The sequence below is a fragment of the Streptomyces sp. NPDC048353 genome (genome assembly GCF_055587165.1).
On record NZ_JBVJGU010000011.1, the window covers coordinates 1 to 55,910 of the forward strand.

Below are 55,910 nucleotides of genomic sequence, written 5' to 3' on the forward strand. Positions count from 1 at the left end.
CGCACGTCCTGCCCTGCCCCGGATCCGGACGGCGCTCGCGCAACCGCGCCGAGGCAACGACGCTTGGAGTGATGCAGTCGCTCGCGACCTGGAGATCGAGCGCATCTGCCGTTCCCTCGTGGCGCGTCTGCGAGACCTCCCGGATCGTGCGCCGGCCGGGGAGGCATAGGCGCCGTCACGTCGGTGTGCAGGGCGCGAAGTCCAGAGGATGTCGGAGACCGATCAAGCCATCCCAGCCGGCGGCGTGGGTCTGGCCGAGGGCGAGGTGGTGGTAGCGGCAGCAGTCGAGGCGTGCTGCCCTGGGCCAGGCGGCGTACTGCCACCAGAGGAACGCCCTGACTCGTCGGCGGGGTCGTTGTGAGGGCGCGGGAGGTCGGCTGTCGTCAGCGGAGGCCTAGAACGCGATCCACTCCGCAGACGTGGTGACCTCCTTGAGGACGTCCGGCAGCGGTTCGATGCCGAGGCCCGGTCCGGTCGGGACGTCGAGGTGTCCGTCGGCGAGGACGAAGGGCTCCGTGATGTCGGTGGCGAAGTAGCGGTTCGAGCCGGAGGTGTCGCCGGGGAGGGTGAAGCCGGGTAGGGCCGCGAGGGCAACGTTGGCGGCGCGGCCGATGCCCGTCTCCAGCATGCCGCCGCACCAGACGGGGATGCCGTGGGCGCGGGCGATGTCGTGGATGCGGCGGGCTTCGAGGTAGCCGCCGACGCGGGCCGGCTTGATGTTGATGATCGAGCAGGCGCCGAGCGAGATGGCAGCGGCGGCGTCGGCGGCGGACTCGATGGACTCGTCCAGGCAGATCGGGGTACGCAGGCGCTTGGCGAGCTGGGCGTGCTGGACCATGTCGTCGTTGGCGAGGGGCTGTTCGATCAGCAGGAGGCCGAAGTCGTCGAGCTTGGCGAGCTGCTGGGCGTCGACGAGGGTGTACGCGGCATTGGCGTCGACCTGGAGGAGGAGGTCGTCGCCGAAGCGCTCGCGGACGGCGCGGACGGGCTCGACGTCCCAGCCGGGCTCGATCTTCAGCTTGATCCGGACGTAGCCCTCGGAGACGTACCCCTCGACGGCGTCCAGGAGCTCCGGTATCGAGTCCATGATGCCGACGGAGACGCCGCAGGGGACGCGGTCGCGTGACGCGCCCAGGTAGGTGCCGAAGGACTCGCCGGATGGGCGGAGTTGGGCGTCGAGGACGGCGGTCTCCAGGACCGACTTGGCCATGTGGTGGCCGGTGAAGGGTTCCAGGGCTCGGCCGACGGTGGCCGCGTCCACGCCGTCCTTCGGCAGGGCCGGGATGAGGAAGCGGCGCAGGACGTCCTGGGCGCCGTCGACGTACTCGGAGCAGTAGCGGGGCTCCGACATGGCCGCGCATTCCGCCCAGCCTTCCGTGCCGTCGGAGGTGACGACGCGGACGAGGAGGACGTCGCGGCTGGTCTCGACGCCGAAGGAGGTGCGGAACGGGGCGACGAGCGGCATCGCGATGCGGCGCAGTTCGACGCCGGAGATCGTGGTCTTCATGTGCGGGTGGCTCCTCGTGGGGTGTTCAGGCGGTGGGGCCGGCGGTGCGGTGGATGACGTAGCTGCGCCGGTCGTGGAATCCGGCCACGCGGGCTCCCTCGCCGAGCAGGCCGCCCAGGGTGTGCCGGACGGCCAGACGCCAGTCCCGGGCGGCGCCCGGGTCCGTACGGCGCAGGGACTCGATGTCGTCGGGAAGGTCGATGAGGACGGTGGCGGCGTCGGTCGGGCCGATCACGGGGCGGCCGTCGTGATCGCGGATGCCGTGGGCCACGTCGGAGGGCAGCTCGAACGCGTACGGCCCGCCGGGCGCGGTCAGGTCCCAGGCGGTCAGGACGCGGTCGGACTCGTCGCCGCCGTTGATGGCGTCGTCCATGGCGCCGTAGAACGACGGCAGGTACTCCTCAGGGCGGGCGCCGAGTTTGACGAGGTTGAAGTAGGCGTTGCGGCGGATCAGCGGGTCGTAGGTCCAGGTGATGCGCTTGATTCCGCGCGCGAGGGCCCACCCGCGCTGGTGCAGTTTCAGGGCGAGGCCGATACCGCGTCCCATGGCGGTGCCGGTGATGTGGGAGTGCAGGGTGGTGCCGATGGGGTCGCCGAAGAAGGCGACGGACGCGCCGACCAGTCGGCCCTGCTCGTAGGCGCCGGCGACGTAGTTGCCCGCGTGGGACAGGGCGCGCATGATTTCGGCGGAGACGGGCGAGCTGTCGGCGTCGGTGCCCCAGATGTCGGCGTAGAGGCGGCTGGCGGTGTCGAGGTCCTCCATGGTGTGGAGTTCCCTGAGGTCGAGTGCGTTCACTGCATCGCTCCGACGAGTGCGGCCAGGAGTCGGGCGCGGTCCGGCATGGTGGTGGTGACGACGTGTTCGTGGTCGGCGTGGGCGCCGTCGCCGACGGCGCCGAGGCCGTCGAGGGTGGGGCAGCCGACTCCGGCGGTGTAGTTGCCGTCGGAGGCGCCGCCGACGGCTGCCTGCCGCAGGGGTTCGAGGCCGAGGCGTCGGGCGATGTCGTCGGCCAGTGCGAAGAGCTTGTGGGAGGCGGCCGGGGCCAGGGGCGGGCGGTTGGGGCCTCCGGTGATCCGCAGGCGCGCCTCGGGATCCTGCGGCTGCAGGGTCCTGATGAGCTGGTCGACGGCTTCCTGGGCCGCTGCCGTGGGGATGCGTACGTCCACGCTGAGTTCGGCGCGGGCGGGCACGGTGTTGTTCGTGGTGCCCGCCGACATCACGGTGGGGGTGACGGTCGTCCCGGGGCCGGTCTCCGCGGTCACCGTGTCGGCGATCCGGCTCAGGGTGAGGACTTGGTGGGCGAGTTCGGTCGCCGCGTTGACGCCCTTCTCGGGTTCCAGCCCGGAATGGGCGGCGCGGCCGAGGACGGTGATGTCGTACAGGGACACGCCCTTGCGACCGGTCTTGAGCACGCCCCCGGGGGCGGACGGCTCCAGGACGAGGGTGGCCGCGCACTGCCGTGCCAGATCCTCGATGAGGTGGCGGGAGGTCTCCGAGCCCACCTCCTCGTCGCCCGTGACCAGGACGCACACACCGTCGAGGGAGGGCAGGGAGGCCAGGGCGTGGAACATCTGGACCAGGCCGGCCTTCATGTCGAAGACGCCCGGGCCGCGGGCGATGCCCTGCTCCACCGACCAGGGGTGGGTCGTGAGCGAGCCGATCGGCCAGACGGTGTCGTGGTGCCCCAGGAGCAGGATGCGCGGGGCGCCGAAGGTCCACTGGACGTGGGTGACGCCGTCGACGACCAGCGTCTCCGGGCGGGCGCCGAGCAACCGGCTGCCCAGGTCGGCGACCACCTGTGCGCTACGGGCGACGGCGGCGTGGTCGGCGGAGTACGACTCGCAGGTCACGAGTGTCTCGAGGTCGGCGAGCATGGCGTCGAGGTCGAACGCGCCGTCCGCTCGCGGTGGACGGGGTTCTTGGTCAACCGGCACGGTGGGTCCTCCAGATCGGGATGACCATCACGCTAGGCAGGCTGGACGCGGCCCGGTTGGTGCCGTGGTGACAACCTCGGCCTCGGATTCGTACGAGGGACCGAACAGCCGGTGCCCGGCGGGTCGCACGACCGGCCGGACACCGTTCCAGGGACAGGTCACCCCAGGTCAGCCCATGTGCTTGGCCATGAGCTGCCGCATGTTGCCGCCGAGGATCTTCAGGATGTCCGCTTCCGGCAGACCCCTGCGGACCAGCGCCTCGGTCACCAGCGGCATGCCCGCCGGGCCCTCAAGTCCGGGGAAGTCGAACATGGGGTCCTCGTCGTCGAGGTTCTCGCAGCAGGGTGGCGTGACGTCCGCCATGACCTCGCGTACGAAGTCGGAGCCGAGGCCGACGTGGTCGATCCCGGCGACGGAGACGATGTGCTCGATGTGGTCGACGATCCGGTCGGTGCTCACCTTCGCCTGGTCGTCGGTGAGGAAGTCCGGTACGAAGTTCACGCACACCACTCCCCCGGTGGCGGCGACGCCCCGGATCTGGTCGTCGGTGAGGTTGCGGTGGTGGTCGCGCAGGGCGCGGGCGCACGAGTGGGTGGCGATGAGCGGCCGGGTGGCCAGTTCCAGGACGTGCGCGACACCGCTCGCCGACAGGTGAGAGATGTCGAAGAGCATCCCGAGGCGTTCCATCTCGCGCAGCGCCTCGACGCCGGGTGCGGTCAGCCGGCTGCCGGTGGCGTCCTCGCGGCTGCCGTCGGCGAGCGGGGTGCGTCCCCAGTGGGCGATCGAGGCGATCCGTACGCCCAGCCGGAAGAGGGTGGGGAAGAGTTCGACGGAGGCATCGATGCAGGGGGCGCTCTCCAGGGCGAGGACGAGGGCGATCTTCCCCTCGGCGAGGACCGCGTCGATGTCGGCGCCGTTCAGGCACAGGGCGACCTGGTCGGCGTTGGCCTCGGCGAGGACGTGGGCGCACTCGATCATGCGGAGGGTCTGCCGGAGCGCGCCCTCCGGTCGGTACTGGTCGTCGATGAACACGGGCAGGACCTGGATGTCGATGCCGCCCTCGCGCAGTTGCGGCAGCCAGCGTTCGCGGAAGAAGGAGCCCCAGCGCTTCGGGGGGCGTGCGGCGACGGCCATGAGGAGGTCGTTGTGAGCGTCGGCGACGACGGCACGGTGGTGGAGGTCGTGAACCACGGCGGTCCTTTCGGGCGGTGAGGAGGCGTCCGGCGGCCCTGGAAGGGGTGTGGGGCCGCCGGACGCTCGGGAGGAGGAGCGAGTGGCTCAGGCGCGGGCCAGGCGCGGGACCGCGTCGAGGAGGCTGCGGGTGTACGCGTCTCGGGGCGCGCCGATCACGTCCTCGACGGGGCCGGACTCCACGAGCCGGCCGTGGTGCATGACGGCGACGGCGTCGCAGACGTACCGCACGACGGCGAGGTTGTGCGAGATGAAGAGCATGGTCAGGCCGAGTTCGCCGCGCAGGTCGCGCAGCAGGTTGAGGACGGCGCCCTGGACGGAGACGTCGAGGGCGGAGGTGATCTCGTCGGCGATGAGGAGTTCCGGCTCGGCGGCGAGGGCGCGGGCGATGGCGACGCGCTGACGCTGGCCGCCGGAGAGCTCGCGCGGGTACTTGCCGGCGTACGCAGCGGGGAGGGAGACCAGTTCGAGGAGCCGTCCGACCTCCGCCGCCCGCTGGGCGCGGGCAACGCGGGCGCCCTCGGCGATGGCGTCGCCGATGCTCATGCGCGGGTTGAGCGAGGAGTACGGGTCCTGGAACACCATCTGGACGCGGCCGCGGGCGACCCCGGAGACGGTTCCGCTGTACGGGGTCAGGCCGGCCACGGCGCGAGCGAGGGTGGACTTCCCGGAGCCGGACTCCCCCACGAGCCCGGTGGCGGAGCCCTTCGGCACCTCCAGGCTGACGCGATCGACGGCGGTGAAGGAGCCGAAACGGACGGTGAGTTCGCTGATGTTCACAGGACCTCCCAGCAGGCCACGGAGTGTGTCTCCGTACGGGCGAGCAGCTTGGGGCGGATGGCGCAGCGGGCGGTGACGAACGCGCACCGGTCGGCGAAGGCGCAGCCGTCGCCGATGTCGCCGGGCGCTGGCTGGCGGCCGGGGATGGTGGTGAGGGGCCCCGAGCGGTCGGTGTCCATGTCGGGGAGCGAGCCGACGAGGGCGCGCGTGTAGGGGTGGCGGGCGTAGTGGAGGCCGTCGGCGGGGAGTTCCTCGACGATGCGGCCCGCGTACATGACGGCGATCCGGTCGCACAGTTCGCTGACGACGGCGATGTCGTGGGAGATGAACAGGGCGCCGGCCTGCGTCTCGTCGACCGCTTCGCCCAGGACCCGCAGGACCTCGCGCTGGACGGTGACGTCGAGGGCGGTGGTGGGCTCGTCCGCGATGATCAGGCGGGGCATGTTCATCAGGCCCATGGCGATGACGGCGCGCTGGCGCATGCCGCCGGACAGCTCGTGTGGGTAGCGCTTGGCGACGTCGGCGGGGTGCCTTATGCGGACCCGGTCGAGGCGTTCCACGGCGCGGGCCCGAGCCTCGGTGCGGGTGGCGCCGTCGTGCAGGGTGGCCACTTCGGCGAGCTGGCCGCCGACGCGGAGGGCGGGGTTGAGGGAGGAGGTGGGGTCCTGGAAGACCATGGCGAGCGACGATCCGAGCAGCTTGCGGCGCTCGGAGTCGGTCAGGCCGTCGAGGTCGACCCCGCCGAGCCGCAAGCGAGCGCTGCCGGCGAGGCCGGGGTAGGGCACGATCTGGCCGATGGCCGCGGCCGTCATGCTCTTGCCGCTGCCCGACTCGCCGACGAGGCCGACGATCTCCCCGGCGCGGACGGTCAGCGACACCTGCCGTACGGGGGTGATGCCGCCGGGGAAGGCGACGGTCAGGTCCCGTACCTCCAGGACGGCGTCCGGCACGGGCTCGTCCCGCGCGGGGACCACCACGGGGGCGACGGGCTTGCCGACCGGTTCGCGGGTGTGGGCGGCCGCCTTGGCGAAGGTGTCGCCGAGCAGCATGAAGCCGAGGCCGGAGAGGCTGACGGCGAGCGCGGGGGCGACGACGACGGACGGGGTGACGTAGACGTGCCCGAAGGCTTCGTTGAGCAGCCGGCCCCAGTCGTACGAGGGTGCCTGGACGCCCATGCCGAGGAAGGACATCGCGGACAGGCCGAGCAGGGCGCCGCCCATGGCCTGGGCGGTGTTGAGGATGAGCGGTTCGGCGATGTTGGGAAGGATGTGGCGGGTGAGGATGCGGTGGCGGGGCACGCGCAGCATGCGGGCCGCGGCGATGTAGTCGGATCCGGCGACGGACGCGGTCATGGTGTGGGTGAGCCGGGCGAAGGTCGGTGCGAGGGCGACGCCGATGCCGAGGACGGCGCCCTGGGCGCCGAGGCCGGCGATGACTGCGGTGAACATGGCGAGCAGCAGGGCGGGGAAGGCCACCAGCAGGTCGACCGTGGCGATGACCGCTCGGCCCGCGCGCCGGGGCAGGATCTGCGGCAGGGTGCCGAGCAGGATGCCGGTGACGGTGCCGATCAGGGTGGCCATGAAGGCGAGGCCCAGGGTCAGCCGGGTGGCGACCAGGGTCCGGGCGAGCAGGTCACGGCCGAGGGCGTCGGTGCCGAGCAGGTGCGAGGCGGAGGCTCCCTGGCTGATCTCCTTCGGGTTCATCCGGGTCGCGGCGTCCTCCCAGATCGGCGGGCCGACGATGGCGAGGAGAACCATGAGGGCGACGAGTGCGGCGCCCAGCAGACCGGCGGGGTTTCTCAGCAGACGGCTCATCAGCCCTCCCTGCGGGTGGAGGCGGACAGGGACGACTTGGGGTCGAGGACCCCGAGCAGGATGTCGACGAGGAAGTTGACGACGAGGACGAGCGCGCCGTAGACGAGGATCATCGCCTGCGCCACGGGGTAGTCCTTCTGAGTGATGGCCTCGACCGTACGCAGGCCGAGACCGGGCCAGGCGAACACGTTCTCGACCAGAACGCTGCCGGTGATCAGCCCGCTGAGCAGCAGGCCGCCCATGGTCAGGGTCGCGGTGAGGGTGTTGGGCAGCAGGTGGACGGCGTACAGCCGCCAGGCGGGCAGCCGCTTGGCGTGGGCCAGGCGCATGTAGTCGGTGTCGAGTTCGCGCAGGGTCTCCACGCGCGCCAGGCGGGCGATCATCGCCGCCGGGGCGATGGCGAGAGCCGTGACCGGCAGCACGAAGGAGGCGGGCCCGGTGAGGCCGGCCGGCGGGAACAGGCCGAGTCCCAGGGAGAGGACGAGCAGCAGCGCCAGACCGTAGAGGTACTCGGGGATGGCGACGGCGGCACCGGTGAGGGTGGTGAACGCGTTCTCGGTGCCGCGCCGGCGTCCGTTGTGGGTGCGGACGGCGGCCCACAGTCCCAGCGGTACGGCCACGGCCAGAGCGGTGAGGGTGGCGAGGAGAGCGAGGGCCAGGGTGTTGGGGAGGCCCTGCCCGATGATGTCGGCCACCGGCTGGGAGCTGAAGAAGGAGGTGCCGAGATCACCGGAGAGCAGCTGCCGCACATAGTCCGTGAACTGGGTGACGAGCGGCTCGTCGAGCCCGAGTTCGCTCCTGCGCTGGGCGACGAGTTCCTTGGGCGCGGTCGGGCCGAGCATCTGGCGCAGCGGGTCGCCGGGGATGAGGTGGATCATCGCGAACGAGGCGACGACGAGCACGGCGAGGGAACCGGCCAGGCGGAGCAGCTGCCGAGCGAAGAAGCGCGGCGTCAGTCGCCGGGGGCGGCGCGGCGACGCGCCAGTGGCGGTGGGGGCTTCGTGCGGGGTGAGCACGTCGGGCGGGGTGGCGGAGGTGGTCACTTCTGTCCTCCCGTCATCCGGATCGAGGTCGGGTCGAAGAGGCCCGACGTGATGCGGAAGGTGGCGTTGTGGGCGGCGATCGTGACGGTCTTGTCGACGACGGGAACGATGTCCGCACTGTCGAGGAGCGCGTGCTCCGACCTCTCCCACAGGACGCAGCCGGCGGCGCCGGGGAGCCTGCTCGCCTCGGCGGTGAGCCGCTCGTAGGTCTTGTTGGTGAGGTGGGCGAAGTTGCCGCCGTCGGGGGTGAAGGGGCCGGACAGCGCGCCGAGCAGCTGGGTGGGCAGGGTGACTCCGAGCGGAGCCCAGTTCACGTCCCAGTCCTGGGTGACCGCTTCCACCTCGCCGTACGCGGCGTCGGACACCGCCCGCAGCCGTACGTCGACGCCGACCTTCTTCCACGACTCGGCCAGGTACTCGGCCGCGGCGGCCATCGTCTCGCCCGACGAGGTGCCGTAGATCATGCGCAGGGTGAGCCGTTTCCCTTCCTTCATGCGGAAGCCGTCGGGGCCGCGGCGCCACCCCGCGGCGTGGAGCGCCGATCCGGCCGCGTACGGGTCGAAGGTGGGCAGGTGGCCGGCGATGGTATCGCCAGGGCAAGGCTTCGGTTCCATGACCAGCCCGGTGGGGGTGCGGCCGGTCCCGCCGGTGGCGATTGCTCCGAGCGATTCGAAGTCGACGGCCTGGAGCAGGGCCTTGCGGACGGCCGGGTCGCTTCCCGGGTGGCCCTTGCCCTGGTGGAAGAAGAACTCCTGGGTGCCGTTGGCCTGGTCGGTGGTGGTCACCCCGGGGATGTTCGTGACGCGGGCGCGGTCGGGGCCGGCGAGCTGGGCGCCGTTCAGCTGGTGCGAGAGCAGCAGGTTGGCGGTGGTCGCCTCGCTGCCGACGACCTTGAGCACGACGGAACCGGGCATGGTGGCGTCGGCGGTGGTCGCCCCGCCCGGTCCCCAGGCGTAGTCGTCGCGCTTGGCGAAGGTGTAGCTCTGGTTCGGCTCGGCGGAGGTGAGCCGGAAGGGGCCCGACCCGGAGGTGCCGGTCTGCAACAGCGCGCGGTCCTTGAGGCCGGCTCCGCAGACGATGAACAGGTAGCGGGTGCTCTGCAGGGTGAAGGCGAACGGCTCCGGCGTGGAGAGCGTCACCGTGCGGGCGCTGTCGTCCGCCTTCGCGGTGAGGCCCTCGGGGACCACGACGCCGTACGCGGGCGACTTGGTGGCCGGATCGGTGATGTGGGCGACGTTCGCGGCGACGGTGCTCGCGGTCACGGGGCTGCCGTCGGCGCAGGTGACACCACGGCGCAGGGTGAAGGAGACGGAGGCGGGCTTGACCTCCCACTTCTCGGCGAGTCCGGAGACGATCCGGCCGTCAGGCCCGGCGTGCACCAGGGTGTCGTACGCGAGCGACAGCGCGGTGTACGTGGTGGTGTTCTGCACCTGCGCGGGGTCGAGCAGTCCGGGGTCGCTCTTGATCGCGAAGCTGAAGGCATCACCGCCGGACGATCCGGCCGGAACGACGCTGCCACAGCCGGCCGCCAGCAGGGACACCGCCAGACAGGCGGACAGCGCCTTGGCCGGCTTCATCGAGGGCGTCGGGGGCTTCATAGGGGGACTCCTTGGGGCGGGAGAGTTGCCCCACAGTCGCGGCTGGTGGCCGGAATTGATTCAGTCGGGGCGACGAAAGCCGCCGGGCCTGTTGGGTGGTGGATCCCAAGCCGGGCGACTGCCTCGAAGACACGTGCGCCCCGGACCGCGACGGAAGCGGTCCGGGGCGTGGGAGGTCCGTACGGAGCGGCGGACGGCACGGGTGGCTCGTTCACGTCCGGCTACGGAGATGGTCGACGGCGATCCTGGCGGCGCGGCCGATCGCACGGTCCGCGAGGGGCTGCCGGGTGGCCGCGGTCGAGGTCCGCAGGAAGACGCCCACGGCGTACCGCTTGCCGTCGGGGTACGAGATCACGCCGGCCTCGTTGCGTACGGCGAAGTCAGTGCCGGTCTTCCCGGCGATCCGGACGCTCGGTTCGGGGAAGCCGGAGACCAGCCGGTGCTGCCACACCTGTTGGCCCATGATGTCTCGGACCTCGGCGCAGGCGCTCGCCGGACCGGCCTGGTCGCGCCAGATGGCGGCGAGGAGAGCGGTCACTTCGCGGGGCGTGCTCGATGGACTGCTACCGGGGGCGCAGGCGCGGAGGGCAAGGAGCCGCTCGTCGGGGACGTCGGCCAGTTGCTCGTCGAGGGAGCGGTCCGGCGCGAGGCCGAGTTCACGGCGGATGTCGTCGTCCAGGGCGGCGCAGGAGGAGAAGCCGAAGTCGGGGAAGCCGAGTTCGTCGAGGGTGGCGCGGACCCGGTCGGGGCCGACGACGTCCAGGAGCAGGTCGGTCGCGGCGTTGTCGCTGATCGTCATCATCATGAAGGCGAGGTCGCGGACGCTCATCTCGACGTCGTACGCACAGCCGTCCGTACCGCTGCCGCCGGCCCGGTACGCGGCCGTGACCGTGTGACGCCGGGCCGGGTCGAGGTCCCCGGCCGCCACCTGGCGGGCGTACTCGAGGACGATGGGGATCTTGAAGACGGAGGCGAGCACGACCTGGGTGTCGGCGCCGTGGCCGAACTCCGCGCCCGTTTCGAGGTCCCGGGCGTGGACGTACCCTTCGACACCGGCCTGGGTGAAGGCGGACGAGAGCAGGGTGCGGGTCTGATCGGCCCCGGCCGACCGCGCTGCGGCTGTGGTCATGTCGTCTCCTCGGTTGTTGTGGCGGCGGCTGGTGCCCGGCGCAGGTAGTCGACGGCGGTCCGTGCGGCACGGCCGATCGCGGAGTCGGCGGCCGGATTGCGGCCGCCGAGGGCGGGGGTGCGCAAGAAGACCGCGACGGCGTAGCGGCCGCCGTCGGGGTACTCGACGACGGCTGCTTCGTTGAGGACGCCCCACAGGGAGCCGTTCTTGGCCGCGACACGGACGTCGCCGTCGAAAGCCGCGATGAGGCGGTGGGTGGAGAGCTGATGGCTCATGAGTTCGCGGACCTCGGCGCAGGCTTCGGCGGGACCGGCGCGGTCCCGCCAGATCGCCGTGAGCAGGGAGGTGATCTCCCGGGGTGTGCTGGACGCGGAGCGGGTGGGGTCGAGCATGGCGAGGCCCCTGATCCGGTCCTCGCTCACCTGGTCCAGCTGGGCGTCGATGTCGCCGTCCGGGTCGAGGCCGAGTTCTGCCCAGACCGGCTCCCACAGGTCGCGGTAGCGCCCGACCGGCAGGTTCGGGCAGCCGAGTGCGGCGGCCACGGCGCGTACCCGGTCTGTGCCGAGGATCTCCATGAGCTTGTCGGTGGCCGCGTTGTCGCTCATGGAGAGCATGAAGAACGCGAGGTCGCGGGTGCTCATGGTGACGTCGTGCAGACAGCTGTCGGTGCCGATGCCGCCGCCTTCGCGGTTGGCGGCGGTGATGGTGTGACGGGCGGCCCGGTCGAGGGCTCCGGCCGCCACCTCGCGGGCGTACGCGACTGCGACGGCGATCTTGCGGATTGAAGCGACGATGACGGGAGCGTCGGCACGGAGGGCGACCTCGCGAGCATCGCCGTCACCGTCGATGTCGCGGGCGTGGACGAAGCCCTCGACTCCGGCTTCGTCGAAAAGCGCCTGGAGGCGAGCGGTCACCTCGTCAGCGGCGAAGGATGGTGCCATGGGGTTCCAATCGCGCGTGGGTCAACTGATCTTCGGGGTGGCGCGGCCGCTGTAGTGGAGGTACGAGAGGCCGTCGGGGCGCTGCTCGAACACCACGGCGTCCCAGATCGAGTCCCCTTCACCGCGGCCGACGAAGGTCGTCGCGTCGACGGCGACGAGGTCGAGGGTGCGGGACCGGGCGAGGCCCACGAGGATGCCGGTCGGCTCGGTGCGCAGGCGCAGCCCGGCCTCGTGCGCGGTCACGTGGATCCGGCTGCCGGCGCGCTCGTACACGCCGGTGAAGGGGGCGACGTCGAACTGGACGGGCTGCTCGGGCGGGGCGATGGGGGCGGGGACGTCGATCGCGTGCAGTTCCCGGAGGAGCTCGGTGGCGAGCCGGTGCTGGAACTCGACGCTCCGGCCGCCGTTGATCAGCGCGGCGACGACCGTCCCGAGTTCGGGCAGCACCCAGAGGGCGGCGTGCTGGCCGATGGTGTCGCCGGTGTGGGAGACGACCTGGTGGCCGTCCCATTCGTCCAGGCTCCAGCCGATGCCCCACTGCCGTCCCCCGGCATGCGGATTGGGCAGGTCGACCTGCGCCCGGCGCAGTGCGGCCGGGTCCGCGAGGAGCGCGCCCGGGGTGAGGTGGGCGCGGCCGAAGGCGACCACGTCGGCGGCCCGCGCGCAGATCAGCCCGGCGGGACCGACGGACCGGGGCAGTCCCCACTGCGGCACCACGGCGCCCTGCTCGTCGTGGCCGACGGCGGCACCGAAGCGCAGGACATCCTCGGGCAGCGTCCAGGTGTGGGTCAGTCCCAGCGGCTCGCAGATCTGCTCCCGCAGTGCCTGGTCCCAGACCGTGCCGGTGAGCCGCTCGACGACCCGGCCGGCGATGACGAATCCGGAGTTGCAGTACGAGTGGGAGTCCCCGACGGGGAAGGTCTGCTCCAGGTCGGCGCACGCCTCGACGTAGCGCCGCAGGCAGTCGTCGCCACGTCCGGTGTCCAGGAACAGGTCGCCGTCGATGCCCGAGGTGTGAGTGAGCAGATGACGCAGGGTGATGGCGGCCGTCGCTTTCCGGTCCAGAACCCGGAACTCCGGCAGGATCTCCACGACAGGGGTGTCCAGGGTGACGCGGCCGTCTTCGACCAGGAGCATCAGCTGGGTCGCGGTCCACACCTTGGTGACCGAACCGATCTGGAAGAGCGAGTCGGTGCGGACGGGCGCCCCGGTGGCGGTGTTCAGGACGCCGGAGGCGCACTCGTACACCTCACCGTCATACCAGAACGCGACGCTCGCGCCGGGGACCTCGGCGTCGGCGGCCAGCGCCGCCAGGCGACGCGCCCAGTGCTCGATGTCGGCCTTCACGCACGTCCTCCGGGTGGCTCGATGCGGCTCCTTGAACTTGGCGGGAATCGTACGTGCGGAGCACCCCCGAACGGTTCGTCCTCGGATACGAAGATGCAGGTCGGAGCTTGGTCCTGCGGACGACGCCGGGGGCGGTGGGCCTTCCTAGGGTGGCGGACACCCAACGTACGAGGATATGAGGAGACGAGACGACGATGCCTCTGATCGACCGCGACGACTGCGCCCTGGTGATCATCGATGTGCAGACCGATTTCTATCCGCCCAAGCGGCTGGACGTGGACCGGCAGCGGTTCCACGACATGGTGCGGCGCATCGCCTGGATCACGTCCGTGGCCGACCGCCTGGGCATCCCGGTCGTGGTGACCGAGGAGGATCCCGACACCAGCGGCCACACCGTGCTGGAGATCCGCGAGGTGCTGCCGGCCAAGGCGGTCACCCTGCCGAAGAACGCCTTCGCCGTGTGGGACAACCCCGACATCGCCGCCGCCATCGAGGCCACCGGCCGTACGACCATGATCCTCGTCGGCATCGAGACCGACATCTGCGTGGCCCACTCGGCGATCCAGCTGCACCACGCCGGCAAGCGCGTCGTGGTCGTGGACGACGCCGCCTACTCCCCCGGCCAAGCCCACGAGCGCGGCCTGCGGCGCCTTGCGGGCCGGGGCATCGAGACGCTGTCGACGAAGGAGCTGTTCTACGACTGGGTGCGCACCATCCAGGACGCTGACGCCTTCCACGACACCCACAAGGACCTGACGGTCCCGGCGGGCGTCCGCCTCTGACTCCGAACGGGGCGGCTCTCAGTCGAGCCGGGCGGCGGGGCCCGTTTCGGTCTCGCCGCCGTTCTGCGTCTGCCCCGGGCCCAACAGGCGCAGCTGCAGCATCGCGGCGAACCTCGCCGCCGGATCCTGAAGGTCGATCTCGCCCACCTCGGACACCCTGCGGATCCGGTAGCGGAAGGTATTGGGGTGGACGAACACGCTCGCGGAGGCGGTGATCACGTCGCCGAAGGTGTCCAGCCACGCCCGCAGGGTCTCGACCAGGTGGGCGTTGTGCTTGGCGTCGTACGCCATGAGGCGAGCGAGGGGCCCCGAGAGCTCGTCGCGGTTGGCGACGGCCAGGTCCCGCATCTCGATCAGCAGGGCATCGACGTACACATCGGCGATGGAGGCGGCACGCTTCCCGGTCTGTCCGGTGAACAGCACGCGCAGCGCCCGGTCAGCATTGGCGCGTGAGCGCGGAAGCGCGGCGGGCTCCTCGGCGACCGAGCCGATCCCGATCACGGCGCCGGCCCGTTCGCCCGTGCGCGCCAGGAAGTTCGAGGCCACCTGCAGGGCACGCTCGCGGGCGTGGGCGGTGTCGCCCGTGACTGGGAAGAGCCCGTAGGCCACGTCGCCGAGCAGGGCCACGGCGGAACGCGGCTGTACGGCGGTGAGGTGGACGGCCAGGGCGGAGGCCAGGCGCTGGCGCTCGGCCGTGACGTGGGCGTGGTCCTCGCCCCTCTCGGGAGCGAGGCCCATGGCCATGACCAGGGTCGGTTCGTCGACGAGCCCGAGCCGGCCGAGCGCCTCGACCGCCCCGGCCCCGCCGTCCAGCGCGGTCGTGACGAGGTCGGCGCGCAGCCGGTTCTCGGCGTCGGTACCCGCCCGGAAGCGAAGCATGTGGAGGGCCACAAGCTTCGCCGCCTCCAGGAACGCCTGCTCCCGCTCCGGGGTGAGGGGCTTGCGCAGCGCCGCCCACACGGATCCGAGGAACTCGTCCCCGGCCCGGACCGCCACCGCCACCCGCGGCAATGCCACCTCGTCGCCGACAGTCGGCGCTGGGACGTGCACCAGGCCCTCACTGCGGTACAGCTCCTTGAAGACGCCGTGCTCCTCGTGGAGGCGCAGATAGCGCTCGGGCACCTGGCGGGCCAGGATGCTCTCCACCCGGGGGGCGTCCGCCTCGTCCTGCCGGCCGGAAAAGGCGAGGATGCGCGAGCGGCGGTCCTCGATGGTGACGGGGGCGTCGAGCAGGGTGGCGATGGCGTTGGCCAGGGCGAAGAGGTCCCCGGACGGCACGCCGCCGAGAGTCTGCTCCTCGCCCTCGCGAGCGTCGCCCACGTCTCCCTCGGCGAGCTGGGTGCGCAGCATCGCCGCCAGCTGCGACCAGGAGGCACCGCGGGTCAGGGCGAGCAGCGCGACACCGGTCTCGTTCACGACCGGTTCCAGCTCGTCGGCGTCGTCGACGGGGCCGCGGACGACCAAGGCGGTGGCGCCGAGCGCGGCGAGGTACCGCAGCAGCCGGCCGATCTCGTCCGCGCCGTGCACACCGACGCCGAGCACGATGGCATGCTCCGGATAGTGCTGCTCGTCGTACGGATCGTGGATCCCGACGCCGCCGATCTCGCCGGCGGCGTCGGGGTCGCCGTACAGCAGATCCAGGAGGGTGTGGCCGAAGTCCTCCAGCACCCGACTGAGGCTCCGGGCGGGGTGCGTCGACATGTGCCTGATCATCTCCGCAGGTTAGGACGTGCGCAGCCCTGCGATGTGGTGCGTACGGACGAGGGTACGTCAGCCTGTTCGTACCCCGGTACGAACGGCGTCGGCGGGCTGCCACAGGCGGGCGACGGCGGCTTCGGCGAGGGCGTCGGTCGAGTCGACCAGCGGGAGCACGCGAGCGGCCGCCTCGCTGATCAGCGGGATCTCGGTACAGGCGGCGATCACCGTCTGGGCACCTTGTTCCTTGAGGCTCTCGGCCGCTGCGGCGATCCAGCGCTCAGGCTCGGCCGGGTCCGCACCGCCCTTGACGGCACGGATGGCGGCGTCCACATACCGCCCCTGGACGGGGGTGGACACCTGGACTACGTCGAGCCCGAGCCGGGCGCCAGCCCGCTCGTAGAGCCCGGTCAGCCGCGTCCCCCGGGTCGCCAGGACGCCCACCCGCTCCAGCCCCGGTGTGCGGCGTGCCGCCGCCTCCAGCGCGGCCCTGATCATGTCGAGGACCTCGACACCGGTCGCCTTGGACAGCTGCTCGGCATAGGCGTGCGCGGTGTTGCACGGAACGGCGATGCAAGTCGCGCCCGCGCGCTGCAGCCAGCGGGCGCCCTCCACGAGGGCGGGGACGGGGGACGGCCCCTGTCCTAGCAACGCCGCCGTCCGGTCGGGGGCGGCGGGGTCGGCCCACATGGCGACGGGCAGATGCGCCTGGTCGGAGCCGGCCGGGGTGCGCTCGACGACCCGGCGGTAGAAGTCGGCCGTGGCGAGGGGCCCCATCCCGCCGAGGATGCCGAGGGTCGGGCGGGTGACGTGACGCATGCGGGGGCCTTTCGATCGTTCCCGCCGTCGTCCGCGGGGCCTCCCGTGATCGTGGTCCGCCGGAATGAGCCGCGTGTCGTCGCCCGCTCCACAAACCTCCGTCCGTTTTGGTACGGGGAACCGGACGGCTCCTCACTGGCAGGAGCATTTGGCCGCCCGGACGAAGTGGGCAGGTCAGAGCTGTGGTGGCGACCGAACTCCTCGACACGGACGGCGGGTTTCACTGACCACCGGCCCCGTCATGGCCTGCTGATCGTCAACACGAAGGTCCACCATGCACACGTACGACCCTGCCCTCACCGACCTCGTCGTCGCCGCACTGCGCGACCGCCTCCTCAACCGGCCCGCCCTGAACCAGCCGGGCGAGGCGGACAAGCTCGACCGGATCCTGGATCGCCACGCACTCCAGTGGTGCGTCATCGAGAGCACGTACGAATCGGGGTCGGCCAGCAAAGCAGCAGGTCAAAGGCCACATGGATCGCCATTCACAGCCCCTCGTGAGGGTCCGTGCGTCAAACGAGCGTCACTGGTCCTGGCGTCGGTCCCGGTCTCGGCACGTCGCATGTCTCACCAGCCGCACGTCCTACCCGAGGTCTGCCAGCAACGAGTCCAGAACAGCCTCCTCCTCTATACGCACACCGTGCTCAGCGAGGGCAGTCGCCAGATCCGGATCCCATGGCGACAGAGCCGACATCCCGGTCAGAGGCAGGGGAGCAGAACCGGCAGCGGCTACCGCCGCACGGTATTCCTCGGCTGTGTAGCGCCATGGCTGCCACGGCACGTGCTGGTGCAGCGTCGTGGCGATGCGCAGGCCGCCCCAGTCGAAGTCGCCGTGGTAGCGGAATTCGGCACGGAGCTCGTGGAGGTGCGCCAGGAGGGCCAGGGCGGCAGCCGACGGCTGGCCCTGGAGGCAGACCAGCGGAAGGGCGTCCGGGCCGTAGGTGTCGGCCGCGGCCGACAGAACGGCGGGATTCTCACAGATGTGGACCACCGGCGGCGTGGTCCGGGGCGGATGGTGCGCGAGCTGGCGAAGGGTGAGTACGCACGGCTCCCCCATGTCGGCCATCCAGTCCAAAGCGGGGGTCCCTCGGAGGTTGAGGGTGAGGACTGTGGAGGAAACGTCGTCACGGAGAAGGCCGGCGGAGGCCCAGGCTGCCCGCCGCCAGGCTGCGCCCGCGCCGTCCGGCTGTCCGGTGAGGGCACGGATGCCGGAGAGGCAGAGCGTCGCCGGGGGTGGGCCGTCGTCCAGTGCGTGGGCGCTGCCCAGGACGTCCGCGGCGAACACGGAGAGAGAGCGCGGCGGCTTGGCCGGCAGTTCCCGCAGGACGCGAGCCACCTGATCGAGCAGCGGCCGGGCGGCCTCAGGCGTACGGGCGAGACGCCGCACAAGGCCGTCTTCGCGTACCCGGCCGGCCCATTCCGCGAGGGACGGAACCTCTCCGGCGAGCCCGGTGAGCGGAGCGTAGGCCTCCGCCCAGGCCTGATCCTCACTCCGGCGGACCTCTTCGAGAGGGACGACGGGCCCGGTGAGCGTCGTCACGGCCGCCGTCAGGCCCCCGGGGCTGATACCCGATCTGACCAGTACGGCGTCCACGGCGTCGAGCCGGACCGTCAGTGCCCTGCCGCCGCCCGGGGCCCGGCCCAGCAGCCGCTCGGCCGCGGCCCGTTGGGCCGGGGTCGGCACGGCCAGGGAGACGGGTCCGGTGAGGGACTGTCCGCGCTCCAGCCGGCGGCGTACGCGCTCCAGCAGCCAGGCCAGATCGGGCCCGCCGAGGAGGCGACGCAGGCGGGCTTCGTCGACCGGAGGCCTGTTCACGTCCACAGGGGCTCCGGGTCCGGCGTGCGCACCGGGTCCTCGTGACGGGTACGAGCCGTGCCGTCCCATTCCCAGCGGGTGACCAGCACGGCGGCCACCTCGTCGACCCGGGACAGCTGGGCGATGGCGATGCCCGGTACCTGCGGATAGCAGGCCCATTCCCGTTCGCTGGTCATGACCACATCCAGGTCGAAGGCGTGCAGGAGGCCGAGGCACTTGGCGCGCGAGTCGTCGTCGACGCCCGCGAACGCCTCGTCCAGGGTGACGAGTCGTGGTGCGTACGGGCTGGCCGCGCTCGCGTAGTGCGAGGAGGCCGCGGCGAACAAGGGCACGGAGACCGCCAGGACGCGTTCGCCTCCGGACGCGGGACCGGTGGCAGGCACCCAGCGACCGTGCTGCTGCCGCTCGACGGCGAACTCGTGCCAGGAACGGTAGTCGAGCGCCGCCGTGAGGTGTTCCAGCCAGCTGCCGGCCGCGTCCTCGGTCTGCTGGCGGGCGATCTGTGTCTGCAGGAACTCCCCGACCGCGGCCCGGTCCTCGGGAGTCCAGGCGTCGGCGGTCTGGAGCAGTCGGCCACGGGCTTGGGCAAGGCCGGCAGGTGCCTTGCGGGAGGCCCGCCACACCAGGCGCAGGGTCATGCCGGTGGAGGTCGGACGGTCCTCCAGCTCGGCGTTCATGGCGAGGACTTGCCGTTCGGCGGTGGCGATCAGTTCCTGAAGGGTGCCCGCGACCTCGGTGATGAGGTGGGTTTCGAGGATTTCGCGTTCGTTCGCGGAGAGGATGCGGGTGAGTTCGCCGACCTCGACCGCCAGTGCCTCGGCGAGTTCGGGTACGGCGCGCTCGCGGCCCTGGTAGACTCGACGATCATCCCCTCCTCGACCATCCGGGCCGAGGCGGTATGGCCGTGCCGGGACAGCGCGTCCTGCAAGGTTTTGAGCTCTTCGCTCAGACGCCGCTGTACGCGCTCCCAAGCACCGTCCGAGTCGTCCGTCGTCGACAGCTCCGCTTCGAGGGAACGGGCGAGGGCGATGGCCGGGGTGGCCGCCCAAGGACCGTCGGCGGCGTCCGGTACGGCGAGTTCGGGAAGTGCGACCGTGACCAGCCCGGTAGCCGTGAAGCGCTGGAGCGCGGCGACGGCCTCGGAGCGCGCGGCGGCAGCATCGGTGACAGCCTTCTCCAGCTGTACGATCCCGCCTTCGGCCCGGTTAGCCTGCCGTTCCGCCTCCGTGCGGCGGTCCTGGGACGACCGCTGATCGGCAGCGCAGCCGCGCAGGGCCTCCGCGGTCTCCGCCAGCCGCCGTTCCAGCTCGGCCACGGCCGCGCCCACGGTCGAGCGCAGCGTGGCGAGCCGCTCGTCCGCGGCTGCCGCCTCGCGGGCGGCCTCCTCCGCGCGCAGAGCGAGTTCGGCGGTGCGCTCCCCCGCCCGGCCGGTTTCCTCACGCTCCTCCTGTGCCTGCCGTGCCGCTTCGGCTCGTTCGCGCAGGGCGGGCCAGAGTGCGGCCAGGACGGCCGCGAGTTCGACGAGGGCCTGCCGTACGACGGCCAGCGCCGGCCGGTCCGGGGGCAGCCCCAGATCGGCGGCGGCCTCCTGTAGCTCGGCGCTCGCCAGCTCCGACCGCTCGGCTGCGGCCAGCGCGTCGGCGGCCCGTCCCTCACGACGGGACCTGGCCCGGCGCGCGGTGTCGGCGGCAGCCGCCGCGCGGGCGTGCGCCCGGGTCAGCGGCCCGTCGTCGGGCACCGTGGCCAGTTCGGCGTCGAGCGTACGGCGCCGGGTCTCCAGAGCCTGCGCGTGCCCGGCCTCGGCTGCCGCCTCCCCCTGGAGAAGGGACAGTTCGGCGCGCAGGGTGGTGATACGGCTGCGCCGCGCGGCTTCCCGGGCGCCCTCGCCGATGTACTCGGCCGCAGGCTTGGCCCACCGGCCGATGAGGACGCCTGCGCGGTAGCGTCCGTCCGGAGCGGCCCACGTGCCCGCCACCGGCTCGGTGCCCCCTGACCCGGCGCCCGCCTCCGCGTTCCCGGCAACCTCGCCCAGGCCGATCGCCGAAAGCAGGCGGCCCACGGTCTCCTCACCCACGTGGGCCGCCTGGGCATCGCCGTGGTCGACGGCCGGGCGCAGCACGTCAGCGAGCGATGGCCCGTCGACCGGCCCCGTCCGCGCGTCGAGGAGTACGTCGTGACCGTCCGCCGCCAGGGCCGCGCCGTCGGGGCGCACCCACGCGTCCAGCAGCCCGGCCGCTTCCAGGGCCGCCTCCAGGCCGGCGCGCTCCCGGTCCGCGACCTCGTCCCGGAAGTCGACCAGCCGCCACAGCGGGGCGCCCGGCGCCTGATCGCGCAGACCGGGGTTCCGGGTGTACGGGGCCTGCGGTCCACGGCGGCCGCCGGCCTCCAGCTCGGCGAGCTCCTGCTCCGCGTCTCGGGCACGGGCCGCCAGGGCTGCCCTGCGCTGCGCTGATTGCGCCGCCTGGTCGGCGAGTACCGCTGCCGTGGCGCTGTGCGCGTCCGATCCGTGCCGACGTGCCGGGTAGGGCCCGTCCTGGTGCCGGGTCCACTCCTGGAGCTCGTCCAACAGTCCGACCGGGTCGGCGTACGCGAGCTCCTCGCACCGGCCCGCGTGCTCGCGTACGGCATCCACCAGGGCCCGACTCGCGGCCGTCACGGTCTCGTCGGCCGCGCCCTGTTCCTCGGCGGCGTGCGCCAGGTCGGTTTCCGTCTCGTCGAGCCGCAGTGCGGCGGCCCGGCGCTCGGCCGCCGCCGCCTCGGCGCGGTCCGCGAGCTCCTCGACGTGCGCGAGGGCGCGGTGTCGGCGGTCGGTCGCCTCGGACACAGCGGCGCGCAGTTCGGCCGGCGTCAGCCCCTCGTCCCCGGGCAGGTCCAGCCGGGCCGCCGCGGCGGTCTCCCGCGCGAGGCGAAGCGTGTCCTCGACTCGGTGCCCGGCGGCCTGGAACCGGTTCTCCGCTGCCGCGAGGCGCCCGAGCGCCCGTGTGTGCAGCAGCGCGGCCTCCTCTCGGTCGGCGCGTGCGCGTGCGCTGTCCTGCCCGCACCGTTCCAACACCTTTGCAGCCCGCTCCAGTTCATGGGCGCTGCGCATTTCCGGGCCCTCACGCAGGGCCGCGTCGACGGCCTGCAGTCGGGCCTGCGTCTCGGTGAGCGCGGCGATCCGCTCATCGGCTGCCGCACGCTCCTCATCGGCCGCGGCCTTCTCGGCCTGTGCCTCGGCGAGGTCGCGCAGCAGGTGCTCGTACTTCGAGTGCTCGCTGCGCGGGAGGCGTGCGCGGCGGCGGGAGGCGATGCGGGCGTAGCGCCGGTAGTGGTCGAGGAACGCGGAGGCCGCGCGCTCGGCCGCGCCGGCGGCCCGCAGCTCCTCCTTCTCCTCGTCCAGGGAGCGGAATGCCTCGGCCACATCGGCGATGACGGCCTGGTCCATGGGCGGGAGCGCTTCGGTGAGGGCGCGGGAGAGAGCGGCTTCGTTGGGGCGTTTGGACAGTTGGGGCTGGCGCAGCTGGATGAGCAGGTCCACGAGGGCGCCGTAGCGCTGCTCCCCGAGCCCGAAGAGCGCCTCGTCGACGGCCCGGCGATAGGTCTTGGCCTGGTCGTAGACCATTCCGTGTCCCGCGACCGCCTCGATGAGCCGGTCGCGGGACAACACCGTGCTGGTGGCGTCGAGGAGGCTGAGCGACCCCTCCGACACCGCCCCGGCCGGTGCGTGGTCGATCCGCTGAGCGGTCACCGCCCACCAGTGCCGGGCGATGCCGCGCCCGCTGACGGCCTTGAGCCCGCAGACGAGCGTACGGAACTGCTCCTCGCCGCTCACCTCGTCGCGGCGGCCGAACTCCACCCAGGTGTAGCCGAGCCGTTCGGAGTGGGGGTGCTCGCCGCCGAGCAGCAGATTCCACTCCATCCTCTTTCCGGCGTCTCCGTCGGGCTCCATCCGGCGCGCGCTCAGGTCCCCGTCGAGTAGGAAGGGCAGGGTCAGGGCGAGCACCTTGGACTTGCCGGTGCCGTTGTTCCCCCGGAGCAGCAGCCGCCCGTCGCGGAAGTGGAATTCCTCCACGTCGTAGTGGAAAAGATCGACGAGACCGATCCGCAGGGGCTGCCAGCGGGCGCGCGCGGGGGCCGGGAGTACGGCACGGGGGGTCAACGCTGGTGGGCCTTTCGCTGCGCGGGCACCTGAGCGGTGCCGATTGTGCGGGGTTCGAGTACGACGGTCTCGCCGACCGCGTACCGGGCGAGCGCCGGGCGCGGCACCACCCCTTCAGGGGTACGGGAGACCAGGCCGAGGGCGGCGAGCCGACTGACGGCCTGCTCCACGAGCTCACCCTCGGCTCCGGGCTCACGGGCCGACTTGGCCCAGAAGCCTCCGTGTTCGGCGGCCAGTCCGGCGACGCGGCGCTCAAGGTCTGCCGTGGAGACGACCATGCCTTCGGCCCTCGTGAGGAACTCGGCGAGCAGCAGGGTGACGTGACCGTGGGTGCCGGATTCCGGCATGCGGACGTCGGTGAGGTCGTCGTCGGGGTCGACCATGGCGATGCCTTCGGCCCTGACCTCGGCCACCAGGCCCGTCAGTTCGGAGATGCGTGCGGTGAGGAAACCGCGCTGGCGGGTGAGGTAGCCCAGCTCGGCGTCGGTCAGTTCGTCGTAGTAGAGCACGGGGTCGTCCAACAGTCGGCGGGTCAGCGAGCGGCGCATCGCCCGGAACCGGAGTTCGTCACTGTCGAGGGCCGTTTCGGCGGTGAGCCCGACGAGCCGCTCGTCCAGGGTGGCGGCCCGGATGGTGGACGGGCCGCGTCGGGTCGCGAGCAGCCCGGCGAGCACCCGCCGTTCGACGTCGTACAGGACGTCTCCGGCGCCGCTGACGTACGCCTCTTCGTCGCCGGCGACGCGCCGCAGTACTCCGAGGCTGAGCAGGAGGCGTACGACGGCGGCGAGGTCGAGGCGCTCGTCGCGGCGGTCCAGGGTGAACTGGATGCCCGTCGCGGCCAACTGCGGATCAGCGGCGTCGAGGACGACCTGGTCGGCGAGGCGACCGAGCGCGATCTGCGCCTCACCGCGTTCGAGGGCGGCGAGGGCGAGGCAGAGCAGGACGTACCGGCGGCGGGTGAAGGGAGCGGCGCTGCGCGTCGCCTCGCGGGCGGGGTGGGTTGCATCGGCGAGGTGGGCAGGGATCTTGCCCAGCCGGGCGGTCTCGGCGTCGACCTGGAGGGACCAGCCGGTGTCGGAGGCGTGCCGCCGGACGAGACGGAACTCGTCGGCGTACGCGCCGACGGCGAGCAGCAGAGGCTGCTTCAACAGAGCGCGGGCGGCCTTGCGCAGTTCCGCGGCGTGCTGCCCGTCCAGCACTTCGGCGAGCGGAGTACTCACAGTCCGTCGTCTCCTTCCGCCAGATCGATGATCTCGATGGTGTGGTCAGGGCCGCGGAAGACGCCGCCCGGCGTGCGGACCTCGGCCGCGGATCCATCGGCCAAGGCGGTGAGTCGGATCTCCATGGACCCGTCATTGCTGGCGGCCACCGTGTGCGTCATACCGGGCCGCCAGGTGGCCAGGGCGTCCCCGAGGAGCTGGAGGAAGAGCCGGAAGCTGACGGGGTCGAGCTCGCCGAGCCCGGACAGGCGGGTGCTGCCGTCGGTGACGAGCCGGGCCCGCGCGGCCGCGATCTCCGCGGCCTGTTTGACGGCCACCTCGGCGAGTCTGCGGCGCGCTTCTTGCCGGTCCTCCACCTTGCGGGGCTTGCCGCGCCGCTCGTAGCTGCCGGTACGGCGCAGCTGCGGGCTGATGCGCAGCGGCTCGGCGTCGGCCCATGGAGTGGACGCCGGCTCGGGCCGGGCGGCGCGGGCGGCCAGCGTCTCGGCGTCCACCGTGAGGTGCCGGGCCGGGTACAGCCCGAAGGCGGTGCGCCACAGCCGGTGCCGGGCGTCGTCGTCGGGGGCCTCGGCGAACCAGCGGGCGAGCGTACGGAAGTCGGCGGACCGGTCGGAACGCCCTGCCCGCCGCTCGTTCAGCGACCGTACGACGGCCAGCAGCTGGGGTACGGCCCCGAGCGCACGGCCGCGCAGCAGCCGGGCCTGCGATTCCCGGCCGTCCCGGCTGAGGAACCAGGCCGCCAGCCCGGCCCACCGGCCGGCCCACCGTACGTACGCGGCCTGCTCGGCGTACGTGGCCTCCTGTGGCGTGGCGTCGGCGGCCGGGCGGCGGCGGCGGCGCGCAGCAGCGCCTCGATGCTCCCGCCCTCCTCCAGCTCCAGGATCAGCCGGGCGATGCGTCCGCCGAGGGTGATGAGGTCCTGGATGAACCGTTCCAGGTACTGGATGAGCTGGTCCTTGTAGGCGAGGAAGACCTCCTCCCCCACGTCGTGGAGGTCGATGGTCCGCTGCAGGGACCCCATGAAGGCCCGCGCGTTGTCGGCCAGGGCCCCGAACCGGCTGGCGAGCCCGTCCAGCGCGAGATGCGTCTTGGCCGGATCCGGCGCCTCCTCGGCCGCCAGCACGAGGAGGGCGCGGAGCTGGGTGACGATGTCGTGCAGCGCGACGGCCTGGAGCGCACCCCGCCGCCCGAGCGCCTCGTCGTAGGCGGACAGGGCCTCCTCGGCCGCCTCGCCCTCCCGGGTGAGCTGGTAGATGTACCGCTTGCGGTAGAAGTCCTCGACGGCCGTGACCCGCCCAGTGTCCGGGTCGGCCCGCAGATTCCCCCACTCGACCAGCTTGTCCAGTGCGCCGACGAAACCCTCCAACTCGCCGGGCCGTACGGCGGCGGGCAGCGCGGCGTACACGTCCTCGGGCCGCAGATGCACGGCGAACCGCTCCTTGGCCATGAGGAAGGCGCGCATCACCGAGCGGTAGAGCAGCACGTTCGGGGCGGTGAGATGCGCGAAGGGCCCGTACCCGTCCGGAGGGCCCTCCGGACGGGAAGAAGTCATGTCCATCGCCTGCCATCCTCCCGGACCGTTCTCCGTGATCGGCAGGGACTTAAGTTCTTGACCGATTCGCACCACTCTTGATCGCGCCTGCCCTGCACTCGCGGCATCCGCAAGCCCGGGCGCTGCCCGCTTCGTCGCAGGTGCCCCGGATGTCAAGGCCCACCGTTAGGATCTCCCGAGAGCTTTGTCTACCGCCGGATGGCCGAGCCAATCAGCTCTTCAGCACGCAGCGACGAAGCGGGGGCGGCACATGCGGGAAGGCCGGTGGACCACGGTCACCGAGTCCGAGTACGAGCACGAGCACCGCGGCCTGGAAACCATCCGCGAGAAGCTGCCGGACTCCGATCCGTGGCGGGCCTGGTCGAACTTCACCTTCACCGCGAACACCGGGCACGTCCGCGAGATCGATCTCCTCGTCATCGCCCCCGGCGGCGTCTGCATGATCGAGCTGAAGAACTGGCACGGCTCCCTGACCAGCGAGAACGGCACCTGGGTCCAGACCGCGCCCAACGGTCGTCGCGTCCTGCACGGCAACCCGCTGCACCTCGTCAACAAGAAGGCCAAGGAGCTCGCCGGGTTGCTCGGCCAGAACGGCAAGCGCGTCTGGGTCGCCGAAGCCGTCTGCTTCACGGACGACGGCCTGCGCATCCGACTGCCCGCCCATGACGAGAACGGCGTCTACACCGTCTCCGAACTGGTCGCGATGCTGCAGCAGCCCCCGCGTGACGAGCGCCGGCGCATCACCGCCGTCGACTCCCGCGAGATCAAGGCCGCCCTGGAGCGGGTCGGCGTCCGCCCCAGCGATGCCAAGTACAAGGTCGGCCCGTACGAGCTGAAGCGGAAGGCCTTCGACTCCGGCGAGACGTGGGCCGACTACCTCGCCGAGCACACCGAGCTGCCCGAGGTCGCCCGCGTCCGCATCTACCTGCGCGAACGCGGTTCGGACACCTCGATCCGGCAGTCCGTGGAGAACGCCGCCCGGCGCGAGGCCGCGGTCCTGCGCCGCTTCCGGCACCCCGGCGTCGTCCAGCTCAAGCAGTACGACCCGTCCGGGCACTCCTCCGGCCCCGCCCTGATCTTCGACTACCACCCGCACACCCTGCGTCTGGACGAATACCTCCTCCAGTACGGCGAGAAGCTCGACATCCTCGGCCGCATGGCGCTCGTCCGGCAGCTCGCCGAGACGATGCGGTCCGCGCACTCCAGCCGCATCCACCACCGGGCGCTGGCCGCCCGCTCCGTCCACGTGCTGCCACGCAACCGGGGCCGCGAGGGTCAGGCCGTCGGCGAGGACGCGGCCTGGCTCTCCCCGCACCTGCAGATCTCCGACTGGCAGATCGCCACCCAGCGCAGCGGCACGGGCGGCTCCGGGGAGGGGATGACCCGGTTCGCTCCGACCGCGCTGTCCGCGATGCACCTGGCGGAGGGCTCCGACCCCTACCTTGCGCCCGAACTGACCGCGCTGAACGCCGACCCGGTGCACCTCGACGTCTACGGCCTCGGCGTCCTCACCTACCTCCTCGTGACGGGCAAGGCACCGGCCGCGAGCCAGGCGGAGCTGCTCACGCGCCTCGAAGCCGGCGAGGGCCTGCGTCCCAGCTCGCTGGTGGACGGCCTCTCCGAGGACATCGACGACCTGGTCCAGGCGGCCACCGCCTACCGGCCCGGCCAGCGCCTCTCCAGCATCGACGAGTTCCTCGAGATGCTGGAACTGGTCGAGGACTCCCTCACGACCCCCGCCGCGCCCCCGGTACCGGAAGCCCCCGAGAAGGACCCGCTCGAAGCCGTCGCCGGCGACGTACTGGGCGGCCGCTGGCAGGTCCGCCGCCGCCTGGGCACCGGCTCGACCAGCCGCGCCTACCTCGTGTACGACCATGACCACGTGGCGCGCAAGACGCGCCCGCTCGCCGTCCTGAAGGTGGCGCTCTCCGACAGCCGGGGCGAGATCCTCGCCCACGAGGCCGCGGTCATGGGGCGCCTGCGCGCCGACTCCCGCGTCATCCGGCTCGTGGAGCCGGAGCCGCTGAAGATCGCCGACCGCACGGTCCTCGTCCTGGAGTACGTGGGCGACGAGCGGGAGGAGACCGGCGAGGGCGAGGAATCCGGAACCCCCCGTACCCGCCGCCGCGAGGAGACGGTCGCCCGCCAGCTGCGCGAGAGCGGCCGGCTCCAGATCGACCAGCTGGAGGCGTACGGCGACTACCTCTTCGGCGCCGTGGACTTCCTGGAGGGCGAGAGCGTCTGGCACCGCGACATCAAGCCGGACAACATCGCCATCCGCATCCGCCCGAACCGCACCCGCGAGCTCGTCCTCATCGACTTCTCTCTGGCCGGATACCCGGCGAAGGACTACGAGGCCGGCACCGAGGGCTACCTCGACCCGTTCATAGGGACGCTGACCCGGACCGCCTACGACTCGCACGCCGAGCGGTACGCGGTCGCGGTCACCCTGCACCAGATGGCCTCGGGCGAGCTGCCCAAGTGGGGCGACGGCTCGGTACTGCCCCGGATGACCGACCCGAAGAAGCACCCGCACCCCACCATCGCGAAGGACGCCTTCGAGCCCGGGGTGCGCGACGGCCTGGTCGCCTTCTTCGAAAAAGCCCTGCACCGGGACGCCGCCCAGCGTTTCCCCGAGCTGAAGCCGATGCGGGACGCCTGGAAGAAGATCTTCCTGGACGCCACGCAGACCGTCCCGTCCAGCCACCGCTCCCGGCACCCGGAGCCCTCCGAGACTCCGTCCGTCGAGGCCGGCCAGGCCACCATCGCGGACGCCGAACCGCTCACCGCGGAGCAGCAGCGCGAGCAGCTCGCGGCGGAGGTCACCCGCGACACCCACCTGTCGGCCGCCGGCCTCACCCCTGCCGCCGAGGCGTTCCTGTACGGGCTGGGCGTCACGACGGTCGGGGAGCTCCTCGACTACAGCCGCCGCAAGCTCCTCAACGCACCCGGCCTCGGCGCGAAGACCCGCAGCGAGGTCCAGCGTCGCCAGCGCGAGTGGGGCGACCGGCTACGCGAGACCCCGATCTCGCCGCTCACCCCGAGGGGCCGGGCCGAGGCCAAGGAGGAACTGGCCCAGCTGTCCGCCACCGAGTCGGCGCTGCTCGGTACCCTGGCCAGCAGAGACTCCGCCGGGGGCCTCACCGGCTCCGCGCTGCGCGCGGTCAGCCTGGACACGCTGGCCACGATCTTCGTACCGGAGCTCAACAACAACCGCTCGAACCACAACAAGGTCGAGACGGTACGCCTGCTCCTGCGTCTTCCCGACGCGCAGGGCGAACTCCCGGACATCGGGGTCTGGCCCAAGCAGAAGGACGTCGCGGACGCGCTCGGCCTGTCGGCCGGCCGGATCCCGCAGCTCCTGAAGGAGGAGCGCAAGCGCTGGAAGAAGCACCCGGCGGTGCAGGCGCTCCGGGCCGAGATCATGGATCTCCTCTCCGACCTGGGACGGGTCGCCTCCGCCGCCGAGATCGCCGACGCCCTCGCCGTGCGGCGCGGTACGCAGCTGTCCGAGCGCGAGCAGCGGCGCGCGCTGGCGCTGGCCGCCGTACGGGCCGTGGTGGAGGTGGAGCAACTGGAGCCCGAGGAAGCCGAGTTCCAGCACCAGCCCAACCGTAAGGCCACCGAGGAGGCCCTGGGCGCGGGCCTGCTCGCCCTCGACGTCCGCGAGGACGACGCCCCGGACACCCCGACGGCGCCGGGCCTGCTCGACTACGCGACCCGTCTGGGGAAGACGGCCGACCGCCTGGCCAAACTCGAAACCCTGCCGACGGCGACCACGGTACTGACCGAACTCGGCTCCCTCACCCCGCCGCCCGGCTCGGTGGAGTGGGACGAACGCCGCCTGGTGGAGCTGGCAGCCGCCGCTTCCCTCAACGCGGCGGCGACGCCCCGCCTGGAGATCTACCGGCGCGACCTGTCGCTCGTACGCGCCCTGCGGCTTACCCAGGCCGGTCTGGTCCGACTCATCCCCGGCGTACCGGAGGCCCGCCAGCCGGGCGTAACGGGCGAGGACGTCCACGAGCGCGTCCGGGCCCGCTTCCCCGAGCTGGTCCTTCCTGACTCTCGTGGCGGCTTCTCCCACGACCTCCCGACGGCCGGCCCGCTGACGAAGGCCCTGCGGGACGCGGGCTTCGACCTGACCCTGTCCACGCGCGAGGACACCAAGACCCTGCGCTACCTGCCCACGCGGATGGACAGCGCGTCCAGCTACCTGACCACGGGTGCGTGGCGGCAGGCCACGGACGTGGGTGCGGTGACGCGGTACGCGGACGACCCCGCGCTGGCGGGTGCGGTCCGCGCGCAGGAACGCCTGGCCGCCTCGGCCCGCCGCGACGGCTACCGCGTCCTGACCGTGCACCACCACCGGCCGGAGGAGGCGGTACGGGCGTTGGGCTCGGCCCCCATCTCCGCCCAGGCCGTCTCGGTGACGGCCCTCTTCCTGGAGGCGATGCACGCGCTGGCTCCGGAGGGGTCGAAGCCGACGTGGGAGACGCTGCTGAAGGCGGACGTGGCGGAGGCGGGCTCGCGGGGCGCGGTGAAGTTCGCGGAGTACGCGCGAACGGCGTGGGGCGCGGTGGAGCCACAGATCCGCAACCTGCTGGACCGCGCCACCGGCTCGGGCCCGGTCCTCCTGACGGAGGCCGCGGTCTTCGCCCGCTACGACGCGATGGGCGTCCTGGACCGCCTGGCGGAGGCGGCCCGCCAGGGCGGTCGCGGCCTGTGGTTGCTGGTACCGCAGGGCGACCCGTCCAGGGAGCCGAAGCTGAGCCAGGTAGCGGTGGCGTACCAGGCAGGCTTGGGTGAGTGGATCGAACTTCCGGACTCGTGGGTCAAGGACGCGAGTATGAGCAGGACAGCAGTGACGGACGGAACCGAGGGAGACACGAAGTGATCGACCGCAAGGCCCTGTTGAACGACCTGAAGCAGCAGGTCAAAGCGGTCGAGACGGACCTCGGCAAGCAGGTCAAGGCCGTCACCGAGGTGGGCACCCGCCTGCGCGCCGAGTACGACCAGGCCCGCAAGCTGGGCCGCACGGCGGCGACGTGGAACTCCTGGCTGGATGAGCGGATCACCCAGGTCGCGGTGGCCTGGGTCCTGGGCACGGTCTTCGTCCGCTTCTGCGAGGACAACGAACTGATCCCGGAGCCCTACCTGACGGCCCCGGACCCGGATCGTCGCGACCTCGCTCTGGCCCGGTACGAGGAGTACGTGGCGAAGGACGCGGACCCGACGTTCCGCGGCTGGCTGGAGCGCGCCTTCGCGGACCTGGGCGCGGGCCAGGCGGGCCGGCTGCTGTTCGACCGCAAGCACAACCCGCTGTTCCAGATCCCGCTGTCGCACGACGGGGCGCGGGAACTGATCGCGTTCTGGCGTGAGCGCGATGAGGCGGGCGTGCTGGTACACGACTTCACGGACAAGCTGAACGAGGACGGCACGGAGGGCTGGGACACCCGGTTCTTGGGAGACCTGTACCAGGACCTGAGCGAGGCAGCACGGAAGACGTACGCGCTGCTCCAGACCCCGGAGTTCGTGGAGGAGTTCATCCTCGATCGGACGATGGACCCGGCGGTGCGGGAGTTCGGCTATGAGGGCCTGAAGATGATCGACCCTACGTGCGGGTCGGGCCACTTCGTCCTGGGCGCGTTCCGACGACTGGTCCGCTTGTGGACCGAGGGCCAGCCAGCACGGGACGTGCACGAGCGCGTGCGAGCGGCGCTGGATTCGGTGCACGGCGTGGACCTTAACCCGTCCGCGGTGGCTATTGCTCGGTTCCGTTTGTTGGTCGCGGGGATGGCAGCCAGTGGTGTCCGAACGATGGGTGAGGCCGCAAAGTACGAATGGCCGGTGCACTTGGCAGTCGGCGACTCACTAATCAAGCACCGGCACCAGCAAGGCAACCTTTTCGAGGACTCGGAGGCCGAAGGCTCCGACGAACTAGCTGAGTTCAAGTATGTAACGGAGGACGTGCACGAGCACCCGGACATCCTCCGCCAAGGTCGCTATCACGTGGTTGTCGGCAACCCGCCGTATATCCAAGTTAAGGATAAAAAACTCAACGAACTTTACCGGAATCTTTACGACGCTTGCGCAGGGACCTACGCCCTTTCGGTGCCTTTCTCCCAAAGGTTCTTCGAACTGGCCACGCAGGGATCCGGGGATCACGGATACGGGCTGGTCGGGCAGATCACCGCGAATTCCTTCATGAAGCGCGAGTTCGGCACTCGGCTCATTGAGACGTATTTCGGACACGAGGTTGAGCTAACGGAAGTTGTTGACACCTCTGGCGCTTATATTCCGGGACACGGAACCCCAACAGTCATCTTGGTGGGCAAGCGACGCAACGGCAGCGGACGCTCAGCGACCATCCGTACAGTGCGAAGCATTCAAGGCGAGCCCGCCGCACCAGCGAACCCCGAAAACGGCCTTGTCTGGAACGCCATCGTGAAGCAGATCGACGAGCCAGGATCCCTCAGCCAGTGGGTTTCCGTAGACGACCTCGGAAGGGTGGAGCACTTCGGTAAGCAGCCATGGATTCTTACCGATGGCGGCCTTGAAATGATTGAACTGCTCAACAAGGGCAGTAGCCGAAGGATGAAGGCAGCTATCGAGCCGCCAATCGGGCGAGCAGTCCGGGTGGGAGCAGATTCCGCCTATCTCCGGCCCATCCGCGCCTCATATCAAACCTTCGCAGACCGTCGCGGCTTGCGACCGTTTATGACCGGTGAAGTAGTTCGAGACTGGTGCGCCAATCCCGAAGAAGCCATCTGGTTCCCCTACGCCACAGACTTCGAAGCTACTGGCCTAATCCGCGAGTTGTGGCCCATGCGTCGCCTACTGCAAGCGCGTGGAACATTTCAGGGAGATATGGCCGCAGCGGGACTACAGTGGTGGGACTACATGCAATACACGGCATCTGCCTACCGAACTCCACTGTCGATCATGTTCGCCTTCGTGGCGACACAGAATCACTTTGTTCTCGATCGCGGAGGAAGTGTGTTCAACCGCGCTGCTCCCGTAATCAAGCTCCCGAAGGGAACAGCTGAGGTCGATTACCTTCGACTGCTCGGCCTACTCAACAGCTCTACTGCCGGGTTCTGGCTCCGGCAGGTAAGCCACGACAAGGGACGTCCGGGTGCAGATGTCGCAGGGGCAGACGAGCCCTGGGAACACCGATTCGAGTTTACGGGAACGAAACTTGAAGAATTCCCGCTCCCTCACGACTTCCAGAGTCCTCTGATCGAGAATCTGGAAGCACTTGGCCAGGAACTTAATACCATTAACCCTAGCGCCATTGCAGCCTCTGGCGTGCCCACCGTCGCCACTCTTCGAGAAGGGCGCAATCGGTGGGAATCGACCCGGGGCCGCATGATTGCCCTTCAAGAGGAACTCGACTGGCAGGTCTACGCCGCTTACGGCCTTCTTGAAGGTGCCCCCTCCATGCCCGCAGGCGGTCTTCCTGAGGTAGCGCCCGCTGAGCGCGCATTCGCCATTGTGCTAGCACGCAAGGCGGATCGAGGCGAGGTCAACACCTCGTGGTTCGGTCACCACAACCACAGGTTCACCCCGACCATCGAAATCCCCGCGCACTGGCCAGCCGCATACCGCGAGGTCATCCAGAAGCGAATCGATATCATCGAGTCGAACCGCGCCATCGGCATGGTCGAGCGGCCCGAGTACAAGCGGCGGTGGGCCACCGAGGGGTGGGACGCCCTTCAAGAGAAGGCACTGCGGTCCTGGCTGCTCGATCGGGTCGAGAACCGTGATCACTGGTTCGACGAGAACGGAATGCCTGCCGTCATCAACCTCTCGCGGCTTACCGACCGCCTCTCCCGCGACGAGGACTTTGTCTCCGTCGCCAAAATCTACGCGCCCCGCAAGGAGCTGCCCGCTGTGGTCGCGGAGCTGATGACCAACGAGCACGTGCCGTTCCTGCCCGCCCTGCGGTACAAGCCCTCCGGGCTGAAGAAGCGCGAGGACTGGGAGCACGTCTGGGACCTGCAGCGGAAGGAGGACGCCGCACCGGACGAGCCGGCCAAGCGGAAGATCCGGGAGACGATTCCCGTGCCGCCGAAGTACACCTCGGCGGACTTCCTGCGGCCCTCCTACTGGAAGGCCCGCGGCAAGCTCGACGTGCCCAAGGAGCGGTTCATCTCGTACGGCCAGACCAACACCCCCACGCCCGACCTCTACGGCTGGGCCGGCTGGGACCACCGGGAGCAGGCGTATGCCCTCGACGCGTACATCGCCTCCCACGAGGCGCTCACCTCCGAGGAACTGACGCCGTTCCTTGCCGGGCTGCTGGAGCTCCAACCCTGGCTTGAGCAGTGGCACGACGAGTTCGATGCGAGCTTCGGCGCTTCGCCGGCCGCGTTCTTCCGTGGCGACCGGCAGATGGTGCAGGGCGAGCACGGCCTGACCGACGACGACCTGCGCGCCTGGCGCCCGGCCGCCGCCACCCGAGGACGACGCACGACCAAGAAGTAGAGCACCGACAACGCCAGCGGCCTCCGCGAACCCAAGGGTTCTCGGAGGCCGTCCGGTTTGTGGTCGTTCCTCAGCAAGGAAGTTGGCCGTCCTTGACGGCGGTGACGAAGGCCGACCAGCCACCCGCCGGGAAGACGAGCACCGGACTGTGCGGGTCCTTGCTGTCCCGCACTGGGACGACGCTGCCGAAGCCGTCGCAGACCTCGACGCACGCGCCGCCGTCCTGATTGCTGTAGCTGCTCTTGCGCCAGGTCGCGGCGGTCAGGTCGATGGATCGCACGGCACTTCCTCCAACATGCGCAGGACGAATTTCCGCGACTCGGCCGGAGAAAGCGCCAGGTCACGCGTCGCATCGTACGCACGTTGCATGCGCTCCACCGCGGCGTTCTCCTCGATGAGTTCGCCTCCATAGCCGTGCTCGGTGTATGCCACCGTACGCCCGTCCGGCAGGCGCAGAAACCAGACGTCGGTCGTCGACAAACCATGCAACCCGGCGCTCTGCAGGAGCACCTGAACTGTCACGTTCGGCAGCTCAGCCACCTCAACCAGGTACTCAAGCTGCTCCCTCCAAGCCTCCGCATCCCGAAGGGCCGTACGCAACGTCGCCTCCGACAGGATCGTCCGGAATGGCGGCGCTCCCTCCCCCTCCAGCAGTTCCCGCCGCCCAAGTCGCGCCTCTACCTGCTGGGCCAGCGCATCCCCCGTGAACCCGCCCGCAGCCAGCAACTCCGTCGCGTACCCCCGCGTCTGAAGCAACCCCGGCAACACACTCACCGCAAAATGCCACAGGCTCACCGCCTCGGCCTCCAGCGTCATGTACCGCCGGTACCGCTCCTTGAACTGCGTCTTGTCCCCGCGCGCCAACTCCCACAACACGAGCAGCATCCCCGAGGTCCCGTAGTGCTGGTCCAGCGCCTGTACGACCTCCGGCCCGCCCAGGGTCTCGCCCTTCTCCATCTTCCCGAAGAGCGACCAGTCCCACCCCAGCCGCTCCCCCAGCTGCCGCAGGCTCACGCCGCTCCGCGCCCTCAGGTGCCGCAGCTCCTCCGCGAAGCGCTGCCGCGGCTCCTGGCTCCGACCCGTCACCACCCGACGTGGCGGCATCACGGCTCCTCCCCTGATCTCCGTGGAAGGTGTGGAACTACCGCTGTGGGCCGAGGAACCAGACCCCGTCCACAGTGTCGCCAGCCTCCGGCGGGATCCATGCTCGTAGTGCCCGGGCTACGCACCGTAATCCACCCCACACCCTCCGGTCCGGGAACCAGAGCACGGCCAGCCAAAGGAGTCCGCCATGCCCACCTCCCGCCCCACCACCCCCAACCAGCGCAAGATCAAGGAAGCCCTGGACGCCCGCGACGCCCTCGCCGCCGCTCTCACCCGGGCCGGCATCCAGTTGCCCGCCATGGACGTCCGTACGCCCTGGGCCGACGAGTCCCGCTATGCCCTCGTCCATCTCGGGCTCTGCTCGGCGCCCGTGGCACACGCCCTCGCGGAAGTGATCACGAGGGGCGCCTCCCGGTGACGGCCGAACCTCACGCCGGCCGCCCCGCCCTCGGCGAGATCGTCCGCGACACCCACCACAACCGCCTCGGCATCGTCACCGACCGCCTCGGCCCGTACCTCCGGCTCCGTCCCCTCGACGGCGGCCGGGAATGGAACGCGGACCCGGAAGACACCGAGCCTCTCAGCCCACCCGAAGCCCTCCGCGCCCGCCTCGCGGAGGTGAACGCCCGAAGCCGCAAGCCCCGTCCGAGCGGGTGAGCCGACCTCCTGCCTCCGCGGCCCGTCGTTGTCAGTGCCCGCTGCCATCCTGATCCCCGGGATATTTCCGGCCATCAGGCCCGCAACCAGCGATGATGCCGGACAATGTCCCGAGGAACTTGTCCCGTACCGGCACGGACAGCGACGGCGACGGCCGTCAGAAGGTGAGCGAGACGCGCAATGGCCCAGCAGCCGCCCCTCCTCCGCGATGTGATCAACATCAAGGAGTCGATCTCCACGTCCGACTTCGTCCTGCAGCTCTCCGAGGCCACCACCCCCGAGGGTGCCGAGCTCGCGCTCAAGGACTACGTCGTCACGGAACGGCTGCTGGAGAACTTCGACGAGGCCCTCGGCCTCATCAAGGCATCCCTCGACGGGCACACCTCCAAGGCCGCGTACCTCCACGGTTCCTTCGGTTCCGGTAAGTCGCACTTCATGGCCGTGCTGCACGCCCTGCTCAGCGGCAGCCCGGCCGCCCACCGCCGCGCCGACTTCGACTCCGTGCTGACCAAGCACGAGTGGCTCACCACGGACGGCAAGAAGTTCCTGCTCGTGCCGTATCACATGCTCGGCGCGAAGGCCCTGGAGCAGCGGGTCCTCGGCACGTACGTGAGTCACGTCAAGAAGCTCCACCCCGAGGCGCCGACCCCCCGGGTCTACCGCACCGACTCCCTCTTCGCCGACATCCACGCCATGCGGGAGCGCATGGGCGACGAGGCCGTCATCAAGGGCCTCGGCGCGGTCGGCGGGGAGACGGACGAGGACGACGAGTGGGGCGAGTCCTTCGCCTGGACCCCCGCCCTCCTCGACACCGCGCTCGCCGCCGAGGAGATCCACGAGTCGGGGTACGCGCTCAACCTCGTCACCCCTTCCACCCCCGTGGAGCTGCGCGCCCGCCTGGTCCAGGACGCGAGCACGAACCTCCTGCCCGGCTTCACCCAGAACGCGCACGAGAACGAGCACGGCTTCATCTCGCTCGACGCCGGCCTGTCCGTCATCGCCGAGCACGCGAAGTCCCTCGGCTACGACGGCCTGATCCTCTTCCTCGACGAGCTGATCCTGTGGCTGGCCACCCTCATCCACGACCAGAAGTTCGTGGGCCGCGAGGCCGGCAAGATCACCAACTTCGTGGAGGGTGCCGACGCCCGCCGGGCCATCCCGATCGTGTCCTTCATCGCCCGCCAGCGTGATCTGCGCGAGCTGGTCGGCGAGGAGCTGTCCGGGGCCGCCGAGTCCTCCATCCAGGACACCCTCAACCAGGCGTCCGGCCGGTTCGACAAGATCACCCTGGAGGACCGCAACCTCCCCCAGGTGGCACACGCCCGCCTCCTCCAGCCCAAGAACAACGAGGCCGCCGCGCTCATCACGGCCGAGTTCGAGAAGACCCGTAAGGTCCGCCAGGAGGTGTGGGACACCCTCCTCGGTTCCGACCGCGGGGCCGACGGCGTCGGCGCCGACGAGGAGAGCTTCCGGCTCACCTACCCCTTCTCCCCCGCCTTCATGGACACCCTCGTCCACGTCTCCTCCGCGCTCCAGCGCAACCGCACCGGCATGAAGCTGATGGGCCAGCTCCTCGCCGACCACCGCCACGAGCTGCGCCTGGGCGACCTCATCCCGGTCGGCGACCTGTATCCGCTGATCACCGCGGGCGGCGACAAGCCGTTCACCGACAGCCTCAAGGTCGTCTTCGAGGCAGCGGACAAGCTGTACCGGACCAAGCTGCGCCCGTTCCTCCTCGCCACGTACAACGTGTCGGAGGAGGACATCGAGCAGTACACCCACCGCCCCGACAGCATCACCGACGCGGCCCTGCGCGGCCGGGTGAAGACCTTCGTCGGTGACAACCGGATCATCGGCACCCTCCTGCTCTCCGCGCTCGCGCCGAGCGTGCCGGCCCTCGCCGACCTGACGATCCGCAGGCTGTCCGCGCTCAACTACGGCTCGGTCGTCGCCCCGATCCCCGGCCGCGAGTACGGCATCCTGAAGAACAAGGTCGCCGACTGGGCCGGCCGCTTCCCGGAGATCAAGGAGACCGGCACCGACACCAACCCGGGCGTCCGCCTGGAGCTCTCCGGCGTCGACGTCGACTCGGTCATCGCCAACGCCAACGTCAACAACAACCCGGGTAACCGCCTCGCCCTCGCCAAGCGCCTGCTCGCCGAGGAACTCGACGTCAGCCACGGTCAGTTGGTCGAAGAGCTGCAGTTCGTATGGCGCGGTACGAACCGCTCCGTCGAGGTCATCTTCGGGAACATGGCGGACGAGGACGAGCTGCCCGACCACGACCTGATGCCCCGCGAGGACGGCCGCTGGCGCATCGCCGTCGACCTCCCCTTCGACGACGGCGAGTACGGCCCCGTCGAGGACGCCAACCGCATCCGGCGCCTGCGCGAGAAGCAGCAGGGCGAGCGGTCGCGCACCGTCGCCTGGCTGCCCACCCACCTCTCCAGCCAGCGGTACGGGGACTTCTGCCGCCTCGTCGTCATCGACAAGGCCCTCGCCGACGACCAGCGCTTCGACAGCCAGTACGCCGGCCACCTGAACGCCGACAACCGCGCCCGGGCCAAGGGGCTCCTGGAGACCCAGCGCGAGTCCCTGCTCAAGACCGTCAAGGCGGCCTTCAAGCAGGCGTACGGACTCGCCGAGAAGAAGCCCACGGACGTGGAGCTGGGCTTCGGCGACCACCTGGAATCGCTGCGCGAGGTCGACGGGCTCACCCTCTCCTTCGGCCAGTCGCTGCGCGACGGCATCCGGCACATCGCGGGCAAGCTGCTGGCGACGCAGTTCCCGGACCACCCGGACTTCGACCCCGACCAGACAGGCACGGTCGTCAAGGCCGCCGACGCCAAGAAGGTCTTCACGCACGTCCGTGCCGCGGCCGAGGCACGCGACGGCCGCGCCGAGGTTCCGGCCGGCGACCGGGCGCTGATGAAGCGGATCGCGGGGCCGCTGCGCCTCGGGCAGCAGAAGGAGGCGTACTTCGAGCTGTCCCCGTACTGGGCCGACCACTTCCGCCAGCTCGCCCGCGAGAACGGCGCCACCGGCGACCTCACCCTGATCACGCTCACCGACTGGACCGACAAGCCGGCACCGCGCGGGCTGCCGGACTTCCTCGGGCGGCTCGTCGTGGCGGCCTTCGCCGAGATGGACGACCGGGTCTGGGTGCGCGAAGGCATGCCGCTCGACCCGGCTCCGGAGCTGGCGCAGATCAAGGACCGCGACGCCCTGCGCAGCCAGCCGCTGCCCTCCCCCGAGGACTGGGAGTCCGCCAGGCAGCGCTTCGCGGCCGTCTTCGGGCAGCCGGCGCCCACCCTGCTGCGCGGACGCATCGTCAACCAGTTCGCCCGGCAGATCACCGAGCAGGCCCGCGGAGTTCAGGAGGCCGCCGCCGAGCTGGCGGAGCGGCTGGACGAGCACGCCGGTTTCCTGCACCTCGACCAGACGGCCGAGACCGGGCGCCTCGCACTCGCCCGGCGAGCCGTGGAGCTGCTCAAGGCCCTGACCGGCACGGCCGGCCAGGGAGCGGCCGGAGCGAAGAAGACGGTGGAGGCCCTCGCCCGTTTCGACCTCGGCGCGATGACCGCCGAACAGTACGGGACCTCGGTCAAGCAGGCCCGGAAGGTGGCCGAAGCGCTCGCCGCGACCTCCTGGAGCACTCTGGAGCTGGCCTCGGCCGAAGGCCCCGAGGGCGAGGCGCTCCTCGACTCCCTGCGCAATGTCGCCCGCAGCGACCAGCAGCGGACGGACAAGCTGGAGGAAGCCCTCGTCCGCACCCAGCGCGAGGTGCTGGCTCTGCTCAAGCGGAACCGTGCGGTCTCTCCGCCGCCGGTGGCCCCCAGCCCCGGCCCCCAGGGCCCGGCCGATGTTCCGCTGGACACGAAGACCAGCGATCCGCGGATTCCCTACGAGGGGTCTCCGACAGAGCCGTCCACCCCTGCCCGGAAGCACCGCACGAGCGGGGCGCGTACGACGACGGCCTCGCACGCGGTGGCCGAGCTCCAGGCGGAGCTGGCCGAGCTGGCCGCTGCCGAGCCCGGCATCACCGTGGAGATCACGTGGCGGGTGGTCGGCCGATGAGCGTCGCCTCCCCCACCGTCGCCGTGCGCCTGAACCTCGCGACCGTCACCCAGTACCTGTCGTCCCAGAGCTCCCTCACCGCGTCCCTGAGCGGCAGCGGCCGGCGCCGTGCCGTGCTGTTGCGCTCGGCGCCGACGTGGGAGGGTCCGGCAGAGCCTTCCTGGGGGGACGGGCTGACGGCTCGCATCGCAGCCGCGCCGTCGCCACTGGCCGTGCACGAGCTGCTGCTGGACCATCTCGGAGGCACGGTGCCCGGACCGGCCGTACTCGTCGTCCTGACCGACCGCGAGCAGAACGAGCTGGATCCCGCCATCCTGGCGCGCGCACACAAGAAGCGCGTCGACACCGTCGACAGCTGGGACGTGGTCCGCGACGCGTTCCGCGCCCAGCAGGTCGATCCCCGGCTCAAGGATTCCAACTGGGCCGCTGAGGCACTGTTGGACGCCACCCCGCCGAAGGGCGGCTGGCCTCCCGTCGCCGGCGGCATACTCTCCCGGCGCACCGCCCTCACCTCCCTGGCCCTGCGCCGGTTGCGGCTGGGCCGCTACGACAGCGAGGTGGAGCCCTCGGGCCGGGCCCCGGCCGGCGACACCCTGGACCCGCAGACGCTGTTCGGCTGGTCCCTGACCGCCGGCGGGCCCGACCTCCTGCTGAAGCTCCGCCGTCCGGAGCGGGAGGGGCTGTCCGCGTTCCTCGGCGAGGAGGACCAGGCGGGTCACGCCGGACGGGCACTCCTCGCGCTGGTCGAGGCCGAACACGGCCACGACGCGGTGGCCTTCGGGCTCGTCTGCGCCGCGCTGTGGGTCCACTGTGAGCCGGACGCCGCCGTCTACCGGGCTCGCGGGCGAGCCGAACGGTGGTTGGGCGAGCAGCCCCTTGCCAAGGGTGAGGAGCTCGACCTCGTCGTGTCCCGGTTCGGGATCGCCTCCGAGGAGTACGTGGCCGCGCTGCTGACCTCCGCGTCCCGCGCCGGCGGCGATGCAGAGGCGGTGCGCGAGGCCCGCCGACTCAGTGACACCGTCCTGGACCGGGCCTCCGCGCTGGTCCGCCAGTTCGGCGCCGAGGATGCCGCCAAGGCCAGCGCGCTGCTGGCCGCGGGCCTCGAAGCACGTTTCGCAGCAGTGGGCCGGGCTCTGGCCGCCGGGGAGCCCCACGCCGTCGCGGACGCCGTACGCACCCTGGGCGAGCACAGGCAGGCCGACGGACCGGAGGCACGGGCCCGGGTGGAACGGGCCCGGATGGGTCGGCGGCTGGCCCAGTGGCTGGCCGGTGACCCGGTCGTCACCTCGGACACGGTGGCCGATGCCCTGCAACGCCACATCACCGAAACCGGGTGGGTGGACCGGGCGCTCGAGCACATCGAAGCGGGCGGCGACCCGGACCCCGTCCTGAAGTCGGCGTACGACACGCTCGGCCGTCAGGTGCGCCGTAAGCGCCACGAGATTGACGGCGACTTCGCCCGCGCGTTGGCCGGCTGGACCGCTTCCGGTACCCGACCCGGCACGATGCTGACCGTGGAGACCTTCCTCGACCGCGTGGTGAAGCCGGTCGTACGGGGCGGGGCCGACCGCCGCGTGCTCCTGCTGGTCCTGGACGGGATGAGCGCCGCGATCGCCAGTGAGCTTGGAGAGGAACTGCGGGCCTCGTGGGCCGAGTTCGATCCAATGGACGAAGGTGCACCCCGCCGTCGCGCGATGGCCGCGGCTCTGCCCACGCTGACGGCCGTCTGCCGGACGTCCCTGTTCGCGGGCCGACTGCTGAAGGGCACACAGGCGGAGGAGAAGAAGCTGTTCCCCGCCCACGCCTTCTGGGGCGGGGAGCCGGCCGCGGTCTTCCACAAGGACGATCTGCGCGCCGACGGCTCAGGGGACACGTTCGGTCCGGCACTCACGGAGGCCCTCGCTGACGGGCGCACGCACGTCGCGGTCGTACTGAACACCATCGACGACCGGCTCGCGAAGGAGCAGAAGCTCGGTGACGGGGCCTGGCACCTCGACGAGATAGGGCGGCTGCGCGATCTGCTGCGGGTCGCAGCGGCTCAGGGCATGGCGGTGATCCTCACCAGCGACCATGGCCACGTCGTGGACCGGCGCGGGGTCAAGGTGGATGCCGGCGCCCCGGAATCCGCCCGCCACCGCTCCCCCGGCGGCCCCCTGGAAGCCACGGAGGTCGCCCTGTCGGGCCCCCGCGTGGTCTGGCCCGAGCCGGGCGGCTCGATCGTCGCCCTCTGGGACGCCGACTCCCGCTATACCTCGCTCAAGGCCGGCTACCACGGCGGCGCGGCCCTGCGTGAGTTCACCATCCCCGTACTCGCTTTCCTGCCCTTCGGCGCCACTCCGCCCGGCGGTTGGCGAGAGCTGGGTGATCAGCGTCCGGCATGGTGGTTGCTCGACGGGCACACGCCCCTCCAGGACGCAGTTCCGGTCTCGGCGTCGGCTGCTGCCCGTCCGGAGAAGCAGAACCGGCACAAGCCGACGAAGGCGCAGGCCGAACTGGCCCAGACACACGACTCCCTCTTCGACGTCGCTCTGGTCCCGGCGGCCGAACACGAGGGCAGCCTGGTCACACCCGTTCTGGTCGCGCCGGACGATGCGCTGATCACGGCACTGCTCGCGTCCGAGGCGTTCCAGGACCAGGTCGGGCTACTGGCCCGCAGGCCGCCCCTGGACAAGTTGGAGAAGGCGATCCGGGCACTCCTGGAGGCCGGAGGCACCCTGCCCGTGACGGCTGTGGCACAGCGCGTCGACTACCCGGCCACCCGCGCGGACGGCTTCGCCGCGGTGCTGCGGCAGGTCCTCAACTACGACGGAGTTCAGGTCCTGCAGACCCTGCCGGACGGACGGACGCTCCGTCTCGACAGAAGTCTGCTGCAGCTGCAGTTCGGGGTGTGAAGCGGTGGGTCAGCCGACGTAGTCCCGCAGCAGGGTCGTGAAGGCCGTCAGCTCCCGCATCGACGTGAGAGGCAAAGGCTCCGCATCAAAATGAGCGATGCGGTTCCGAACGTCCTTCACACGCTGCAGATGACGGACGAACTGGCCGCGGTCCAGGGATTCGCATTGGAGCGCGGCCCAGTTGAGGTCCGCCTGTTGTGCCATAGCCTGCTTCTTCTGCTCCCCGTTGAGGAGATAGACGTAGTCGCCGAACGTCAGATCCTCGACCCTCCCGGAGCGGTGCTCGGCCTTCTTGTTCGTCTGAACCGCCCTGATCGCTTCTTCGTTGAGCTTGGCTCCCAGCCACCGGCGCAGGAGCGATTCGATCTCGCCGAGCAGGAAGAAGGGGCGGGCAGCGCTCTCGAAGCGGTGGACCACATGGGCCTGGGTCACGATGCCGGACAGACTTCCGTCCTCGCCTCGGACCAGAAGGTAGCCGTGCTCGGAGAGCATGGGCAGGCACGCGAAGAACTCCTGCCGCGCGTCGGCCACCGGCAGTGACTCCTGCTGCATGGCGTTCTCCAGGCTGCTCTCCTTACCCACCTCGTACATGAGGGCCAGGGAACGCCAGGTGATCACTCCGTGCAGGGTCGTCATGCCCGTCGTGACGGGGATCTGCGCGTACCCGCGTTGGCGCATCAGGTACGTCGCTTGAGAAAGCTCCGAAGTGATGGACACGCATCGCACCCCGCCACGGGCGGAGGGCAGGTCACCGATCCGGAGCCGCTGCGGTAGCGCGGCCGACGGAAGCGGATCCCTCTCTGCATCGTCCGCGTCGTCCGGCTCGGGCGTGACCTGCGCGGCAGTGGCGAAGGCGACGATCTGAACCCGCTCGCCCGGAGCGCAGTTGGCGAAGTCCGGCAGAGTGGCGAGCCCTGCGTCGGTCAGTGCTTGCGCGATGTCGTGCACGTTCCACGGCCGGCGCACCCGCACGTCGAACAGGTCCAGCAGTTCCCGGAGGGGGATCTCTGTGCCCTTGAGCGCGAGAAGGTCTTCGGTGCTCGGCTTCTGGCTCACTTGACCGCCTTGCCGTCGGTCATGTCACGCAGGATCGTCCGCTTGCCCATGGCTGCGTACACCATGTCCTCGAGCTGCTTGGCGCGTGCCGCGTAGAACGCCTCGTAATCGCTCGTCCTCAGCAAGTACGGATCGATCAGGTGCGTCGCGATAACGTCGTCGAACCACTCACGACGCATGTCGGAGGCAGCGGCGAGTGAGTCGAGATAGGTACCGGGTGCGCCGTTGAGGGCCTGGGCCGCGCGCAGAGATAGCGGTGTCTTGTTGACGATGGAGTTGGCTGGGGAAGTCTTGGCTCCGTCGTACTGCCGGCGCACCCAGGCTCGGGGGAAGATGTGCCGGACGTCTACGCCGTACTCGTCCATCAGGCTGGGCTTCAGCGGCGTCTCCGTGTAGTGCCAGTCCACAGCCCCCTGTTTGATGAGCAGCGCATAGATTCCCTTGTAGGCAGCACTGTTCCGCGTGGTGAGCGTGTCCAGCCGCTCCGGGAAGAAGTAGGCGTCGGTGACGGTCTCCGGGGCGGGTCCCTCACGCCGGACCCATGCCACCAGCTGTTCGACGTCCCGCGTGAAGCGGGTCTCGGTGGAGCCGCCGTACATCTCACCGAGCACGCCGCACCAGTACCACTGAGTGATCATGTCTTCCGCGCCGAGCGTGTCGGTCGCCTCCTCGAGGATGGCCCTGACCGCGGCGAGCGGCACCAGCTGGGTGCGGTAGGGCAGCTCGGCAGCGCGCACGATGCACTGCCTCTCGAGAAAGGCGCCCACCCATGCGAACGCCTTGGCGAGCCGCGGCGCGAGCGACTCGAAGTCCGCCAGGGGGAGCTCAAGGAGGTCACGGCGTTTGCAGGAGACGCCGGTGCCCTGCCCCTCCTGCTTCCGGGACCACGTGCGCACCAGCGCCACGGCCTGCAGGAAATCGCTGCTGCTCAGTCCGTCGTCGATGCCCGCCTCTAGCCGTCCGAACACGGGGTGGCGGCCGGCCAGATCCTCCTTGATCGCCCGCCAGACCTGCGGCAGCTGGTAGTAGTCGCCGGTCCGCTCGCGGTAGGCCCGGTCACCGGCGTAGGTCGCTGTCAGGAGCTCGAAGACGTTGAGGGGCACACCCCCTGTGTTCACTCGCTCGAAGACGGCACACACGGCGTCCATGGAAGTGGAGGCGGCCAGTTTGATCATGGGCACCTGAAAGGAGCGCACGGGTTCGAGAACCTGCTCCTCGAACCGGCTCCACCGGTCGAAGTGACCGTCGTCCATCTTCTCGTACGCTCGTCGCCAGGCATTCACCTTCGCGGTGTCGAAGACGATGCTGAGGGGGAAGAGTCCTGCAGCACACTCGCCTTCGGCGGTGGTCAGGTCATGAACGACGTTCCGGGCGAAATTGGACCGCTGAACCTTGTCCTCGGGTACCGACACGATGGCCTCGTCGCGGTCGGCGGGCGAGCCGATGGCGTTCTTGATGTCCACGTAGTACCAGCGCCTGACAGAGTTGCCACGCGCATCTGTGGTCTCGACGGGACTGTCCTGGAACAGAGCTTGGTACAGCGAGGTGAGACGCTGCTGTCCATCGAGGAGCAGCAGACTGGGCGCCACGTCCTCGGTCACCTTCGCGCCGGTGAGGGCACGGGCGCGGAAGGGTGAGTCGCCCCCTGTCTCCAGCGTCATCACCACGCCCAGGGGGTAGTCGAGCGTCACCGTCGCGACAATGGCGCGAATTCGATCGTCGTCCCACTTCCAGTCCCGTTGGAAGTCGGGCAGTTGAAGAGAGCCTGACGCCACATCTGCCAGGAGCGTCTTGAGTTTCACATTGTCGAGTCCTGCCACGTGCTTGTTCCCCACCCTCGCAGTGCTGCGCGTTCTTCACGCGAGCGGCGATTAGACCAATCACGTGACGCGGAGGTCAACGAGATCGGCCGCACCAGTAGTCGTCTTCGGCCAACTGCCCGGCACCACTGGAATGGGACACTGGTGACGTGAGTACCGCTGCTTCCTCCCGTCCCTCCCCTGCCAGTGCGGCGCGTCGCCGTGCGGTGATCGACGCCCTGCGTCGCGGCGCCGTCCCCGAAAGCGGGCTCGACCTGCTGGCCACCGGCCTGGACCGGTTCGAGGCAGCACTCGATGCCGAGCTCGACACGGTCGCCTCCGGTTCGTCGGTGTTCAAGGCCGTCCGCGGGGAGTACGGGTCGGGCAAGACCTTCTTCACCCGGTGGCTGGGCGAACGGGCCAAGCGGAGGGGCTTCGCGTTGGCGGAGATTCAAATCTCCGAGACGGAGACCCCCCTCCACAAGCTGGAGACCGTATACCGGCGCCTCACCGAGCGGCTGGCTACCGCAAGCTTCCCGCCGAGCGCGCTCCGGCCGGTCGTGGACGCATGGTTCTACACCCTGGAAGAGGATGCCCTCGCGGACGGCGCGGAGGAGGAAGCTCTCCCGCAGGCGGTGGAGAAGCTACTGACGGCACGATTGACCGAGGTGTCCCGGCACGCACCCTCGTTCGCCACGGCACTGCGCGGCTACAAGTCAGCCCTCGCCGGGGGCGACGAGGCGACGGCAGCGGCAGTCCTGGCATGGCTGGGCGGCCAGCCCCACGTCGCAGCGGCCGCCCGACGCTCCGCCGGAGTCCGTGGCGACCTCGATCACTTCGGGGCCTTCGGCTTCCTGCAAGGGCTCCTGACCGTACTGCGCGACTCCGGACACAACGGTCTGTTCGTCGTCCTGGACGAGGTCGAGACGCTGCAGCGCGTCCGTTCGGATGCGCGGGACAAGGCGTTGAACGCCCTTCGACAGCTCATCGACGAGGTGCACTCCGGCCGGTTCCCCGGCCTCTATCTCCTGATCACCGGAACACCGGCGTTCTACGACGGCCAGCAGGGGGTTCAGCGGCTCGCTCCTCTCGCCCAGCGCCTCGCCACCGATTTCACCACCGACCCGCGCTTCGACAACCCACGTGCGGTGCAAGTGCGACTGCCGGGCTTCACACAGGAGTCGCTGGTCGGCCTCGGAGTGACCATTCGAGACCTCTACGCGGAAGGTGCCGCTTCGCCGGAACGCGTGAAGTCGCTCGTCGACGATGCGTACGTTGCCGACCTCGCCCGCGCGGTGGGCGGTGCCCTCGGGGGGAAGGCAGGTGTGGCGCCGCGGCTGTTCCTCAAGAAGCTGGTCGGTGACGTCCTGGACCGTGTCGACCAGTTCGAGGACTTCGACCCTCGTCAGCACTACCGACTGACCGTGACGAGCAACGAGCTCACGGACGTGGAGCGCAATCACGCGGCATCCGGCTCGGCCGACGACATCGACCTGGACGTGTGATGAGTGGAGACGAAGCGGGTGGAGGGTCCGCCCATGCCGGCGCCCACCGAGTAGGCACGGACCCCGTCGACCGACTCGACCCCGTCATCCTCCACCATGTCGTGAACACGCTCGGCTGGCCCGACCTCCGGCCTCTGCAACGGGCCTCGATCGACCCACTCATGGACGGCGAGGACGCCGTACTGCTCGCGCCCACTGCGGGCGGCAAAACCGAGGCAGCATGCCTGCCCATCCTGTCGGCCATGTCCCACGAGCGCTGGTCCGGAACGTCCGTTCTCTACCTGTGCCCGCTCAAAGCACTCCTCAACAACCTGGTCGTCCGCGTCGACTCCTACGCTCAGTGGCTCGGCCGCCGAGCCGAGCTGTGGCACGGAGACACGAAGGAGTCTCAGCGCAGGCGCATCCGTACGGGCACACCCGACATCCTCCTCACCACTCCTGAGTCCCTTGAGGCCATGCTCATCGGAGTCAAGACCGACCACGCGCACCTCCTGGGCGGGGTCCGGGCAGTCGTGGTGGACGAGGTGCACGCGTTCGCGGGCGACGACCGAGGCTGGCATCTGCTCGCGGTTCTGGAACGTCTGGAGCAGGTCACGGGACACCCCATCCAGCGGGTCGGTCTCTCTGCAACCGTCGGGAACCCTCAACAACTCCTCACCTGGCTCCAAGGTTCCGGTGCAGGCAACCGCCCCGGGCGGGTCGTAGCCCCCGACCTCACCCTCACCCCGGATGCCGCCCCGACCGCCGCCCCCACGACCGGGAACCTCCGGCCTCCAGGCGAGGTGGAGCTGGACTACGTAGGGTCGCTCGACAACGCGGCCAAGCTGATCGCCGCCTTGCACCGCGGAGAGAAGCGGCTGGTGTTCTGCGAGTCCAGACGACAGGTGGAGGAGCTGGGAGCCGCCCTGCGGGCGCGCGAAGTGACGGTGTTCCTCTCGCACGCCTCGCTCTCGGCCGACGAAAGAGCCAGGTCGGAACAGGCTTTCGCAGAGGCACGAGACTGTGTCATCGTCTCCACCTCCACACTGGAACTGGGCATCGACGTGGGCGACCTGGACCGCGTCATCCAGATCGACTCGCCCCGCACCGTGGCATCGTTCCTCCAGCGCATCGGCCGTACCGGCAGGCGCTCGGGGACCACTCGCAACTGTCTGTTCCTCGCCACCGGCAAGGACACCCTGCTGCAAGCCGCCGCCCTCCTGCTGCTCTGGGGCCGCGGCTGGGTCGAACCGGTAACACCGCCTCCAGAACCTCGCCACCTCGTGGCGCAGCAGCTGCTCGCTGTCACGCTCCAGCAGCACCGCATCGGTGACCAGACATGGCAAGGGACGTGGAACGGGCTGGCCCCGTTCGACCGGTCAGCGGCTCCCATCCTGCGACACCTGGTGAACGAAGGGTTCCTCGACGAGGACGCCAGCATGCTCTTCATCGGCCCTGAGGCGGAGCGACGCTTCGGCCGGCGTCACTTCATCGAATTGACCGCTTCCTTCACCGCTCCCCCGCAGTTCACGGTTCTGTCCGGTCGTACCGAGATCGGGCAGACGGACCCTTCCGTGCTGACGGAAGAGCGGCCAGGCCCGCGCCGGTTGCTGCTCGGCGGACGCAGCTGGCAAGTGACGTTCATCGACTGGGGGCGCAAGCGGGCCTTCGTCGAGCCGGCCGACGGTGGTGGCGTCGCCAAATGGACGGGCAGTTCCCTCGCCGGTCTCTCGTACGCCTTGACCCGCTCGATGCGCGACGTACTTCTCGGAGCAGACCCCCTGGTTTCTCTGACCCGTCGGGCCGAGGCGTGCCTGACCGAGTGGCGTGAGGAAGATGCTCCACAGATCACGGATGCTGACGGCTCCCTGATCACCCGCCTGGGAACGGATGTGCGTTGGTGGACGTGGGCCGGCTACCGAGCGAACGCGACACTGGCCGCCACCCTTCCGTCGATCAGTGACCCCGTTCAACGACCGACGGACTGCTACGTGCGGCTGAGGGAAGACCTGACACCCGACATGTGGCGAGTGGCGCGTGCGGATGCCGAGGGCGGAAACGCGCTGGTGTTGCCTGATGTCGATCACCGAGCCGTACACGGCCTGAAGTTCTCAGCAGCGCTCCCCCAGCGTCTCGCGGTGGCCACCGTTGCCGCGCGACTGGCCGACTTCGACGGCGCGCGAGCGGCCTTGCAGGAGACCGTACGGTTCCACACTGCATGCTCCGGTTGAGCCTTGGGACCAGCCTCGTGATCCACTGCCTGTTCTAGAATGGCCACGACAAACTCAGCGGCCCGACAGGCTTCCGCTCCGCATTCGCGGAACCAGGACATGCCCCCACCCGCACGAGCTACTTCGTGCTGCCTGGGGGCATTCTCTTGCTGTTCCGTGAGTCTGCGGCGTCACTGGCCACCCGCACCCACGTCGAGGGCCGATTGGCGCGGCTCCTGACGGAGAACTTCCTGCACCAGCACCGTCACCGGCCCCAGCCGGCAGAGGTTCAGGCTTGGGAGCGCAGCATCCCGGCACTCACCAATGTGCTCGTGGAAGCCGGGCTCGGCGAAGTCGAGATGCTGCTGGAATACGGGCTGCCGCTGACCAGCAAGCGCGCTGACGTGATACTGGCCGGCGTCCATCCGGCCACCGGCGAGGCGTCGTACGTGGTGGTCGAACTGAAGCAGTGGAGCGAAGCCCACCCCGAGCCGGAGGATCCGCTGCTCTGCCGCATCGACGCCTACGACCATCCGATCCTCAACCCGATCGAGCAAGTGCGCGGCTACTGCGACTACCTGGTCTCGTTCAACGGGGCCCTGGAGAACGATCCGAAGTCGGTCGTCGGCGTGGCGTACCTGCACAACGCGACGGAGGCCAAAGTGGCGGGCCTGCGCCATGTCGCAGAAGACGATCGCGGCCGGATGTTCACCGGTGATCAGCGCGGCGCCTTCCTGAGCTACCTGCGTTCGCGTCTGGCCGCGAAGCCCGGTGCAGATGCGGCCGATGCCTTGCTGCAGGCCAAGGTCCGGCCGTCGAGGCAGCTGATGGCCGTCGCTGCCGAAGAGGTGCGCGACCGGGAACAGTTCGTCCTGCTCGATGAACAGCGGCTCGCCTACGAGACGGTCATGGCCGCCGTGCGGCGGGCGCGGCAAGCCGATCGCAAACAGGTCGTCGTGGTGACCGGGGGGCCGGGCTCCGGCAAGAGCGTGATCGCGCTGTCTCTCCTCGGAGACCTCTACCGGCGCGGAGTACCCGCCCTGCACGCCACCGGCTCACAATCGTTCACCAAGACGATGCGCAAGATCGCCGGCACCCGCAAGCCCGAAGTGCAGCGGCTCTTCCGCTATTTCAACAGCTTCATGGAGGCCGAGCCCAACGATCTCGACGTCCTTGTCTGCGACGAGGCGCACCGCTTGCGCAAGACCTCCGCCAACCGCTACACGAAGGCGACGCTCCGCACGGGCCGACCGCAGGTGGCGGAGCTGATGGCAGCGGCTCGGGTTCCGGTCTTCCTGCTGGACCAGCACCAAGTGGTCCGACCGGGCGAGATGGGGACGGAGGAGCAGATTCGAGAAGCAGCCGCCGCATTGGGGCTCGCATGCACCGTGGTGAAACTGGAGAGCCAGTTCCGATGTGGTGGCAGCGACGCGTACCTGCGGTGGGTCGTCGACCTTCTGGGGCTCGAAGGTCAAGCTCCCACCGTGTGGGAGCCCGACGACAAAGTCCGTTTGATGACTGTCGACACCCCGCAGGAGCTCGAAGACTTCCTGGCCGCTCAACGGGCGCAAGGCTACGGCGCCCGCATGTCCGCGGGCTACTGCTGGAAGTGGACGACGAAGATTACTTCCAGTATGAACACATTGCCCACCGACGTGGTCATCGGTGACTGGGCGAGGCCATGGAACCTCTACGGTGACCGAGCCCTGCTCGGCGCACCGCCGGCGCCACTGTGGGCCACCGCCCCCGAGGGGTACGGGCAGGTCGGATGTGTGTACACCGCGCAGGGCTTCGAGTACGACTGGGCGGGTGTCATCATGGGCCCGGACCTCGTCTGGCGGACCGACCGATGGGTGGTGGACCGCACAGCGTCGAAGGATCCCTCGTTCACGAAGGCGACATCGGACGACGACGTGGATCGCCTCGTGCGCAATACGTACAAGGTGCTTCTCACCCGGGGCATGATCGGGACGGTCGTCTATTCGACGGATCCCGAGACCCGCGAGAAGCTCCGCACGCTGATCCCTCCGACGCCTTGAGCACCAACCGCCTTCGAGGCGCTGCGGAAATCAGGGCGCTCTCGGCCACTGGAGCACTGCGAAAACCACGACGCGCGGGCCGGGCCGCGAGATAGCATGATCGCGCTGCGCACCTTCCCGGAGGGTACGAGGCAAGGGTCGGTACGCCTGCCCCAATGACCCGTGAGCGACGAATGGTTGTGCCCGTCGTGTGGCGACGCACGACGCGAGCGTGGATGCCCGCAGGGCGTCCCCCTGCCATTCCGATCTCACTGCATTGGAGCGGCCATGACCTCGGTCGAGTACAAGCCTGCGCGTCGTGAACGGATCCGCGAGATCCTGATCGAGATCGCCGTCGGAGTCGTCACCAATCTTGTGGTGACGGCCTTGCTGTCGATTGCGGGTCTGCTCTTCTAGAGCGGGCGGGTGGCGGGCCCGGTGAGCCCGCCACTCACACCGAACGCGAAAGCGCGTTCAGAACAGCGTCAGATCGGGCCCCTGCGACTTGCGCGCCTTCCGATTCCTCTTGCCACGTCTTCCCCTGCTGGGCCGGGGCAGGTGCGGCTTGCGCGCCTCCGCAGGCAGATTCTCCCACGTAGGACGCAACGCGTGGATCTCGACCGGCCCGACGAGTTCCTTGAGGTAGGTCCGGGTCTCCTCGTCTGTGGAATAGAGCACTGTTGCCCGGCTGGCCCGGGTCATCAGCACGTGATAAGCGTGGCGGACGAGTCGGGCGAATTCCTCGTCGTCGACACTGCCCGCCTTCACCTTCGGGTCGAACGAGCCGGGGCGAGCCACTCGCTTGGCGTCAGACTCCTCGGCCTTGCGCTCCTTGCCCCGACGGAACACCCATTGGCCGTCTCGGCGCACCATGTCCTCGCCCATGATGACGCCGCACCAGTCCCATTCGAGGCCCTGCGCCGTATAGACACAACCGATCTGGCCGAGGCCGTTCTCGTGCACGGACCATATCTTGGACGGGGGCACGTCGTCAGCGCAGAAGGTGTCGCTGTCCGCGTTCCACGGCCGGTGCCAGTCGCCGATGCGCACATCGGCCTCCAGCCGCCTCTCCTTGCCGAGTGGCTTGGTCCAAGGCCAGCAATAGCCGGCGACCATGCGCGCAGACGCACCGGCCAGCGCTTCGGCACGGATGATCCGTTCGAGTTCCTCAGGGGTGTCCGCCACTTCGACGTGCATCAGGCCGTCCGGGCGCCAGCACTCGATCTCCTCGTCCGTCACACCGAGCACGGCGCGCACCCAACGGGGGTAGGCGTCGCTGCCGCCACAGCGGAACTGCTCGCGAAGCCCGACCTCAACAAGGCGGGCATCGTGGCGGGCAGCAGCCTCCTTGATCAGCTGTACGGTACCGACCTCGTTCGGCCTCACCGACTGCCCTTCATCCATGAAGAAGACCGTCAGTCGCGACGCGGCGAGGAGCTCGTCCACCTGCGGCCCCGTGCCCCAGTCCTCGGGCTTCCAGAATCGATTCGTCGAGCGGTCGCGAAGTCGGTGTGCCTCGTCGCAGATCAACACGTCCAGGGGTGGCTCCGGTGGTCTGACGAAATTGCTGAAGTACGTGAACGACTCCCTGAACTCCCGGTCTCCGTATCCGACGTGCTCTTGAAGCGCGCCGTTGAACGCCCTACTGCCGCTGGCGTAGTTGACCGTGCGGCCTTGTGCCTCCAGCTCCGCTTTGATCTGCAGTCCGATCGCGCTCTTTCCCGTTCCGGCGCCACCGGTCACCAGGAAGATCACCCGTTGCTCGTCCGGGACCAAGGTGGGACGCTCGGGATCCGGTAGGACCTTGGCGGCCGATTCCAGGACCTGGTCGGCCACTGCCTTCTGGCGCCCACGGAGTGTGAAGACGGTGTCGGCCCCGCGGGACCAGATCATCGCGTCGAGCAGCGGGGTGTTGCGCAACCCCATGTTCTGCAGCATCCTCTCGGCCTCTGAGGCCGCGCCTTCGACGGCGAAGTGCCGCTGGAGGTCGGACAGCAATTGTGCGCGCCGGTCGCTTGTGTACACGCGGGCGTAGGCACCTGTCGGCGCATCCACGTCGATCAAGGGCCGAACCGAGTCTTCCGCGGCGTTGTGCAGGTAGGCGAAACCTCCGCATTCGAAGTCCGAGCGCCGGAAGGGGCCCCTGTCACTCGTGAACGCCTGGTAATACGAGCGCAATTGCAGTGCCGGGTGCTGCTTCACCTCGTCCATGGCCGGCACGTAGAGCAGGTCTGCCGTGGCCTGCTCCACCCTGGTCACCGTCGACCAGCGCTTCAGCTCGACCAACTGGACCGACGGCACGTTGCGTTCCGGGTGCCGACCCACCAGAACGACGTCGATGAGGCGTGGGTTCTCGGAACGGTTCACCTCGTCGAGCGTGGCGGCACATTCGACGATCATCTCCACGTTGCCGCGCTCCGCCGCGACCAGGTCGTTCGCCAGGCTCACCAGGCTTTCCGCCCACGCGGAACGTTCCGACAACGAGGCGTCCGCGCCCCTGAAGTAGCGCCATCGGGCAGCTAGGTGCGGAACCATTCTGCGACGCGAATTCAGAGTGAGCAGATCCTCCGCCGACAGTTTCAGCAGGAGCATGGACACGAGGTGGTTCCCCCAGGGCACGAGTGACTCGTGCGGGTGGGGGCATGTCCTGTTCAGGAAGCCCGTCGGGCCGCAATCGGTTGGAGTAATCCTAGTAAGGCCCGACTTGCCGAAGAACGACACCTCGGCTGTCGGCGAGAACTGCGTCGATCATGGCTGGATCACGCAGTACGGGTCATGGACCTAGATCTCGAGCCGGCAAGTGTCAGCTCATTCTCGGGGCGCCGATTGCGCGGACCGGAAACTCCCGGGCGACCGCCGCCAGCTCCCCACCGCTGTTCCCGGCGGGCTCCGTCGACCCCGTCGCGGACAGTCCGAGATCCGCCCACCAGTCCGACGGCGGCATGTTCTCGGGCCAAGGGCCGCAAGTCCTAGCAGCCGCTCGTCGAAAATGCCTGTGGTCAGTGACGCTGGTAAACCGCTACTGGGGCCGCCACCCGGCAACGAGTGAGCGTCATCAGCCGTGGGACAGGCTTGGCATTCGGGATGTCATAGGGCCAGCGGCTTGCGGGTCGGCGACCAAGCCGTTGGCCCGGTCGCGTCCGTGGACGCGGCCGGGCCAACGTGATGGGGCTGCAGAACGTGCGTCACTTGAGCGTCAACAGCCCGAGGAGAGCCCTGATGCCGCTAGCTAGGACCGCGACGTCCCGTACTGAAACTGCAGGTCAGGTTGCTTTCAGCAGGGCCGACGCGCCTTCACGCGTTGCTGGCCCGGAAACAGGTCGAGCAGCTGACGAAGACCAGGAAACACCAGGTCAGGCGTCCTTCTTCACCGGCTCCAGAATCGCCACGCACTCCACATGATGCGTCATCGGAAACAGGTCGAACGCGCGCAAGGTCCTCACCTTGTAGCCGCCCTCCTTGAAGTACGCGATGTCGCGCGCCAGGGCCGCCGGGTCGCAGGCCACGTAGGCGATCCGGCGTGCTCCCAGGCCCGCGAGGTGCTTGACCGTCTGCTTGCCGGCGCCCGCGCGCGGCGGGTCCAGGACGATCAGGTCGACCTCGGTGATCCGGGTGCGCGGGAGGACCGTCTCGACCTTGCCCTGTTCGATGCGGACGCGGTCGTAGTCCTGGAGGTTGTGGCGGGCGTCCTCCACCGCGCGCTTGCCCGACTCGATGCCGAGGACCGCGCCCTGGTCGCCGACCCGGTCGGCGATCGCGCCGGCGAAGAGGCCGACGCCGCAGTAGAGGTCGAGGGCGGTGTCGCCCTTGCGCGGCATCAGGCCCTGCATGACGGCGAGGACCAGCGTCTGGGCCGCCTTCGGGTGGACCTGCCAGAAGCCGCCGTTGCCCACGCGGTACGTGCGGTCGTCGGCGCGCTCGCGGACGAAGGGGCGGCCGTGGACGCGGTGCACTCCCCCGTCGTGCTCCTCGACGCGCAGCACGGAGACCGGCTTGTCCAGCTCCACCAGCGGCAGGCGCGCGCCGGGCCTGGGGGCCAGGATCACCTGGCGGTCACCCGATCCCGAGGCGGCGATCGCCTCGATCGAGGCCATGCCCTCCCAGCTGCGCTTCTCGATGCCCAGCTCGGAGACCCCGGCGGCGGCGATCATGCAGTGGTCGATCACCTCGACATCGTGCGAGCGGTGCTTGCGCAGGCCCGCGTTCCCCTCCGCGTCCACGGCGTACTGGACGCGGGTGCGCCACTGCGGCACCTCGCCCGCCGGGAGCTTGTCGCCCTCGGCCGGCATCACGGTGCCGTCCCAGCCGGCCTCCTCGGGGGTGAGCCCGGCCAGGCGCTGCAGCTGCTCCGCGATCACCTCGCCCTTCAGGCGACGCTGCGCGCCCGGCTTGGCGTGCTGCCAGTCGCAGCCGCCGCACTTGCCGGGGCCCGCGAACGGGCAGGGCGCCTCGACGCGGTCCTTGGAGGCCTCGAGCACGGTGACGGCGTCGGCGCGCAGGAAGCGCGAGGTCTCCTCGCCCTCCGTCACGCGGGCGACGATCCGCTCGCCGGGCAGGGCGTGGCGTACGAAGAGGACACGGCCCTCCTCGGTGCGGGCGATGCAGTGGCCGCCGTGCGCGACGGGGCCGACCTCGACCTCGTACTCTTCCCCGACCAACGAAGAAACAGGTGCGTTCTGCATGACGGGGGGACTCCAGAGAAAGAGAGCGGTGGGGGGGGGGGGGGGGGGGGCGCCCCCCCCCGGCGGGGGGGGGGGGGCCGGGCCCCCCCCCCCCCGGCCCCGCGCCCCCCCCCCCCCCCCCGCCCCCCCCCCCCCCGC

Annotated in this window: 34 protein-coding genes and 1 pseudogene; 11 read left to right on the top strand and 24 right to left on the bottom strand. The window is 70.2% G+C overall.

All coding sequences use genetic code 11. The features are described 5' to 3' along the window. Window positions 1–394: 394 nt before the first annotated feature. The 11 genes from menC to ACZ6RC_RS30505 all read right to left on the bottom strand — a co-directional run bounded on the left by menC (window position 395) and on the right by ACZ6RC_RS30505 (window position 13,285). Entirely contained in the window at window positions 395–1,507 is a 1,113-nt protein-coding gene (gene menC / locus ACZ6RC_RS30455) for an o-succinylbenzoate synthase (protein ID WP_469589292.1), read from the bottom strand. 25 nt (window positions 1,508–1,532) lie between these two features. Next, the gene (locus ACZ6RC_RS30460) at window positions 1,533–2,303 is read right to left on the bottom strand and encodes a GNAT family N-acetyltransferase (protein WP_469589295.1); all 771 of its coding nucleotides are present in this window, start codon (window positions 2,301–2,303) and stop codon (window positions 1,533–1,535) included. After that, on the bottom strand, window positions 2,300–3,382 hold the full coding sequence (locus ACZ6RC_RS30465; RefSeq protein WP_469589604.1) for a M20 family metallopeptidase: 1,083 nt from the start codon (window positions 3,380–3,382) through the stop codon (window positions 2,300–2,302). The genes ACZ6RC_RS30460 and ACZ6RC_RS30465 overlap by 4 nt, the downstream gene beginning before the upstream one ends. A gap of 228 nt (window positions 3,383–3,610) precedes the next feature. Continuing rightward, complete coding sequence (locus tag ACZ6RC_RS30470; protein WP_469589297.1) at window positions 3,611–4,633, bottom strand: dipeptidase; 1,023 nt, start codon at window positions 4,631–4,633, stop codon at window positions 3,611–3,613. 87 nt (window positions 4,634–4,720) lie between these two features. Continuing rightward, window positions 4,721–5,413, bottom strand: a complete 693-nt coding sequence (locus tag ACZ6RC_RS30475; protein WP_469589300.1) for an ABC transporter ATP-binding protein — start codon at window positions 5,411–5,413, stop codon at window positions 4,721–4,723. Then, on the bottom strand, window positions 5,410–7,227 hold the full coding sequence (locus ACZ6RC_RS30480) for a dipeptide/oligopeptide/nickel ABC transporter permease/ATP-binding protein (protein WP_469589303.1): 1,818 nt from the start codon (window positions 7,225–7,227) through the stop codon (window positions 5,410–5,412). The genes ACZ6RC_RS30475 and ACZ6RC_RS30480 overlap by 4 nt, the downstream gene beginning before the upstream one ends. Continuing rightward, the gene (locus ACZ6RC_RS30485; protein WP_469589306.1) at window positions 7,227–8,270 is read right to left on the bottom strand and encodes an ABC transporter permease; all 1,044 of its coding nucleotides are present in this window, start codon (window positions 8,268–8,270) and stop codon (window positions 7,227–7,229) included. The genes ACZ6RC_RS30480 and ACZ6RC_RS30485 overlap by 1 nt, the downstream gene beginning before the upstream one ends. Next, window positions 8,267–9,868: an ABC transporter substrate-binding protein gene (locus tag ACZ6RC_RS30490; protein ID WP_469589311.1), complete on the bottom strand. Its 1,602-nt coding sequence runs from the start codon at window positions 9,866–9,868 to the stop codon at window positions 8,267–8,269. Before ACZ6RC_RS30490 ends, ACZ6RC_RS30485 begins: the two co-directional genes overlap by 4 nt. 211 nt (window positions 9,869–10,079) lie before the next feature. Then, a complete protein-coding gene (locus ACZ6RC_RS30495; RefSeq protein WP_469589313.1) occupies window positions 10,080–10,997 on the bottom strand; it encodes a serine hydrolase in 918 nt (305 codons plus the stop codon). Next, complete coding sequence (locus ACZ6RC_RS30500) at window positions 10,994–11,938, bottom strand: serine hydrolase (protein WP_469589316.1); 945 nt, start codon at window positions 11,936–11,938, stop codon at window positions 10,994–10,996. The genes ACZ6RC_RS30495 and ACZ6RC_RS30500 overlap by 4 nt, the downstream gene beginning before the upstream one ends. Window positions 11,939–11,959: 21 nt before the next feature. After that, window positions 11,960–13,285: a serine hydrolase domain-containing protein gene (locus ACZ6RC_RS30505; RefSeq protein WP_469589318.1), complete on the bottom strand. Its 1,326-nt coding sequence runs from the start codon at window positions 13,283–13,285 to the stop codon at window positions 11,960–11,962. 194 nt (window positions 13,286–13,479) lie between these two features. Here ACZ6RC_RS30505 and ACZ6RC_RS30510 point away from each other — a divergent pair, with 194 nt between their 5' ends. Further along, window positions 13,480–14,067 (top strand): isochorismatase family protein, encoded by a 588-nt coding sequence (locus tag ACZ6RC_RS30510; RefSeq protein ID WP_469589321.1) that lies wholly within the window; start codon window positions 13,480–13,482, stop codon window positions 14,065–14,067. Window positions 14,068–14,085: 18 nt separating this feature from the next. Here the strand turns inward: ACZ6RC_RS30510 and ACZ6RC_RS30515 are convergent, their stop codons facing one another. From ACZ6RC_RS30515 to ACZ6RC_RS30545, 7 genes and pseudogenes are all read right to left on the bottom strand, one after another. Then, the gene (locus ACZ6RC_RS30515) at window positions 14,086–15,768 is read right to left on the bottom strand and encodes a PucR family transcriptional regulator (protein ID WP_469589324.1); all 1,683 of its coding nucleotides are present in this window, start codon (window positions 15,766–15,768) and stop codon (window positions 14,086–14,088) included. A 69-nt stretch (window positions 15,769–15,837) separates the two neighbouring features. After that, on the bottom strand, window positions 15,838–16,581 hold the full coding sequence (gene cuyB / locus ACZ6RC_RS30520; protein WP_469589327.1) for a cysteate racemase: 744 nt from the start codon (window positions 16,579–16,581) through the stop codon (window positions 15,838–15,840). 583 nt (window positions 16,582–17,164) lie between these two features. Continuing rightward, window positions 17,165–18,397 carry a TIGR02679 family protein gene (locus ACZ6RC_RS30525; protein WP_469589331.1) on the bottom strand — a complete coding sequence of 411 codons (1,233 nt, stop codon included), beginning with the start codon at window positions 18,395–18,397 and terminating at the stop codon, window positions 17,165–17,167. Continuing rightward, complete coding sequence (locus tag ACZ6RC_RS30530) at window positions 18,394–19,074, bottom strand: SbcC/MukB-like Walker B domain-containing protein (protein ID WP_469589334.1); 681 nt, start codon at window positions 19,072–19,074, stop codon at window positions 18,394–18,396. Before ACZ6RC_RS30530 ends, ACZ6RC_RS30525 begins: the two co-directional genes overlap by 4 nt. Before the next feature lie 29 nt (window positions 19,075–19,103). Further along, on the bottom strand, window positions 19,104–22,535 hold the full coding sequence (locus ACZ6RC_RS30535; RefSeq protein ID WP_469589337.1) for a TIGR02680 family protein: 3,432 nt from the start codon (window positions 22,533–22,535) through the stop codon (window positions 19,104–19,106). Next, on the bottom strand, window positions 22,532–23,755 hold the full coding sequence (locus ACZ6RC_RS30540; RefSeq protein ID WP_469589340.1) for a TIGR02678 family protein: 1,224 nt from the start codon (window positions 23,753–23,755) through the stop codon (window positions 22,532–22,534). The genes ACZ6RC_RS30535 and ACZ6RC_RS30540 overlap by 4 nt, the downstream gene beginning before the upstream one ends. Continuing rightward, window positions 23,752–25,313: pseudogene (locus tag ACZ6RC_RS30545) on the bottom strand (TIGR02677 family protein). The gene ACZ6RC_RS30540 and the pseudogene ACZ6RC_RS30545 overlap by 4 nt, the downstream one beginning before the upstream one ends. 244 nt (window positions 25,314–25,557) lie before the next feature. Here ACZ6RC_RS30545 and pglW point away from each other — a divergent pair. Next, window positions 25,558–30,201 carry a BREX system serine/threonine kinase PglW gene (gene pglW / locus ACZ6RC_RS30550; protein WP_469589342.1) on the top strand — a complete coding sequence of 1,548 codons (4,644 nt, stop codon included), beginning with the start codon at window positions 25,558–25,560 and terminating at the stop codon, window positions 30,199–30,201. Continuing rightward, the gene (gene pglX / locus ACZ6RC_RS30555; RefSeq protein ID WP_469589345.1) at window positions 30,198–33,794 is read left to right on the top strand and encodes a BREX-2 system adenine-specific DNA-methyltransferase PglX; all 3,597 of its coding nucleotides are present in this window, start codon (window positions 30,198–30,200) and stop codon (window positions 33,792–33,794) included. The genes pglW and pglX overlap by 4 nt, the downstream gene beginning before the upstream one ends. A 70-nt stretch (window positions 33,795–33,864) precedes the next feature. On the opposite strand, the gene ACZ6RC_RS30560 is transcribed toward pglX, so the two are convergent. Then, the gene (locus ACZ6RC_RS30560; RefSeq protein WP_469589347.1) at window positions 33,865–34,074 is read right to left on the bottom strand and encodes a DUF397 domain-containing protein; all 210 of its coding nucleotides are present in this window, start codon (window positions 34,072–34,074) and stop codon (window positions 33,865–33,867) included. Then, window positions 34,056–34,898: a helix-turn-helix domain-containing protein gene (locus ACZ6RC_RS30565; RefSeq protein ID WP_469589607.1), complete on the bottom strand. Its 843-nt coding sequence runs from the start codon at window positions 34,896–34,898 to the stop codon at window positions 34,056–34,058. The genes ACZ6RC_RS30560 and ACZ6RC_RS30565 overlap by 19 nt, the downstream gene beginning before the upstream one ends. Window positions 34,899–35,085: 187 nt before the next feature. Here ACZ6RC_RS30565 and ACZ6RC_RS30570 point away from each other — a divergent pair, with 187 nt between their 5' ends. The 4 genes from ACZ6RC_RS30570 (at window position 35,086) to pglZ (ending at window position 42,523) form a co-directional block, all read left to right on the top strand. Continuing rightward, the gene (locus ACZ6RC_RS30570; protein ID WP_384907509.1) at window positions 35,086–35,316 is read left to right on the top strand and encodes a hypothetical protein; all 231 of its coding nucleotides are present in this window, start codon (window positions 35,086–35,088) and stop codon (window positions 35,314–35,316) included. After that, window positions 35,313–35,555 carry a hypothetical protein gene (locus ACZ6RC_RS30575; RefSeq protein WP_469589350.1) on the top strand — a complete coding sequence of 81 codons (243 nt, stop codon included), beginning with the start codon at window positions 35,313–35,315 and terminating at the stop codon, window positions 35,553–35,555. Before ACZ6RC_RS30570 ends, ACZ6RC_RS30575 begins: the two co-directional genes overlap by 4 nt. Before the next feature lie 180 nt (window positions 35,556–35,735). Further along, window positions 35,736–39,632: a BREX-2 system ATPase PglY gene (gene pglY, locus ACZ6RC_RS30580; protein WP_469589353.1), complete on the top strand. Its 3,897-nt coding sequence runs from the start codon at window positions 35,736–35,738 to the stop codon at window positions 39,630–39,632. Further along, window positions 39,629–42,523 carry a BREX-2 system phosphatase PglZ gene (gene pglZ, locus ACZ6RC_RS30585; RefSeq protein WP_469589356.1) on the top strand — a complete coding sequence of 965 codons (2,895 nt, stop codon included), beginning with the start codon at window positions 39,629–39,631 and terminating at the stop codon, window positions 42,521–42,523. Before pglY ends, pglZ begins: the two co-directional genes overlap by 4 nt. Before the next feature lie 9 nt (window positions 42,524–42,532). Here the strand turns inward: pglZ and ACZ6RC_RS30590 are convergent, their stop codons facing one another. Both ACZ6RC_RS30590 and ACZ6RC_RS30595 read right to left on the bottom strand, forming a co-directional pair. Continuing rightward, window positions 42,533–43,579 carry a CBS domain-containing protein gene (locus ACZ6RC_RS30590; protein WP_469589359.1) on the bottom strand — a complete coding sequence of 349 codons (1,047 nt, stop codon included), beginning with the start codon at window positions 43,577–43,579 and terminating at the stop codon, window positions 42,533–42,535. Further along, on the bottom strand, window positions 43,576–45,399 hold the full coding sequence (locus ACZ6RC_RS30595; protein ID WP_469589362.1) for a GmrSD restriction endonuclease domain-containing protein: 1,824 nt from the start codon (window positions 45,397–45,399) through the stop codon (window positions 43,576–43,578). The genes ACZ6RC_RS30590 and ACZ6RC_RS30595 overlap by 4 nt, the downstream gene beginning before the upstream one ends. Window positions 45,400–45,548: 149 nt before the next feature. Between ACZ6RC_RS30595 and brxD the strand changes: the two genes are divergently transcribed. The 4 genes from brxD (at window position 45,549) to ACZ6RC_RS30615 (ending at window position 51,507) form a co-directional block, all read left to right on the top strand. Further along, entirely contained in the window at window positions 45,549–46,883 is a 1,335-nt protein-coding gene (brxD, locus tag ACZ6RC_RS30600) for a BREX system ATP-binding protein BrxD (protein ID WP_386561716.1), read from the top strand. Next, window positions 46,883–49,093, top strand: coding sequence for a DEAD/DEAH box helicase (locus tag ACZ6RC_RS30605; protein ID WP_469589366.1), 2,211 nt, complete (start codon window positions 46,883–46,885; stop codon window positions 49,091–49,093). The genes brxD and ACZ6RC_RS30605 overlap by 1 nt, the downstream gene beginning before the upstream one ends. A 146-nt stretch (window positions 49,094–49,239) precedes the next feature. After that, window positions 49,240–51,111: a DNA/RNA helicase domain-containing protein gene (locus ACZ6RC_RS30610; RefSeq protein WP_391141533.1), complete on the top strand. Its 1,872-nt coding sequence runs from the start codon at window positions 49,240–49,242 to the stop codon at window positions 51,109–51,111. 267 nt (window positions 51,112–51,378) lie between these two features. Beyond that, entirely contained in the window at window positions 51,379–51,507 is a 129-nt protein-coding gene (locus ACZ6RC_RS30615; protein ID WP_222517947.1) for a DUF6408 family protein, read from the top strand. Window positions 51,508–51,564: 57 nt separating this feature from the next. Here ACZ6RC_RS30615 and ACZ6RC_RS30620 read toward each other — a convergent pair whose 3' ends face one another. Then, window positions 51,565–53,682, bottom strand: coding sequence for a DUF2075 domain-containing protein (locus tag ACZ6RC_RS30620; protein WP_391142210.1), 2,118 nt, complete (start codon window positions 53,680–53,682; stop codon window positions 51,565–51,567). A gap of 761 nt (window positions 53,683–54,443) precedes the next feature. After that, on the bottom strand, window positions 54,444–55,772 hold the full coding sequence (locus ACZ6RC_RS30625; protein WP_391141530.1) for a class I SAM-dependent RNA methyltransferase: 1,329 nt from the start codon (window positions 55,770–55,772) through the stop codon (window positions 54,444–54,446). Window positions 55,773–55,910: the final 138 nt, after the last annotated feature.

Coding starts and splice junctions, on each gene's coding strand:
- ACZ6RC_RS30495 (WP_469589313.1), bottom strand. CDS start 10,997: ATGACCACAGCCGCAGCGCGGTCGGCCGGGGCCGATCAGACCCGCACC.
- ACZ6RC_RS30480 (WP_469589303.1), bottom strand. CDS start 7,227: ATGAGCCGTCTGCTGAGAAACCCCGCCGGTCTGCTGGGCGCCGCACTC.
- menC (WP_469589292.1), bottom strand. CDS start 1,507: ATGAAGACCACGATCTCCGGCGTCGAACTGCGCCGCATCGCGATGCCG.
- pglY (WP_469589353.1), top strand. CDS start 35,736: ATGGCCCAGCAGCCGCCCCTCCTCCGCGATGTGATCAACATCAAGGAG.
- ACZ6RC_RS30605 (WP_469589366.1), top strand. CDS start 46,883: ATGAGTGGAGACGAAGCGGGTGGAGGGTCCGCCCATGCCGGCGCCCAC.
- ACZ6RC_RS30570 (WP_384907509.1), top strand. CDS start 35,086: ATGCCCACCTCCCGCCCCACCACCCCCAACCAGCGCAAGATCAAGGAA.
- ACZ6RC_RS30565 (WP_469589607.1), bottom strand. CDS start 34,898: ATGCCGCCACGTCGGGTGGTGACGGGTCGGAGCCAGGAGCCGCGGCAG.
- ACZ6RC_RS30500 (WP_469589316.1), bottom strand. CDS start 11,938: ATGGCACCATCCTTCGCCGCTGACGAGGTGACCGCTCGCCTCCAGGCG.
- ACZ6RC_RS30490 (WP_469589311.1), bottom strand. CDS start 9,868: ATGAAGCCCCCGACGCCCTCGATGAAGCCGGCCAAGGCGCTGTCCGCC.
- pglZ (WP_469589356.1), top strand. CDS start 39,629: ATGAGCGTCGCCTCCCCCACCGTCGCCGTGCGCCTGAACCTCGCGACC.
- ACZ6RC_RS30625 (WP_391141530.1), bottom strand. CDS start 55,772: ATGCAGAACGCACCTGTTTCTTCGTTGGTCGGGGAAGAGTACGAGGTC.
- ACZ6RC_RS30465 (WP_469589604.1), bottom strand. CDS start 3,382: ATGCTCGCCGACCTCGAGACACTCGTGACCTGCGAGTCGTACTCCGCC.
- ACZ6RC_RS30510 (WP_469589321.1), top strand. CDS start 13,480: ATGCCTCTGATCGACCGCGACGACTGCGCCCTGGTGATCATCGATGTG.
- ACZ6RC_RS30615 (WP_222517947.1), top strand. CDS start 51,379: ATGACCTCGGTCGAGTACAAGCCTGCGCGTCGTGAACGGATCCGCGAG.
- ACZ6RC_RS30515 (WP_469589324.1), bottom strand. CDS start 15,768: ATGTCGACGCACCCCGCCCGGAGCCTCAGTCGGGTGCTGGAGGACTTC.
- cuyB (WP_469589327.1), bottom strand. CDS start 16,581: ATGCGTCACGTCACCCGCCCGACCCTCGGCATCCTCGGCGGGATGGGG.
- ACZ6RC_RS30530 (WP_469589334.1), bottom strand. CDS start 19,074: ATGAACGCCGAGCTGGAGGACCGTCCGACCTCCACCGGCATGACCCTG.
- ACZ6RC_RS30620 (WP_391142210.1), bottom strand. CDS start 53,682: ATGCTCCTGCTGAAACTGTCGGCGGAGGATCTGCTCACTCTGAATTCG.
- pglW (WP_469589342.1), top strand. CDS start 25,558: ATGCGGGAAGGCCGGTGGACCACGGTCACCGAGTCCGAGTACGAGCAC.